Source organism: Priestia sp. FW507-14D1A (assembly GCF_058781295.1).
In genome coordinates, this window is record NZ_JBYSWQ010000010.1 from 1 (window position 1) to 52436 (window position 52436).

Annotated in this window: 55 protein-coding genes and 4 pseudogenes; 20 read left to right on the top strand and 39 right to left on the bottom strand. The window is 34.6% G+C overall.

Going from position 1 to position 52436, the window contains the following annotated elements; translation table 11 throughout:
- Nucleotides 1–68: 68 nt before the first annotated feature.
- The 8 genes and pseudogenes from AC3WJG_RS23680 to AC3WJG_RS23715 all read right to left on the bottom strand — a co-directional run.
- A pseudogene (locus AC3WJG_RS23680) lies at nucleotides 69–1781 on the bottom strand (VirD4-like conjugal transfer protein, CD1115 family); the annotation flags it as partial.
- Nucleotides 1771–2280, bottom strand: a complete 510-nt coding sequence (locus AC3WJG_RS23685) for a hypothetical protein (protein WP_492588643.1) — start codon at nucleotides 2278–2280, stop codon at nucleotides 1771–1773. The gene AC3WJG_RS23685 and the pseudogene AC3WJG_RS23680, both read right to left, overlap by 11 nt.
- Nucleotides 2281–2295: 15 nt before the next feature.
- On the bottom strand, nucleotides 2296–3420 hold the full coding sequence (locus tag AC3WJG_RS23690; RefSeq protein WP_492588645.1) for a hypothetical protein: 1125 nt from the start codon (nucleotides 3418–3420) through the stop codon (nucleotides 2296–2298).
- 67 nt (nucleotides 3421–3487) lie between these two features.
- Nucleotides 3488–3793 carry a hypothetical protein gene (locus AC3WJG_RS23695; RefSeq protein ID WP_047933325.1) on the bottom strand — a complete coding sequence of 102 codons (306 nt, stop codon included), beginning with the start codon at nucleotides 3791–3793 and terminating at the stop codon, nucleotides 3488–3490.
- Between the two features lie 21 nt (nucleotides 3794–3814).
- A complete protein-coding gene (locus AC3WJG_RS23700; protein WP_492588648.1) occupies nucleotides 3815–4066 on the bottom strand; it encodes a hypothetical protein in 252 nt (83 codons plus the stop codon).
- A 28-nt stretch (nucleotides 4067–4094) separates the two neighbouring features.
- Nucleotides 4095–4559, bottom strand: coding sequence for a hypothetical protein (locus AC3WJG_RS23705; RefSeq protein ID WP_047752055.1), 465 nt, complete (start codon nucleotides 4557–4559; stop codon nucleotides 4095–4097).
- A gap of 482 nt (nucleotides 4560–5041) precedes the next feature.
- The gene (locus AC3WJG_RS23710; protein WP_492588650.1) at nucleotides 5042–5290 is read right to left on the bottom strand and encodes a hypothetical protein; all 249 of its coding nucleotides are present in this window, start codon (nucleotides 5288–5290) and stop codon (nucleotides 5042–5044) included.
- Between the two features lie 37 nt (nucleotides 5291–5327).
- The gene (locus AC3WJG_RS23715; protein ID WP_181170547.1) at nucleotides 5328–5543 is read right to left on the bottom strand and encodes a helix-turn-helix transcriptional regulator; all 216 of its coding nucleotides are present in this window, start codon (nucleotides 5541–5543) and stop codon (nucleotides 5328–5330) included.
- Between the two features lie 147 nt (nucleotides 5544–5690).
- Between AC3WJG_RS23715 and AC3WJG_RS23720 the strand changes: the two genes are divergently transcribed.
- Entirely contained in the window at nucleotides 5691–6086 is a 396-nt protein-coding gene (locus tag AC3WJG_RS23720; RefSeq protein ID WP_047752052.1) for a helix-turn-helix transcriptional regulator, read from the top strand.
- 167 nt (nucleotides 6087–6253) lie between these two features.
- Here the strand turns inward: AC3WJG_RS23720 and AC3WJG_RS23725 are convergent, their stop codons facing one another.
- From AC3WJG_RS23725 to AC3WJG_RS23735, 3 genes are read right to left on the bottom strand one after another with little or no spacing between them, the layout of a single operon-like run.
- Nucleotides 6254–6841 (bottom strand): response regulator, encoded by a 588-nt coding sequence (locus tag AC3WJG_RS23725; RefSeq protein ID WP_492588652.1) that lies wholly within the window; start codon nucleotides 6839–6841, stop codon nucleotides 6254–6256.
- A complete protein-coding gene (locus AC3WJG_RS23730; RefSeq protein WP_226701723.1) occupies nucleotides 6829–8223 on the bottom strand; it encodes a sensor histidine kinase in 1395 nt (464 codons plus the stop codon). The genes AC3WJG_RS23725 and AC3WJG_RS23730 overlap by 13 nt, the downstream gene beginning before the upstream one ends.
- 7 nt (nucleotides 8224–8230) lie before the next feature.
- On the bottom strand, nucleotides 8231–9211 hold the full coding sequence (locus AC3WJG_RS23735; protein ID WP_492588654.1) for an alpha/beta hydrolase: 981 nt from the start codon (nucleotides 9209–9211) through the stop codon (nucleotides 8231–8233).
- A gap of 820 nt (nucleotides 9212–10031) precedes the next feature.
- Here AC3WJG_RS23735 and AC3WJG_RS23740 point away from each other — a divergent pair.
- Nucleotides 10032–10598, top strand: a complete 567-nt coding sequence (locus AC3WJG_RS23740) for a hypothetical protein (RefSeq protein WP_115652766.1) — start codon at nucleotides 10032–10034, stop codon at nucleotides 10596–10598.
- 519 nt (nucleotides 10599–11117) lie between these two features.
- On the top strand, nucleotides 11118–12419 hold the full coding sequence (locus AC3WJG_RS23745; protein ID WP_492588656.1) for a replication protein: 1302 nt from the start codon (nucleotides 11118–11120) through the stop codon (nucleotides 12417–12419).
- Between the two features lie 65 nt (nucleotides 12420–12484).
- Here the strand turns inward: AC3WJG_RS23745 and AC3WJG_RS23750 are convergent.
- Nucleotides 12485–12569: pseudogene (locus AC3WJG_RS23750) on the bottom strand.
- Nucleotides 12570–12729: 160 nt separating this feature from the next.
- Here AC3WJG_RS23750 and AC3WJG_RS23755 point away from each other — a divergent pair.
- The 4 genes and pseudogenes from AC3WJG_RS23755 to AC3WJG_RS23770 all read left to right on the top strand — a co-directional run bounded on the left by AC3WJG_RS23755 (nucleotide 12730) and on the right by AC3WJG_RS23770 (nucleotide 15114).
- Nucleotides 12730–13509: a ParB N-terminal domain-containing protein gene (locus AC3WJG_RS23755; protein ID WP_047752048.1), complete on the top strand. Its 780-nt coding sequence runs from the start codon at nucleotides 12730–12732 to the stop codon at nucleotides 13507–13509.
- 52 nt (nucleotides 13510–13561) lie between these two features.
- Nucleotides 13562–14056, top strand: coding sequence for an SMI1/KNR4 family protein (locus AC3WJG_RS23760; RefSeq protein WP_264388376.1), 495 nt, complete (start codon nucleotides 13562–13564; stop codon nucleotides 14054–14056).
- 71 nt (nucleotides 14057–14127) lie between these two features.
- The gene (locus AC3WJG_RS23765) at nucleotides 14128–14547 is read left to right on the top strand and encodes a hypothetical protein (RefSeq protein WP_154974692.1); all 420 of its coding nucleotides are present in this window, start codon (nucleotides 14128–14130) and stop codon (nucleotides 14545–14547) included.
- Between the two features lie 133 nt (nucleotides 14548–14680).
- Nucleotides 14681–15114, top strand: a pseudogene (locus AC3WJG_RS23770) (RDD family protein).
- Nucleotides 15115–15284: 170 nt separating this feature from the next.
- On the opposite strand, the gene AC3WJG_RS23775 reads toward AC3WJG_RS23770, so the two are convergent.
- From AC3WJG_RS23775 to AC3WJG_RS23785, 3 genes are all read right to left on the bottom strand, one after another.
- On the bottom strand, nucleotides 15285–15416 hold the full coding sequence (locus AC3WJG_RS23775; protein ID WP_264388377.1) for a hypothetical protein: 132 nt from the start codon (nucleotides 15414–15416) through the stop codon (nucleotides 15285–15287).
- 212 nt (nucleotides 15417–15628) lie between these two features.
- Nucleotides 15629–15793, bottom strand: a complete 165-nt coding sequence (locus AC3WJG_RS23780; RefSeq protein WP_264388378.1) for a hypothetical protein — start codon at nucleotides 15791–15793, stop codon at nucleotides 15629–15631.
- Nucleotides 15780–16301 (bottom strand): hypothetical protein, encoded by a 522-nt coding sequence (locus AC3WJG_RS23785; protein WP_264388379.1) that lies wholly within the window; start codon nucleotides 16299–16301, stop codon nucleotides 15780–15782. Before AC3WJG_RS23785 ends, AC3WJG_RS23780 begins: the two co-directional genes overlap by 14 nt.
- A 260-nt stretch (nucleotides 16302–16561) precedes the next feature.
- Between AC3WJG_RS23785 and AC3WJG_RS23790 the strand changes: the two genes are divergently transcribed.
- Nucleotides 16562–16789 carry a helix-turn-helix domain-containing protein gene (locus tag AC3WJG_RS23790; protein WP_043981743.1) on the top strand — a complete coding sequence of 76 codons (228 nt, stop codon included), beginning with the start codon at nucleotides 16562–16564 and terminating at the stop codon, nucleotides 16787–16789.
- Between the two features lie 115 nt (nucleotides 16790–16904).
- Here the strand turns inward: AC3WJG_RS23790 and AC3WJG_RS23795 are convergent, their stop codons facing one another.
- A complete protein-coding gene (locus tag AC3WJG_RS23795) occupies nucleotides 16905–17249 on the bottom strand; it encodes a hypothetical protein (protein WP_264388380.1) in 345 nt (114 codons plus the stop codon).
- A 472-nt stretch (nucleotides 17250–17721) separates the two neighbouring features.
- On the opposite strand from AC3WJG_RS23795, the gene AC3WJG_RS23800 reads away from it, so the two are divergent.
- The 5 genes and pseudogenes from AC3WJG_RS23800 to ftsW all read left to right on the top strand — a co-directional run bounded on the left by AC3WJG_RS23800 (nucleotide 17722) and on the right by ftsW (nucleotide 25205).
- On the top strand, nucleotides 17722–17883 hold the full coding sequence (locus tag AC3WJG_RS23800; protein ID WP_264388381.1) for a hypothetical protein: 162 nt from the start codon (nucleotides 17722–17724) through the stop codon (nucleotides 17881–17883).
- Between the two features lie 726 nt (nucleotides 17884–18609).
- Nucleotides 18610–20709: a reverse transcriptase domain-containing protein gene (locus tag AC3WJG_RS23805; RefSeq protein WP_264388382.1), complete on the top strand. Its 2100-nt coding sequence runs from the start codon at nucleotides 18610–18612 to the stop codon at nucleotides 20707–20709.
- Between the two features lie 114 nt (nucleotides 20710–20823).
- Nucleotides 20824–21537: pseudogene (locus tag AC3WJG_RS23810) on the top strand (ComEC/Rec2 family competence protein); the annotation flags it as partial.
- Nucleotides 21538–21539: 2 nt separating this feature from the next.
- Complete coding sequence (locus AC3WJG_RS23815) at nucleotides 21540–21761, top strand: DUF3006 domain-containing protein (protein WP_264388335.1); 222 nt, start codon at nucleotides 21540–21542, stop codon at nucleotides 21759–21761.
- A 2253-nt stretch (nucleotides 21762–24014) separates the two neighbouring features.
- On the top strand, nucleotides 24015–25205 hold the full coding sequence (ftsW, locus tag AC3WJG_RS23820; RefSeq protein ID WP_264388336.1) for a putative lipid II flippase FtsW: 1191 nt from the start codon (nucleotides 24015–24017) through the stop codon (nucleotides 25203–25205).
- A gap of 583 nt (nucleotides 25206–25788) precedes the next feature.
- Here ftsW and AC3WJG_RS23825 read toward each other — a convergent pair.
- Entirely contained in the window at nucleotides 25789–26430 is a 642-nt protein-coding gene (locus tag AC3WJG_RS23825; protein ID WP_264388337.1) for a hypothetical protein, read from the bottom strand.
- 180 nt (nucleotides 26431–26610) lie between these two features.
- Nucleotides 26611–27255 (bottom strand): phosphatase PAP2 family protein, encoded by a 645-nt coding sequence (locus AC3WJG_RS23830; RefSeq protein ID WP_264388338.1) that lies wholly within the window; start codon nucleotides 27253–27255, stop codon nucleotides 26611–26613.
- 330 nt (nucleotides 27256–27585) lie between these two features.
- Between AC3WJG_RS23830 and AC3WJG_RS23835 the strand changes: the two genes are divergently transcribed.
- Nucleotides 27586–28359: a TerC family protein gene (locus AC3WJG_RS23835; RefSeq protein WP_264388339.1), complete on the top strand. Its 774-nt coding sequence runs from the start codon at nucleotides 27586–27588 to the stop codon at nucleotides 28357–28359.
- A 390-nt stretch (nucleotides 28360–28749) separates the two neighbouring features.
- Here the strand turns inward: AC3WJG_RS23835 and AC3WJG_RS23840 are convergent, their stop codons facing one another.
- Nucleotides 28750–28932 (bottom strand): aspartyl-phosphate phosphatase Spo0E family protein, encoded by a 183-nt coding sequence (locus AC3WJG_RS23840; RefSeq protein ID WP_264388340.1) that lies wholly within the window; start codon nucleotides 28930–28932, stop codon nucleotides 28750–28752.
- Nucleotides 28933–29390: 458 nt separating this feature from the next.
- On the opposite strand from AC3WJG_RS23840, the gene AC3WJG_RS23845 reads away from it, so the two are divergent.
- Nucleotides 29391–29738, top strand: a complete 348-nt coding sequence (locus AC3WJG_RS23845) for a hypothetical protein (protein ID WP_264388341.1) — start codon at nucleotides 29391–29393, stop codon at nucleotides 29736–29738.
- Nucleotides 29739–30117: 379 nt separating this feature from the next.
- Here AC3WJG_RS23845 and AC3WJG_RS23850 read toward each other — a convergent pair whose 3' ends face one another.
- The 7 genes from AC3WJG_RS23850 to nikA all read right to left on the bottom strand — a co-directional run bounded on the left by AC3WJG_RS23850 (nucleotide 30118) and on the right by nikA (nucleotide 37463).
- The gene (locus AC3WJG_RS23850) at nucleotides 30118–30318 is read right to left on the bottom strand and encodes a hypothetical protein (RefSeq protein WP_264388342.1); all 201 of its coding nucleotides are present in this window, start codon (nucleotides 30316–30318) and stop codon (nucleotides 30118–30120) included.
- Between the two features lie 611 nt (nucleotides 30319–30929).
- Nucleotides 30930–32252 carry an MATE family efflux transporter gene (locus AC3WJG_RS23855; RefSeq protein WP_492588658.1) on the bottom strand — a complete coding sequence of 441 codons (1323 nt, stop codon included), beginning with the start codon at nucleotides 32250–32252 and terminating at the stop codon, nucleotides 30930–30932.
- 95 nt (nucleotides 32253–32347) lie between these two features.
- Entirely contained in the window at nucleotides 32348–33169 is an 822-nt protein-coding gene (gene nikE, locus AC3WJG_RS23860; protein ID WP_264388344.1) for a nickel import ATP-binding protein NikE, read from the bottom strand.
- 33 nt (nucleotides 33170–33202) lie between these two features.
- Nucleotides 33203–34030: a nickel import ATP-binding protein NikD gene (gene nikD, locus AC3WJG_RS23865; RefSeq protein ID WP_264388345.1), complete on the bottom strand. Its 828-nt coding sequence runs from the start codon at nucleotides 34028–34030 to the stop codon at nucleotides 33203–33205.
- 16 nt (nucleotides 34031–34046) lie between these two features.
- Nucleotides 34047–34880, bottom strand: a complete 834-nt coding sequence (gene nikC / locus AC3WJG_RS23870) for a nickel ABC transporter permease subunit NikC (protein WP_264388346.1) — start codon at nucleotides 34878–34880, stop codon at nucleotides 34047–34049.
- On the bottom strand, nucleotides 34880–35821 hold the full coding sequence (gene nikB, locus AC3WJG_RS23875) for a nickel ABC transporter permease subunit NikB (protein WP_047751943.1): 942 nt from the start codon (nucleotides 35819–35821) through the stop codon (nucleotides 34880–34882). Before nikB ends, nikC begins: the two co-directional genes overlap by 1 nt.
- A gap of 16 nt (nucleotides 35822–35837) precedes the next feature.
- Nucleotides 35838–37463, bottom strand: coding sequence for a nickel ABC transporter substrate-binding protein (gene nikA, locus AC3WJG_RS23880; protein ID WP_047751942.1), 1626 nt, complete (start codon nucleotides 37461–37463; stop codon nucleotides 35838–35840).
- A gap of 562 nt (nucleotides 37464–38025) precedes the next feature.
- Between nikA and AC3WJG_RS23885 the strand changes: the two genes are divergently transcribed.
- From AC3WJG_RS23885 to AC3WJG_RS23895, 3 genes are all read left to right on the top strand, one after another.
- On the top strand, nucleotides 38026–38196 hold the full coding sequence (locus AC3WJG_RS23885; protein WP_264388348.1) for a hypothetical protein: 171 nt from the start codon (nucleotides 38026–38028) through the stop codon (nucleotides 38194–38196).
- Between the two features lie 576 nt (nucleotides 38197–38772).
- Nucleotides 38773–39183: a thiol-disulfide oxidoreductase DCC family protein gene (locus tag AC3WJG_RS23890; RefSeq protein ID WP_264388383.1), complete on the top strand. Its 411-nt coding sequence runs from the start codon at nucleotides 38773–38775 to the stop codon at nucleotides 39181–39183.
- Complete coding sequence (locus AC3WJG_RS23895) at nucleotides 39176–39664, top strand: hypothetical protein (protein WP_264388349.1); 489 nt, start codon at nucleotides 39176–39178, stop codon at nucleotides 39662–39664. The genes AC3WJG_RS23890 and AC3WJG_RS23895 overlap by 8 nt, the downstream gene beginning before the upstream one ends.
- 615 nt (nucleotides 39665–40279) lie before the next feature.
- Here the strand turns inward: AC3WJG_RS23895 and AC3WJG_RS23900 are convergent.
- From AC3WJG_RS23900 to AC3WJG_RS23935, 8 genes are all read right to left on the bottom strand, one after another.
- A complete protein-coding gene (locus AC3WJG_RS23900; RefSeq protein WP_047751966.1) occupies nucleotides 40280–40564 on the bottom strand; it encodes a HesB/IscA family protein in 285 nt (94 codons plus the stop codon).
- A 34-nt stretch (nucleotides 40565–40598) separates the two neighbouring features.
- Entirely contained in the window at nucleotides 40599–41027 is a 429-nt protein-coding gene (locus tag AC3WJG_RS23905; protein WP_221816180.1) for a protein-tyrosine phosphatase family protein, read from the bottom strand.
- Nucleotides 41028–41091: 64 nt separating this feature from the next.
- On the bottom strand, nucleotides 41092–42864 hold the full coding sequence (arsA, locus tag AC3WJG_RS23910; protein ID WP_492588660.1) for an arsenical pump-driving ATPase: 1773 nt from the start codon (nucleotides 42862–42864) through the stop codon (nucleotides 41092–41094).
- 13 nt (nucleotides 42865–42877) lie between these two features.
- A complete protein-coding gene (gene arsD / locus AC3WJG_RS23915; RefSeq protein ID WP_047751969.1) occupies nucleotides 42878–43246 on the bottom strand; it encodes an arsenite efflux transporter metallochaperone ArsD in 369 nt (122 codons plus the stop codon).
- Nucleotides 43247–43363: 117 nt separating this feature from the next.
- The gene (gene arsC / locus AC3WJG_RS23920; RefSeq protein WP_047751970.1) at nucleotides 43364–43786 is read right to left on the bottom strand and encodes an arsenate reductase (thioredoxin); all 423 of its coding nucleotides are present in this window, start codon (nucleotides 43784–43786) and stop codon (nucleotides 43364–43366) included.
- 23 nt (nucleotides 43787–43809) lie between these two features.
- Complete coding sequence (locus AC3WJG_RS23925; protein WP_047751971.1) at nucleotides 43810–45108, bottom strand: arsenical efflux pump membrane protein ArsB; 1299 nt, start codon at nucleotides 45106–45108, stop codon at nucleotides 43810–43812.
- Between the two features lie 15 nt (nucleotides 45109–45123).
- Nucleotides 45124–45474 carry an ArsR/SmtB family transcription factor gene (locus AC3WJG_RS23930; RefSeq protein ID WP_195694661.1) on the bottom strand — a complete coding sequence of 117 codons (351 nt, stop codon included), beginning with the start codon at nucleotides 45472–45474 and terminating at the stop codon, nucleotides 45124–45126.
- A gap of 256 nt (nucleotides 45475–45730) precedes the next feature.
- On the bottom strand, nucleotides 45731–46219 hold the full coding sequence (locus tag AC3WJG_RS23935) for an arsinothricin resistance N-acetyltransferase ArsN1 family A (RefSeq protein WP_195694660.1): 489 nt from the start codon (nucleotides 46217–46219) through the stop codon (nucleotides 45731–45733).
- 375 nt (nucleotides 46220–46594) lie between these two features.
- On the opposite strand from AC3WJG_RS23935, the gene AC3WJG_RS23940 reads away from it, so the two are divergent.
- Both AC3WJG_RS23940 and AC3WJG_RS23945 read left to right on the top strand, forming a co-directional pair.
- Nucleotides 46595–46888 carry an ArsR/SmtB family transcription factor gene (locus AC3WJG_RS23940; protein ID WP_228307884.1) on the top strand — a complete coding sequence of 98 codons (294 nt, stop codon included), beginning with the start codon at nucleotides 46595–46597 and terminating at the stop codon, nucleotides 46886–46888.
- Nucleotides 46889–46967: 79 nt separating this feature from the next.
- Nucleotides 46968–47396, top strand: coding sequence for an ArsI/CadI family heavy metal resistance metalloenzyme (locus tag AC3WJG_RS23945; RefSeq protein WP_047751976.1), 429 nt, complete (start codon nucleotides 46968–46970; stop codon nucleotides 47394–47396).
- 91 nt (nucleotides 47397–47487) lie between these two features.
- On the opposite strand, the gene AC3WJG_RS23950 is transcribed toward AC3WJG_RS23945, so the two are convergent.
- From AC3WJG_RS23950 to arsL, 5 genes are all read right to left on the bottom strand, one after another.
- Nucleotides 47488–48618 carry an inorganic phosphate transporter gene (locus tag AC3WJG_RS23950; RefSeq protein WP_221816178.1) on the bottom strand — a complete coding sequence of 377 codons (1131 nt, stop codon included), beginning with the start codon at nucleotides 48616–48618 and terminating at the stop codon, nucleotides 47488–47490.
- 136 nt (nucleotides 48619–48754) lie between these two features.
- Nucleotides 48755–49138, bottom strand: a complete 384-nt coding sequence (vcpD, locus tag AC3WJG_RS23955; protein ID WP_047751978.1) for an ArsD-related vicinal cysteine protein VcpD — start codon at nucleotides 49136–49138, stop codon at nucleotides 48755–48757.
- 13 nt (nucleotides 49139–49151) lie between these two features.
- Entirely contained in the window at nucleotides 49152–50261 is a 1110-nt protein-coding gene (locus AC3WJG_RS23960) for a GTP-binding protein (protein WP_221816177.1), read from the bottom strand.
- Nucleotides 50262–50280: 19 nt separating this feature from the next.
- Nucleotides 50281–51000, bottom strand: coding sequence for an aquaporin (locus AC3WJG_RS23965; RefSeq protein ID WP_243405974.1), 720 nt, complete (start codon nucleotides 50998–51000; stop codon nucleotides 50281–50283).
- Between the two features lie 13 nt (nucleotides 51001–51013).
- Complete coding sequence (gene arsL, locus AC3WJG_RS23970; protein WP_492588663.1) at nucleotides 51014–52288, bottom strand: arsinothricin biosynthesis radical SAM protein ArsL; 1275 nt, start codon at nucleotides 52286–52288, stop codon at nucleotides 51014–51016.
- Between the last annotated feature and the right edge of the window lie 148 nt (nucleotides 52289–52436).

The window sequence follows — 52436 nt, forward strand, 5'->3', positions numbered from 1 at the left end:
GCAAGGTGGTAAATGGGTTAAGCGCAGACTCCCATCTCTTGTCTAAGGAGATTCTCTATATGCCCGTATGGGCGCACTCCGAACTCATCGAGTAAAAAAATGACTTCTCGATGACACTTGTTTCCTTTCGCTAATGAAGCGTTTTTGGCAAGTATATAATACAACTGACGAACAAAAATGGAGGCAATAACGTGATTACTAGAATCATAATCCGGTGTGACCATGAAAATAGCGATTGGTTTTGTAAAACATGTCACTTCTTTTACATGAATACTTGGATGTTTCTTTTTCACTGTAAACGTCGTAGCTCCTGTTTCCCTTGTAATCCTATTAATCGATATAACGGTTTCAAGCCTTGATGAAGTAACAATTTTATCACTGAACTTTTCCGTTAATATAATTTCATCATTCTGCTTTACTTCACTTGTAAAGTTGACTTCAAACAACCCTTTGGCATCGGTTTTAATGGTTTCTTTTTGACCATCTGGAAAGGTCATTTCTAAGCGAGTAAGAGGTGCTGCTTTTCCTTTGATTGTTTTTCCAAAGCCCACACGCTTCAAATCGACGCTGTTTTTAGAGGTCATCTTGGCGATTTCATCAAACGTAAAAATGGATAATCCATTCATCGTTTGAGTGAAGATTCCTCCTCTTGTCGTACCTTTTGAGAAGTTTGAAGTCGCATACTGCATTTTGGCGACACTCTCTGTTGGCAGCCCATCAAAGTACAAGTCTAACGCATTTTGAGTATCTCCTTTTTTATTAATCACAACCTCTTTCGAGCCTAACTCCGATAACATATTCGCCACCGTGTACATCGTGATTTTATTTTCTTCCTTTTCCTTAATACACTTATCTGTTACAGCTAGAATCATGGCGTTACATAAACTCATGGCACATTGTTGCCAGAATGGATCTTTGGCATTTGGATTGTAATAAAGCGTATACGATAACGTGTTACATAACGCTTGAGCTGTTGAATAATCACCATCTTTATACGTTTCTTTTATCATTTCTAACAGGTTATAGCTCATCGATTCTAATGGATTAAGTAAGTTTAGAACCTCAACATGATAGCCTCTTTCCTCTAACGTGTTTTTAGAAGCAGCAAGCAACTCCCCCTTTGGATCGTTACAGACTAGGGAAGGCTGTTTTTCAGCTCTTGAGTAGATATCAATCGTTGGAAAAACAAAGGTTTCCCCTTTTCCTGATCGTGTAATACCAATGATTAAATTATTAACGGGTGTGTCATCAATCAGCATGTAGCTTTTCTTCGTAAAGAATCGATGTGTGTGGAGAAGCTTCTGTATTCCCTTTAAAGCTTTGTACTCTTTCCATGTTTGAATGAGGTCATAGGTTTGAATACGTGAAACAGGTACACCGCCTCCACCTTGATACGTTGTCGTTTTTTCAGGTACTTTTCGATATTGCTTTTTTAGTTCACGTCTTGTTGTAAAGCGTCCCGACCCTTTCTGATTGTGGTTTAAATCTTTAAAGTTAGATCGAATGTTGTAAGCAAATTTTGCCGTTAATAAGGCAGCTACTAAACACATCGCTCCATATAAAGGCGCGTATTGTTGAAGATGAATCTCTGTCAAAAAAGATGTGTCCAAATGAAAAGGCTGCGGTTCAAATACATCGCTAAACGTTGTTTGAACAAGATTTCGCATCAAGTTAAACAGAAAGTTCAAGATGAGAAGAATAGACACAAAAAAACAAGCACTTAAAGGAATAAGTACTTGTTTTTCAGCGACCACATATTTGATGGATTTATTAGGTTGCATTTCTCATTCCCTCCTGGTCAATTTCTTCAGAAGTAGGAATGACATAATAGGCACTCGATGAAAGAGAAAAGAAGGTTTGATCTCTTGCCTCATACTTATACTGAAGGTAACGAAAAGCCGTGTTAATGTTCCATTGTACCTCTTTCATATCCTCTTCTGTCACCATATAGGCTTCATTATAAACTAAGTCGTCTTTTTCTTGTTGAGTGAGCTTGGAGATATCAAGAGGAGGCATAGTTGGTTTCGTGCATAATCGAAACTTGAACGCATATTTCAGAAAATCATCTGTAAGAGTGATTGAATCGGCATTTTTAAAGATAAGTACAATCTGATTTTCTAAAAGGATGACATTTTGAACACTGTTCGCAATACGTTGGGCATGGAGTTGAGTCGTGTAAAACGAGCCTAATTCGATTTCCAAAAATAAATCTTCTTCATAGTACTCAACCCCTACGACAAAGGCTTGCTTCTGGTTTTTTACTTTTGTTTGTATATACATCCTATCCATCCTTTCTTATAAATTCTTTAAAGCTTCTTCTTGTTTCTTCTGCTGATCCGTTAACGACTTAATTTTGTTTTCATCTTTTTTGTCTTTCTTGTTCTCTTCCTCCACTTGTTTTTTCGTTTCTTCTATATCTTTTTTCGTTTTTTCGTAGGTTTCTATTTTTTGATTCAAGTCTTGGCTTTGAATATGTGCTGCTGCTTCTTTGGCCTCCTTCACTTTATCTAGCTTCAGGTATGCATAAGCCTTCATTTCATATCGTTTATCGGTCATCTCTACTCCTGATTGGCGCATCATATCTTCCCATCGTTGTTCGTGATAGGCAAGATCAAACGCTCCATTTGGAGAAGGAAACGTTTGTTGAAACTCTTTTAACGCCTGTACATCTCCCTTTTTTGAAATCATACTTTCCACTGCTTCTGGATGGTTTCCTTGAAGCTTAACAGCTTCCTCATACTTTTTTTGATCGACGAGAAGGCTCATATAGACGTTTTTCTGTTCTTTTGTAAGGCTTTGTTCATCAATAGAAGAAAGCTGTTTTAAAGCCCCTTGTGAATCCCCTAAGAGCGCCCTTTCATATGTCCCTGTTATTTTTTGTTCGAGTTTGACTTGTTTTTGTAAATCTTGAATGGTTTCAGCTCGATCTTGAGAAGTAGCTACCGTCGAAAAACACGTTGCTGAAAGGATAAGAAGGGATAAAATCCCTCCTCCATAAATCAACCTTCGATTACGAGTAGAAAGTACAGGTGTTTGAGTTGTTTGCATATGATTCTCTGTTTCTTCCTCTAAAGAAAAAGAACCATCTGTTGTTTTCAGATGGTCCGGTACTTCCTCTTCCAATTGTTCAAGAAAACTTCTCTTTCGAGCTTCCTGTATATCGTCCATTTTTAAAGAGCTTAACTTTTTCTTAATATGATCGACTACATGCCGAGCATGCCCCGATCCAATAGACAATGTTCCTGCATATACCTCTTGATCTTCTTCATCGAGGATAAAGAAATCAGCATGAGCCTTTTTTCTAGTACGTCGATACTGTGTTTCTACTGTTTCTGTTATCTCGCATGCTTCTGGAATCGATAACTTTTGAAATGGCTTTAACTCTTTTGTCTCACTTTTTATAAACATGACAGACAGCATGTTTCTCCATTCCTTTCGTCTAAAAATGAGCATAGAAAAAAGCTATACAATCAACTGTATAGCTTTCTTAGCTTCCGAATCGGATATTTGTATTAACACCTTCAGCTAATGCATAAGCACCCATGACAACCACTAACCCAACTGCGCCACCAACAAACCATGCGATACATTTATGACGACCTCGTTCTCCACCTAAAATTAAGTGATAGCCTCCTACACAAAAGGCAAGAGCTGCGGCAACCATTGCAATACGCTGCATCCATTTAATAATGGACTTTCCACTTTCGATGAGGCCATTCATGCCATCAGCCGCCCCAAGGGTTAAATGCGAAGTTAACTGTGTCACATCAACACTATTCAATAAATCTAACATGTATTTCACTCCTCTTTTTCGTTAGTTTTGTGTTACTGGAATGCTTTGTGGTCTTACAGGAACTGATTCAGCTGATTTCGGTTCGTTTTTTTCCTCCTCCTCCTCTTCTTCACCTGTAAAAGCACTTAATGCTTGAAGAATCAAATCTTGATTTTCTTCAATAAACTGTTGGTGCTGCTGATGTAGCCAGTCATTGTATTTGTTTCCATTCACTTTTAGCAACTTTTCCACGAGGTCTTTGGACTTCTTTAATTCCTTTTGGGAGATCGTCAAGATACCACCACCTTTCAAAACAAATCTCTTATTCTTCGAAATACAGTTCTTTTGAGGTTTCAATAAAATGAGAAAGTTCAGTTCCTAGTTGAGATGAGTCATATTCATCTAAATCAATCTGTTGTTTTAACTTCCCTTTCTTATAAACAGCAAGTGTTTCCCCATCCTGACTTAAACCATAGTCCATTTGGTTTTTCGTGTGATCGTATTGAGGATGATTACTATTTAACTCTTTTCCGTCAACTTCATTTTCCTTTAAAGCTTTTTTCACCTCATTCATATTTACTTCTCGTTTGTTTGCATTAAAAGAATATAGAACAAATCCTGTACCATCTTCTTTCATAAATTTCTTCATTTGAAGAGGACTTAATTCTTCTAGTTCACCATTTCCTTTCACTTCACTTGAATTGTAGGAAGAGACAAACGCTGTGCCTATTCCTAGAGCCACAACGATTCCTGCTACAGCAGAAAGTAACCATTTTTTGTTTTTCATAACCATTCTCCTTTGTTCTTAATATTCAGACATAACAAGCGATTCTGAAACCTACCGAGAGTCATATTTTACCATAGGTTTAGCGATCATCTCTGTCTTTTCAAGGTTATGAAAGGAAATATATACCCGTTTCTGGCTGGAAGGGCAAACCCTATATTGGCATGCATAGTTTTCACTAAGCCCAATAATGCACAACGTTTTCGGCATGTACGAAGAACCTCGTGTATCTACTGTTTGGAGTGTTGTCGCTTCTTCGGAGTTACCCTCACGTCATCACTCTTTACAGATCATGGATACACCGTCACTGTTTTGTTGCTAGATCACCGATGAGTTTTAGGACGCACTCATCGAACCTTTTCGTTATCGTATACCTTAACCCCCTTGTGATCCGTTTAGGGGAGGCACGCAATATAAAATTATCAAGGTACCACTTCTCGTGCTCTCGGCACGTTTCAAAATCGCTTGTATGCTGCATCTAAGAACTAGCAGGTCTTTTGTAAAACTTCCTTCAATTCCTCATCTTTCTTTCTGCGCTTAGCGACGATGGTATGAGCCTGATCCATTACTGAGCGTACTTCATAATAAATATCAGCTATACGTTTGACATCGCCCGTTCCTTTTTCTACAGCTACCCCTCCTTTTAACGTATACAACTTTCCATCAAAGGTTTTGGCACTTTTCGCCCGTGCATCTGATATATCATAGAATGCTAGTCGCTTTTGTGCTTCCATGTTCATCGCCCCTTTAAGCTGTTAAGTATTTAAAAACTTAGTTCATATCCTTCTGACCTGGTAAGAAAATATCTTCTAATCTAAGATCCAATGCCTCTGCGATTTTCTTCATATTTTCAAACGTTGGATATTGACGAGTCCCATTTTCAATTTGAGAAATAGTTGGTTGCGGGACTCCTGATAACTGAGATAAATAAGTTTGGCTCCATTTCTTCTCTAACCTCTTTTCTCGTATGGTCTTTATTTCCAGCACCTCCTTGAGCACATTATATTCGATAATATATAATTTGTAAACAGATTAAAGATAATTTTTTTGCAAATATTTTTGGGTTTTTATTATTTACGAATTTTTTCTGATAAGATAAATCTAAATACAAATATTTTATAAGGATGAAGTGCAATGGATATCAAGAAATATATGGGTATGAAAATTAAGGAATATAGAAAGTCAATGAAACTTACCACTATGGAATTAGGTTCTTTATCTGGAACTTCACAAAGTACCATTAGTGAAATAGAACGAGGTACTCGATCTATTCAGGTCGAATCCTTAGCCAAAATTTGCAACGCTCTTGGTGTCACGCTTAACGATGTTTTGCCTATAAGTGCTTCTAAAGAAAAAACAGATGCCTCTTATACTCCTGAAATAAGCCAACTTACAAATTTAATTAGCTCTTTGTCTTCTGACGAAGTTAGGTTACTTACAGATATACTTTTGAAAGTTAATCGATTACCACAGTCCGACAGAGAATCCTTAAAATCTTTACTTAACTCGTTAATGAATAATAAGTTATAAATATATGTTAGAAGATTATAACCGTTTGGAGGAGGGTCAAAAAAATACCCCTCCTCAAACGGTTATAATCGTGGTAAAATTTATAGTTTTCTCTATAGATTATAGTTCTTGAAAACATAACAAAAAAAAGCAAAATGCAATGTGAATATTAGCTACAAACTAACTCCTTACTGCATTTTGCTTTTTATAATTCGTAATTGTCTTTTTATTGTTTCGACAGATTTATATAATTTGTCAGCAATTTGTGATTTATTTAACCCTTGTTCCCTTAAGCTATAAACTTCACGTTCAGTTGGTGTTAATATCTTTATTTTTCTTTCTTTCCTTAACTCTCCAACTAATACATTTGTAACATCAGCATGGAGACTAACTTTCCCTCTGAATGCTTCTCTAATAGCGTTAGGAATATCTCTATAAGACGTTTTTGTTATGTAGTTAACAACACCTGTATCAAAGCATTCAAGTATAATATCCTTTTCATCCCAAGATGTTAACATAATGATTTTCTTTAAACCTTTTTCATATAAGTGCCTAGCGACTTCTAAACCATTCAGGTTTTCTTCATCACCCTCATCTTTTAATAACGTTAAATCCAATAAAACTACATCAATATTATTATAATCAACTTGTAAGGCTTCCTCTTTATTGTAAGCTTGTTTAACAACAGTAATATCGTTCTCTTTTTCTATATAATCACTTATACATTTCATCCAAACAGGATCATCTTCTACAATCATTAATTTTATTTTGTCCATAGGTTATTCTCTCCTATTAGTTTAGAATTAAATTGTTCATTTACCCTAAATTCAATAATTCTCTTAGAAGGCAAAGTTAATGTAAAAGTCGTTCCTTTTTTGACCTTACTTTTCACTAAAATATCGCCACCATGTTTTTTGAGGACATTGTAACAGTAGGTTAAACCAAGTCCAAAATTTGTTTGATTATGTTTAGTTGAATAAAATGGATCTAATACATGAGTAAGCTCATCTTTTTCGATTCCTTTACCCTCATCTATAAAGTCAATATGAATCTTTTTTCGAGTCTTGTAGACTTTTATTAAAATTACACCTTGACCATTCATTGCTTCACTGGCATTTTTGATTATATTTAAATAAGTTTCTTGTAATTGCTCAGTATCACCAAATACTATAGCATCGACTTCATATTGTTTAATGATTGTGATATCAGGATGCATATTTAAATAAGGTTTAAGCAAGTTAATTGCTGAATCTATACTTTCTCTGAGGGAAAATTCAGATTCTTTAAGGTTTATAACGTCTATCTTACTTTGAATACGCCTTGAAAGTTCTAAAACGTGATTTGTTGAATTTAAAACTAACCCTAGATTTTCAGCAGACCTTTCTTCAGGTGGCATTTGTTCTTTAATCTGATTCACTAATAAATCAATTTTAGCTATTTCATTTTTTATTGTATGGTTGAACAACGCTGTACCGGAACGCGCTGCTTTCATTGTGGAATCACGCATTTCCTTTTCAAACCTAATCCGCACTCCAAGAATTCCATATTTAACTCCAAAGTAAACAAAAACAAGAAATTGAATTACTATAATCCAAGGATTATAATGCCATACGCCCACAATCCCCAACGCTTCTAAGATAATATTTGTGGTCAGCGCAAATGTAAACATTGGGACTACAAATACACAAGTCAGTATTTTTCTTCTCTTAATAATTGGACGATCTTCTCGCCATGCGGCGTATATCAATAAAATATTAGCTACTATTACATATGGTACTACCCAAATTGCTAAAATACGGAAATCAACTTTAAACTCTGGATATACTTGAAACATAAGATACATAATAAAAATCGGAATTAGTAAGAGTACCTTTAATATATTTCTCTTTCTTACATTACCAATTGCATCCGAATAAACTATTCCAAAAATCAACATACCATATGGTGTGAAATAGTGTCCTATCGATGTAAATATCCCATCCAAATGTAATACCCATTCTGGCCGATGTATCCCTTTTCCTAGTAAGGCTCCTATACCTCCAAAACCTCCACAAAATCCTATAACACTTGCCCATCTAATTTTCTCATTTTGAGGATTTCTAAAAAAAAGAATTGAACTCATTAACCACAGTAAAGCCACCATTATAAACATAAACATATGTCCATTACCTCTTTAGCTTATTTTGTAGAAACGAAATGGTATCCTTTTCAATTTTTTTTCGTTTAAGTACTATTCCTGCATGCCCACAATTGTAGACATAACGTGTAGGTTTACCCCAAGACTCCCACAACAGATCTGCATCTTGGATATGAACGTACTGATCATGTTTAGCAGAAATTAGTAGTATATTTTCTTTATTAATTTTTGGAAGTGCTTGATTTGGCTCGACTAATTCCCAATACTTTACTAGATCGTTGTAATTAACTCCATGAGACTCTAAGTCCCTTCTTATATACTTACCAGGAATTGTATTCCATATTGAATAACTAAGACGATTAGAATAAAATATAGAAACTAATGCATCAATTTCTGACTCAAGTGTAGCAACTAAATTTGAGATAAAGCCACCGAGACTAACACCAATTATAATTACGGGACCTTGTTTGTTATTTTTCATCCATTGAATTAGAGCCCTTAAATCAACGATTGCTTGCCTAGTAGATTCAACAGTCCTATTAATATTGGCACTAACCATAAATTCTCCACTGTAAAGTGATGCTTCTGGCTGACGTTCTAAATGGTAAGGAAGTGTATAGTAGTACATGTTCCATCCTAAGTTATTCATAATTGAATCATGAAAAATCTTCTTTACCCTATCAAATCCTTTCATTCGCCAACCATGTACAAAAATAACATTAGGCTTATTTCCGACTTCATTTAAGAAAGACTCACCTCTTACGTAATCATTGGGATGATCCCCAGAAGGTCTCAAACTTTCAAATCCAAATCCCCCTATGCTGTAGCCATTTTCTTTAGAAGTTATATTCAAATCAATATCTGCAAGTGATGATGGTACTTCAAAAAAAACATCTCTATCTATATTCGTTGGTGCATGATCAAAATCAATATGATATTGATTCTCTTTACTTCGGTCTTTATGCAAATCATACAGAGCATAATAATCTATCAATTTTGAAAGTAACAAGTTAATATCTCCCCCCCAGCCGATTCTTTATGTTTATGTTATTTTTTACATTATTTCTCATGATATCAAACTATCTACTATATTTACATGAATCAACAATCCCTTTATTTTTAATGTACGAGAATCAATTAATCTCTTTTTGTTGACATTAAGATAAATAAAACTATTTTTTTACCATTTTTTTAATCATATGATAGCCTATAGTCCTAACTTTTATAAAAAAAGATTTTTTGTCACTTTAATCAAATTTAAATGTTCCACTAACTCCGTAGACATTCTGTACATTTTTAATAGAAATCACCTTAATCCCATTCTAAAAATAGATAATGAACTGTTATTAGTTCATTGCAGAACCCCACCTGTTGCTTCAGAACAGAAATTGGTTTCATCTAAAACAACAAGTTCACCTTTAGTTAAACTTAAATCAAACTTAACAACTGCTTTTTAAATAATCAAAGAACAAGTTCAACTAATTACACCACAAGTTCACCATGTATTCATCACAAAATACATCCCATTCATTTAAGTATAACTTAAGTTTAACTTAAGTCATAAAAGCTCATAAAATAAGATATATACACAAACTCCAAACAGGAATTGTTGATTTTTTATCGAAATCATATAAAATTAAATGAATAGATGGCTGTGAATCGAGTGAACACCCATAAACTTAACAGGTAAATAACCGTGAACTGAGTGAACATAATTAAATAAGGTAAATGAATGACTGTGAATCGAGTGAACTTTCACAAAACCCACAAACGAACGACCGTGAACTGAGTGAACGTACATAAAATACTAATAAATGGTGGTGGATTACATGAATAATTCTGAAAGCGTAAACTTCATTGGTGTACCAGAAGCATCTGAATATACCAACATTCCTCCTGAAACATTAAAAAGGTATCTAATTAATCATGAACAGTTTTTAAATTTCAAAAAAGAAGGTAGACGTTATAAAATAAGTATTGAATCGCTAGATCTATTAAAGAAAATCCGTGAACTCTATAGCGAGGGGTTATTAAAAGAAGATGTGAACGATAATTTAGCAAGTGATGGGCTTCCTATAACTATTACAGTCAAAAATCAAGAAGAAAAAGGTTCCATCTCTATAAATGATGAACTAAGTGAAATAAAAAAGATGTTACAACAACAAGAACAACAGATGACACAGCAGATGCAATTTAACCAAAAATTAGTAGAAGAGTTACAAAAAGTTAGCCAAACAAATCAAGAACTGAAGCAAATGATAAACAGAAAAGACGCTGAGTTGATAGGAGAACTCAGGAAGGGATTGTCTGAAAGTAAAAAAATGATTGAAGAAGCTTCTGCTAGTGCAGAGTTAGAAAAGAAAAAAACGTGGTGGGAAAAATTAATAGGTAAATAACAGAAAGCTTCTACTAGGGATAGTAGAAGCTTTCTGTTATTTATATGTTGTAATTTAGTTATAAAAGCACGAATTATAACACACTTTTAATAAATTGAGGAGGGTTATTTTTTTGACCCTCCTTAATTTTTAAAATGAATTGTATAATAAAATAAATTTATTACAAGAAAAACAGTTCAAAAGAATTCTTTTGAGATATATTACTAATTTTTATTGAATTATAAGATTAATTAACGCTATAATAAAACTAACAAAAATGACCGGAATAGAAAAAAGACTTCAACTGTTTAAGTAGTGCGACCAACACACTTAAACCGTTCCCCCTAATTGCGGTAGGGAAAACACTTGTCGAAGTCTCTTGTTAATAGATTTAGTTTTCTATAAAATAAAACTTATGCTTTTATTTTATATGAAATAGCTATCTATTTCAAGGGCTTAGTTCATCAAAATCAAGACATTGTTTTCCTTTTTCCAGGGAAACAGTGTCTTTTTTTGTTCCTTAAAGGAGAAGATGAACAAATGACAAAAATATTAACCTGCTATTTAAGAGATGTAGACACCTTCAACGGACGGTTTAAGTGGTTATGGAAGAACAAATCTACACTTCGGAAAAAGAAAGAAGAGTTTTTAGAAATAATTCGTACTCACTATAAACAGAATCAATCAGCCATACATAAAGAATTTCCTAAAAAAAGAATGGAAATGCTCGATTATGTCATCTATAACCTAGTGGCTACAGGCATACAAGCCATTCGTTCTGAAACGCTCATGAAGAAATTTAAAGTTTCTAAAAGTACGGTTTCTCGTTTTGTACGGTCGTTAAAAGCTACACCTTTTATACTTGTAGCACGTTACATTAAAGAAGATGCAACAGGTACTCATCCTGATAGCTATGTATTTATTCTTAAAAGCCATAAGAACTTTAATCACATTTGCGAAGAAATCTTTTTTGCCCATGATACAACAGGTATACAAACAGTCCAACAAGAAGAAATGACAACTCCTGTGACGCTTCCTGTGATGTATCCAGAAAGTGCCGAAAACGTTGATACACCAAGCCTAAAGGCCGATAAATTACCTGGTGCCTTTATTAACCTTGATTTACCTGTAAATCATATAAATAATCATTTAATGTCTGCTTCACAGTCATTTACCTATATCAAAGGTGTTCCTAAGAAAGTCAATCAAGTCTATGCAGGTAAGTATGGTCATCAACTAAAAGACTTTTATGCTCGCATTCAAAATGCTGCAAAAGCCGTAAAACGAGATACAGAGATTATGATTGAAAAAGAGCAAATACATGGAATTGCATATACATCTATTGTTGGATTAGACAAATATGTACATGAAGCTAATCATAAAGGCCATTCTTTGTCCTTAGATAATATGTGCCAATTACTCTATAAAATTGCGAAAAACCAATTCTATCAGTTAGTTGATCCTAAAAACCAGGATTATTCATCAGTATATCCAACTCATGAGGAAGTTATACATAAAGAAGAATCATCAACAAAATTGTTTATACCAAAACATATTATCCGTAAAGAAATCGTTCCTGATTGGTTAGAGGCTGAGCAGGATCAAGAGAAGGGTACAAAGAAAGTAGAAATATCTTTAGAACAACAGCTTGAAATGATTCAGTTAAAGCAAGACTTAGGGCAAGAACTTACACCAGAAGAGGAATACTTGCTGCAAGAACATTGCTCTACGTACAGTTCATTAGAAATGGCGGAACTGAAACAAGATTTAAGACAAGCATTAACACCTGAGGAGCAAGACTTATTGCATCAATATGCTAAATTAAAGGAACCAGCTTCTTAATTTTTAAAAATAGTTAAAGCATAGCAAGGATTTTCACTATTTCTAACGTATTCAGTGTTTTAAGAGAGACTTGGCAGGATTTGAACCTGCAAGATGCCAAAGTTGTATAGTGTAATACGACTGGCTGCTCTGCCATTGAGCTACAAGTCCACACTACAAGTATGCACATAGTCTTTGTTTATATGTACAACAGAAGAAAATGTAAAAAATGAAGAAATCCCTTAGAAGCTAAATTATTATTAGGATATGTTTATTTAGAACAGTGTTCTAAATAATAAATAAATCTATATCTACGCAGGAGGAGCACATTATGCCACATAAAATTACGTTAACTGGATCAGCCACAGGACCACTACGAGAATACGATAGGTATGTTGCCTTTGATATGCGTGAAAAAGGATCACCATCTGCGCCTAAAGGCTTGAAGAAGAGTACGTTTATTTCGTACACGGTATTTGTTGCAAAGAAGGCTTTTAACAAAACAGGTCTCACGAAAAAAAGTATTATGCAAGAAAAAATCTTAATTCAAGGAGAACCAACTTTAGACATTCCGATTGATGAATGCCCTGGTGAAGTAGGTGTAATCTGCTTCCAAATTACCGTTCTCCCGAACAAGAAAGACAAAGAAGGCAATGAACCAAACGATAAAAAAGAGGCCAAACAAGAGGCTTCTGCAGCGCAACAAGAAGTTGCTGCTACCAAACAGGAAGAAAAACCGGCACCTACTTCTCAACCTGCAGCAAATGAAGAGAAGAAAGCTGAAAAAGTACAGACAGAAGTGAAGGAGACACCTGTTCAAGAGAAAAAGGTGGAGCCACAAAAGAAACAAATAACAAATCAGCCAAAAGGGACACAAGATCTTCTAAGTTTCGACGAAATCATCGTACCTGAAGAGTTCTTAAAGACACGTCCAAACCCTCAAAAAACACAAAAGGTCATTGATTTTGTGAAACGTACAGGGCGTCTCGATGAGCCATTAACGATTGAAAAAGGATCGAATATCTTGAAAGATGGTTACCGTCGTTATATTGTGGCCAAAACCGTTAAAATGGATAAAGTTCCAGTTATGTATGAATATCAGAAGTCATAATGTATTTCCTTGAAGCTAATCCGTTGTATCCGTTGTAAGGAGATTGATAACAATGAGAGTTGTGAAAGAAAGCATTATTTATCCATTACCAGAGGATCAAGACATTGCAAAATTAGAAGCTTCTTTTCGTATCCAATTGCCCAATGCGTATAAAGAATTCTTGAAACAATATAACGGATGTACAGTAATAGATTCTACACCACTAACAATCATCAATAAGAGGTGTCAAATTGAACGTTTTTTGGGCATTATTAAAAACTTCAGTGAGCATCCTTATGGTGTGTATGATATTGGTTGCTGTGAAACTTCTTTAGGAGAACAAGTCCGGAATTTTTATGATGAAGATCTCATTGGATCTGAATTAATTCCAATTGCGAAGCTAGCATGGGGAGATTATTTATGTTTGAACTTTCACTACGATAAGAACAATGCGTCTGTTGATTTCCTAGACTACGAAGAATCATATGAATGTGATCCAGCTACATCAAAGATTGCTGAGACCTTCCAAGAGTTTTTGAGTATGTTATTATCTAAGGATACGAAATAGCAGAAAATGCTATTTCGTAATGAGATCATCTACTCATTTTGATTTTCAATCATAAAAGAGGAAGTGTCGACATGAAAAAGTGGCTTTGGATCATGTTATCCGTTGGAGTTATTACTCTCGTGTTTATGATGAATTACTTTATAGACAAAAGTCAGCAACAACCAAACATTATACGAAGCGTTTCACTTACAACTAGCACATCTCCTAATCAACAAAACATTGTTGAAGTAAAAAAGATGTATAAACAAACCACTGATTATTTTGATTATGAGCAAAAACAAAAGGCTGATTCTCTTAGAATGTACTACGGACAACCTGGAAGTACTCTTAACCAGTATAAGGAGCTCCAAGGAATTCACCCTTCTATGATTCATGATGTTGATGTACATTGGAAAAATGAGCAACATGTCATCATTAACATTATGAAAATGAATCAACAACATAAAAACAAGGTGTACAAGCGATTTAACTATAATCTTGACGAGATGTAGACTTTGGATTTATGGTTTTATATCTCTGCATAGGGAGTCTTATGTATAGTATTACACTAGGAATTGTTATCCTCATCTGAGGAGGTATATAGGTAGATAAAGTGTTAATTTATAAGAAGGGGAGAAATATAAAGTGAATCAAGTAATAAAACCAGCAGGATTTTGGATACGCCTATTAGGAAATCTATTAGATGGCATTATTGTAAGTATTCCTTTGGGGCTTATTGGCTTTCTTTTGATCGTGAAGATCCCATTACATCACTCATAGGGTTTATCTATGCAGTTGCTGTACCTATATTATGGTATGGATATACTATAGGTAAACGAATTGTTGGAGTTAGAATTGTCAAAGTCAATGGAAAGAAACTTGGAGTCGGAGCAATGCTATTAAGAGTTCTTGTAGCCGGCATTGTTTATGGTATTACATTAGGTATTGCGTTAATTGTAAGTGTGTTCATGGTGGTTTTCCGTAAGGATAAAAGAAGTCTTCATGATATGATGGCAGGCACGTATGTTACATATTCAAAACCAGGTGAAATAGACGATAAACAAGCATTGGTAGATTAATACTTAATCAACAATGCCGAATACCTTCTATTTCTAATCTACTATTGGGGACTATTCAAACCTCCTACACATTAAGGTGTAGGAGGTTTTTCTGTGTAGCAACTACCGGTTATGGGTAGGATAGCTACACATCAGAAAGTTTTTTAAAATATGAAGAGGTTAACTATAGATTATTGAACATACTTATTACTTTCTTTTTTCACTATCCATGCAAGTAATTCTTTTTCTTTGTCATTTAAATGTCGATTTAAACATTTCTCAAAATCAGAAACTAATTCTTCAAAACGAGGGCTATTTTCCATCTACATTCCTCCTATGTCACAAGTCTAAAAAGATACATTTAATATATCTCTATTTCTTTATTTTTCGTTACCGAAATCATTTTCATTTTCCAAACGTTTTTAATCATATTTAGAACAAAGACCGCCCATTATGTATCAGTTTATAAGGCGGTCTTAACTGTATTCATGCTATATGTTTATGCCCAAAATATCGACACTATTCTAAAAAGACGTCAGGTAAAAAAGGCAATGGCTAAAATCGCTGCCACACAACCCAAATAGATATTGCCACTCCAATCCCTCTTTTCCCTTTCATTCACCGCATAGCTATTATAAGAACCTTCAATCGGCTCTATTTTAAGTTTTCGTTGTATTTCGGATTCTTTATCTAAAATCAAGTCTAATTCCTCCATTGTTTGATAATTGTAAGGTAGGAATCTCCCTTGTTCGTCTCTCAATCGGTTGCTGACGTCTTGTAATGCGTGCTGTCTTTTCATGGTTAGAGGACTGTTGGCTGAGTTGAATAGTTGCTCCTGACATTGGTTGGCCATCTGTTGATGTTCCAAGTAACGTAAAAGCACTTGTATACGTTCCTTTTCGCTCAAGGTCATCATGGTTGCTTCCTCCCTTCTCTTCGATGTTGGGCTCTTGTTCCATCCATAACTGGTGGGAAGAAGGTTCCCATGAAGAGGAGGGAAGAGGGACGTCACTCATTTTATATTGATTCATCAATGCTAAGAAAACGGGGTTGTGCGCTGCTGTAAAGAGCGCACATCTTATAATTTGATTTCGGTCTAACTCGGTAGCCTGAAAAAGACTATCTACATATGTACGATAAATAGAATGATACCGCACAGTTGGTCGATAGGTGTCTACTTGGTTTTTGGCCTTCTTATTTTTCTTCATACGTGTTTTTCTCTTTCAAAATGACCTCTAACAGCTGTTTGCCTTCTGACGTTAAATAGACGTCTTTTCGACTTAATAACAAGATTGCTAATTCTTTTGTCATTTGATTCGCTCCATTCCTGATGATTATCCTGACGTCTTGAGGTGACGTCTTACTAAATGATATGAGTGATAACTTGTCCACTATTCCGATATTTTCTTCAAAAGTGTATGAAACTTCGAATTTTTGGACAAGACTGATACTAAAAAGGTGATTATATATGTTTGGGTTAGGTAAGCAACGTAGTAAATTAGGAAAATGGTTAGATCAAAGAGGAATTTCGCAACAATGGTTAGCGAGTACTTCAAAGGTTAGTAGATCCACTGTTAGCGAACTTTGTAAGAGAAATGTAGAACATGCACCTACACAGCGAACTATGACCAAAATACTCAAAGCTTTAAGGAAAATAGATCCAAATTTAAAGGCACATGATTTTTTTGATATGTAGATAGAAAATATTATAATTCTCTTGGAAACAATGCATAAATTTATCGGCTTTAACGTAGCAGAAAAGCCTACTTGGTCTTATGCAAGTAGGTTTTTTATGTCCATTGTGAATAAAGTTAGATAGATAATGAGAGAAATTTCTTTCTGTTTAGTTGGTGAGAAAAATACTTAAGGTGGTCAAAATCCTGTTGAGAAATAGTTGATTGTTGATTCAAAGTGTTTTTTACATCTACTAATATACATAGGTCGTGTAACTCATGATCAGTGAAGATACCTTGCAGAAGATTTAATCGGAATAATAAAGGGAGATTATCGGAGAGTTGAGTTCCACCTTCAACGAAAAAAATTTGTCGCCATAAATGTCCATAATGTGTGGTCATTTCTTTTTCTATTATACTAGCAAGTGTTATTTCAATATCAAACAGTAAGACATACGATTCAAATAAGAGCTCTTTCTTCATTCACATGCCTCCCTTTATAAGATTTTAAAAACATTCGAACTACAGCTACCATCGAGCTCAAGCTAAATTAGATTATGGAGTATAGAAACCCCTTTTATAACAAATACTTTGTTGCTTATCTTCTACATCCATCCCTTTTCAGTTGTTTGCCTGTGACATAATATCTGAAAACACCTCTCTTTCAAACAAATTGTCCACATGGAGAACTTAGAATTAACTATATGTAGTAGCTTGATCATAAGATCCACTTCTCCTAAAATGTCAGTCTCACCTAATTCTTAAAATAGCACATTTCGGTACTATTTACCTCCATTTTGTTACTTACCTTTACATATAACATGACTTTTTTCACCTTTATAAGTTAAAATATTCAAATTTATTTGTATTAACAAATGGTTTCATGTAGTAAAATTAATTTTGCTATAAATGAACAATACAAATAAAAATACATTTATTAAAAGGGGATAAAACAATGAAAAGTCGTGTTATCAAGATTGTTTCTTCGCTCGCTATAGGAATAGGGATTGCCGCATCTCCAGCTTCAGCCTACGCAGCAACACCTAAAACCATGAAAGTACACTACATTGATGTAGGTCAAGGGGATAGTATCGGGCGGCAGATGATGTCGTTATAATAATGTGCTAAATATAGCACCCCGAGAAATGGTTAACATTTTCTCCTTGGGACAGTACAGTGTCTGGGACCTAATCCCTCCCCTACAATGAGAATTACCTCTTATTGTACGGGTCAGCTTGGAGGGTAAGAAACGGGGAAGTGAGCCGAAAGGATTGTAGGCAACAGGCAACTCTGTATGGTGAAAAGGAACCTATGGTTAACGGGTCATTCGTGAAGTTGAGATGAGTGAGGAAATTACGCCGCCTATGGACGAAGAATCCTTGACAAGTCCATTTTATCCACTGCTTTTGTGTACACAATGCGGAAGCAGACGTCCGTAGATGCTGGACTAGTGAAATAACGCTGTATACGGGATTTCGCGGATAAACACAGACACAGATTGTGTAATCATTTGAAGGCAGCCTAAAGGTTCCTATTACGTATTATAACGATAACCTGCAAAGGGCTAAGAATTGAGGATGGTTGAATATCCTACGACGTTCTTAGTTCCGAAAGACACATCGGATTAGTCCGCGACTGGTAAAAGGAAACCCAAAAATTTCTTTGAAAGTGTTATCAAAACACGAGGGAATAACCCAGTTACACTTACATTGAAGAATGTAAGACAGTCCCTACGCGGTAACGCGAGTAATCCACTGTTCTTGATGGATTGTAGGGTCTGCTGGCGAAAGATGTGAGGTTAATCCTAAGCAATAACTGACGTTAGATTAGGAGGCGAAGCCCCATGTTTCAAGCTACGGAAAGAATTGCTTATTTATCCAAGGTGGCACAAGAAAAACCTGAATTGAGATTTAAAGATCTTTACAACATCATTAAAAGGCCTGAATTCCTCTTGTACGCCTATCACCGAATTGCGAGAAACAAAGGTTCAAAAACAGCAGGAATTGACAAAATTACTCGTAATGAGTTGGAGGGGAAACTAGAACGTACAATTCAAGGGTTGTCGCAGGAATTACACGACCTGAATTATACCCCATTAGGGGTTAGAAGGGTAGAAATACCTAAAAGCAATGGTGGTAAACGACCTCTAGGAATACCTGCACTCAAAGATAGAATTGTTCAATCGGCTGTCAAACTTTTACTAGAGGCTATCTATGAATCTAAGTTCTCTGACTCATCTCACGGTTTTAGACCGAAAAGAAGCTGTCAAACAGCTATCAATTATATCACCGTAAAGAAATATGACTGGGTTATCGAGGGAGACATAAAAGGATGCTTCGATAATATAAAGCATGGCAAACTACTTGAAATACTCAGGTACCGCATTGCGGACGAAAAACTCATAAACCTAATCAATAAATTTCTTAAAAGTGGATACCAATTGGGTTATGGCATTGATGGAAAGTTACCGGTGTTCGCAACCAAACAGGGAGCCCCACAAGGTGGAATAGTAAGTCCAATTCTTGCAAATATATACCTAAATGAGTTCGACAAGTATATGGAATCCAAGTTGAGGAATTTTCCTGAGGACGAGTATAAACTTAGAAGTAGTGAATATCTTTACTACACAAACAGACTAACCGTAATCAGGAAAGCTATTCAAACCAATAAATTCCCTCTCACAATAAGTGACAGGAATTTAGATGAAGAGTCTAATAATACAGGTTTAACCCTCATTGATAATAGCTTAGAGCTGGAAAATATATTACATAAAGCCCTGGAAGAACGAAAGAAATATTCCTCCAAGGAAAATGAATATAAGGCTCTAAACTCTAGAATCTTCTACCTAAGGAAATACCTGAAAGAGGATAAGTACCCAGTACGAATCTTCGCTAATGGTAGACCCAAAGGCAACAAGATGAAAATCAATAACAGGGAAGAAGCCGTGAAGAAGATCCGAGAATTAAAGAAGGATAGAAAGAAAAGCAATTATTACGACAAAGAGAAATACTTTCAAACAAAAACTTTAGGATATATTAGATATGCCGATGATTTCGTTATTCTTATGGGCAACTACAATAAGAAAGAAGCCGTTAAACTCAAGGCAGAAATCTCAGAGTGGTTTACAGAATCGTTAAACCTTACTTTAAGTGAGGAAAAGACGAAAATCACTCATTCAACAAAGGGTTTCACTTTCTTAGGATATGACATAATTAAACGCCCAAACGAAAAAGATGGAATTGGATACAAAGACACGTTCTCGCGGATATATGTTCCTAACAGTCGAATAAAGAGAGCGAAAGAAAGAATCGACTTTTTGCTCAGAGCACACTTTAACAGCCCACCAAGTGATCTGATAATAAACCTTAACAGATTCACAAGTGGGTGGAGTAACTACTATAAGATAGCCAACAACTGGCATAACATAGCAAGTAAACTCTACAGTTACTTGTACTGGAAAGTGTTGCATTGGTTTGGAAGGAAATATAAATGCAGTATCCCAGAGGTATGTAGGAACCACGTAAAGAGTATCGTTGTCGACAGAAAAAACTGGAAGCGAATCGTGGATTATGTAGAAGATAAACCAATTATTCTAAAACAGTTTAGAGACTACAAATACACAACTCCTTATGAAGTTGCTACAAAGATAATGAATTCCAATTCAGATATATCAGGGTACCAAGGAACAGGCGAAAATTATGATATGTTGACCGCACGCATAATATGGAGTGGAGGATCACCTACACACCGTATACAACTGGAGGAAACCCAAGGTGCTATATGCTACGAATGCGGTGATAAAGAAGGACCATTTGAAGTCCACCACATTAGAAAAGTCAACAGAAACAGGAAGAAAAAAGTCCTGGACATAATCAAAGCAAGTAACGATATCCCTAAGATGTTACTCTGCATTCCTTGTCACAATAAAGTACCTACCACTTGAGAACAATTTGGGTAAAAGAGATTAATCGTGAGCCGTATGCTTCGAAAGTTGCTCGTACGGTTCTAACGGGGGCTTGGGAAAAACACAACTCGGTTGTGCGTTCTCATTCTACCCATTTATATTAAAGCTCCTAATGGTGAGGACATCGTTATTGATGGTGGAAACAAAGGTAAAGGAAATGCAGTTGTAAGTTATTTAAAGAAACAAAAAGTCGATGATATAGAAGTGTTAATTTCTACTCATCCTGATGCTGATCACATTGGTGGGTTAGATGAAGTCATTAATGCATTCAAAGTAGAAAATGTTTATGCGCCTAAAGTAAGTAATACCACTCAAGCGTACAAAGATTTTCTAAATGCAGTTAAGAAGAAAAAGTTAAAGATTCAAACAGCACAAGCAGGTGTAAAGCTACCTGTTAAAGATGTAAACGCTCAAATTGTGGGGCCTACCAAGACTTATGCTAATAGCGATTTAAATGACTGGAGTGCTGTTGTACACATGGCTTATAAGAAGAATACATTTTTATTTACAGGCGATGCTGAAACAAAAGCAGAAGCAGACATGATTAAGGCAAAGAAAACACTACGTGCAGATGTACTTAAAGTTGGCCATCATGGTGCAAAAACGTCTACAAGTAAGAATTTCTTAGATGCCGTAAAACCTAAGTATGCTGTTATTAGCGTTGGCAAAAATAGCTATGGACACCCTACTTCTCAAGTTGTAAACCTACTAAAGAATTCTAAAGCAAGTATTCTGCGAACAGACCAAAGTGGTACGATTATAATTACAGGTGATGGATCATCTTATTCTGTTAAAAAATCGAGGTAATTATGAAAAAAATAAAAGGTATTATTGATCGATTTGAAGAGGGATTTGCTGTTGTTGAAATTGAAGGAGAGACAAAGGACTACCCTAAAGATATTTTCCCTAGGGATACCCAAGTTGGAGACGTCGTTTATATTACGGGCGATAAAGTTGAGGTTGATAAAAGCGAAACAAAAAAATTGGCAAAAGAAATTGAAGATTTAATGAATGAGGTTTGGGAAGATTAAACTCCCTTACTGGTTGTATACAAAGCTATTACCATGCGAGTCAAAAAGCCGAGAGTTACCTTTTCGGCTTTTTTGTTACAATGTATTACGGGACTGTTTATTTACATAAAACGAAGTATGAGAACAAATAACCGGTAGAAGTTTTCATTTTAACAGTTACTTTAAATATTTCAAAAATAAAATTTACTACTTTTGAATATTTGATTTTGAAGGATTTGTATCATTTAACAAAAAGCAACCATTAGAATCTAAAATCAAATGGTTACTTTAAAAAGAACAAAATATAAGGATTCTAGGGACAAAAATTTGATATTAAGAACGAAGTATAAGCCTATATTATTATATTCTTTAATAGTCATATAGGTAACTTGCCTATACGAATAAAATTCCAATTCTCGAGAACACTATCCAAGATGATTCATATTATCATCTCGCCATAATCCATGAAGAAACTCCTGAACAGGAACCAGGAGTTTCTTCTATTTTTTGACTGCATATCACATACAAACCTAATTATTATAGTAGACTTCATTAGCAACAAGCCTTGAAATTCATTTCGTATAGACAACAATTACGACCTTTAATGTACAAAACAAATTCGCTATATAATGGTTGTATTGTATAACCTCTACAACTTTTGAACAAACTGTTGAAGATACCCGAAGTATCATTTTTAATGCAATATCTTGATACTTAGAAGAAAAGCTCCCTACCACATGGGGAGTTTTTTCTTTACTATACTCCATACGCTATTCATTTTTAGTTCACATAATATAAACCAGGAAGCATAAGTTACAAAATACATTCATTATAATATATAAAACAAGATACTGTAATTATTTTCCTAACTATGATTTAAATCAAGGTAAACATTGCCAACGCCACCATCGACGAAAGATCATATATTTTCACTCCTATATATTTATACTTTTAAAATATGTACAAGGAGTAAAAAGGGTCATTTTAAAATTAGAGACTTTCATATATTAATGCACCATATCAAAAAAGCCCTGGACTATTACGAATAAAGGTTTATATGATGAGCAAACTACACAAGACGCCGTGAGGCATCTACTACTACAAAACCATATTTGCTATTCCAAACAGAACAACCTACTGTATAGAAGCAGTAGGTTGTTCTGTTTTTAAGCTGTATATCGTATACAAGCTTAGTTAACATAATGTACCTGTCCGGTACACACGAAAAAAAGAACTCCTTGTGACTCAAGGAGTTTAGAAAAGGTTACTATTATGAATTGTGCAGCTTTTTATACATCCTTGATATGAAAGGCTTTCCTTGAAGGATAAGTTAGGAAAGAATGCATAAAAGTGCACCTTTTATACATATGCCCTTCCATGTAAAAATAGTCTTTTGGAAAATTACGATATGACTTATTGTGAAACAAATTTCATATTAAGTTTCCTTTATAAGCTAGCTGACATGACGACCCAAGTTAGCTTTTTTATTTGGATCTTATAGTGAATATTATAAAACTAGATTTGTATACGGTTTACAACCTAAATAAAGAAAAGCTACTGTGGTGCTGTTCATTATGAATCGATAGTTTTTCTATTTGTTCTTTGTAAGAAATACGTTTTAAAACACACATTTGGACAGCCATTATCTTTGGGCCAATACTACATAAATCCCTCTTCATATTTTAATTAGGTAGAAAGAGTACTAAAATCAATTTAGCTATATAATAACGAATAGTGTATAACAAAGAATTCGTTTTTTATTGTTTTCTTTATCCTAATGTTTATAATTAAAACCTACAAAACAACTTATTATATACGAAAACGTTCTATACGTCCTAGTTTATTAAGATAAAAAGGATTATTAATCTTAAAAACAGGAACGTCTAAGAATGATATAAATTAATAAGGTGAGATGAAGAGGAAAGAATAAATCATAAGTATATATACTAAAAGACATAGTAGTGGGAGATTTTTATGAAATACGCACAAATTTTTATTGATAATCGAATTCGAAATGCCACGTTGATTGTATTGCTTATTTGTATGAGTATAGCTTGGCTTTTTGATAGCGATTATTGGTACAATATAGCTGTTCTTATGGTTTCAGTATCTTTTATCTTACGTGGTATAAATGATTATATCGTAGGAAAGAACAAAGCGCGAGGAATTGTTATTATACTATTGAGTGTTCTTTTCACTCTATATAATTTACTAAGAATCTTTTTTTTATGATGAAAATAAGATTCTTACACTTGCATGGAACGAGGAGTTTGTATGTTTAAGAAAATAGTAAAATGTTATGATTACAAATTTATTGTAGCCCTAACTGTTCTAAGTCTTATCGGCTTAGTCATGGTCTACAGTGCTAGTATGGTAACGGCGGTTAGTCGTTACGGTGTAGAAGGGGATTATTTTTATCAAAAGCAAAAACTTGCTCTGATAGCAGGCTTTTTCTTTTTCTGTGTTGCTGCCTTTATTCCTTATAAAATTTATCGAGAGAAAAAAGTATTAAAAATTTTATTAATAACAGTGATTACACTCCTTGCCCTGGTCCTTATTTTTGGACATACGGCAGGAAATGCACAAAGCTGGCTTATCCTAGGCCCGATTAGAATACAACCATTAGAATTTACGAAACTAACGATCATTGTATATTTATCGGCTGTTTTTGCCAATAAACAAGAGTATATCAATGATCTAAAGCGCTCTGTTATTCCACCTACCCTTGTTGTATTGTTTATTTGTTTCTTAATTGCTTTACAACCCGATTACGGTGGTATTTTACTTATTTTAGGTACAGTCTCAGCCATTGTTTTATGTTCAGGTATCTCGAAGAAATCAATGCTAAAGATTGCCTTACTGGGAGTAGTAGGCATACTTATTATGCTAGTCGTTTTGTTAGTGACGGGACATATAGACACTGTGTTTTCGCCTGTTCGTTTAGCTCGTTTTACTGGCTATCTACATCCTTTTGAGAACCAACAAGGAAATGGGTACCAACTGGTTAATTCCTACTTGGCAATAGGGAGTGGTGGACTATCGGGCATGGGATTAGGACAAAGTGTTCAAAAGGCAGGTTATCTGCCTGAATCCCACACAGATTTTATTATGGCAATTATTGCGGAGGAACTAGGTTTTTGGGGAGTACTTCTTGTATTAGGACTATTATTTTTTATTATCCTTCAAGGGTTAAAAATAGCAAGAAGATCTAATGATCCTTTTGGAGCACTACTAGCTATCGGTATTTCCGTTATGATAGGTATTCAAGCATTTGTTAACCTTGGAGCAGTAACGGGAATTCTTCCTATTACAGGTGTAACGTTACCTTTTGTAAGTTATGGTGGTTCTTCTCTTACCTTGCTTATGTTTGCTGTAGGAGTACTAGCGAATATATCCATGTTTAATAAATTTGAAAAGAAATACAAACACAAAGTAACAGATCCAAGGAAACTGAAAAGTATCTAATGATTTGTATGAGTGACATTTCTATAAAAATTATTGAGGATAAAATAAAAGTACAAACAAAAGACACTGGTTAAGAGCCAGTGTCTTTTGTTTATGGAAGGAGGTTAAGTTTGTAGTATTGCTAAGGGAATTCAAAGGTCTATTAGAACGCCTCTTATGTATCATTTATATACTTTTCTAAAAATTTTTATGTAGGAGATAAAAATTATCCCCTTCGGAAAAAATGCAAGGCGCTATAAACGATCCATAGAAAACAGGCCATCATAACTTGTTTTTCTAGGCAAAGAATAATTGTCCATAGTATCACTAAAGTTAAAATAGGAATAGATAACTTCCTTATTATTCACACCTTTCCTTTCTTCATTATTATCCTATCTATATTCATGAAAACATGGTAGCTTGCCTTTTTTGTGCAAAAAAAAGACGCCTATTAGGGCGCCTATATCCAACGAAATAGTTTGGAAAAGGGAAAAGTGTTTACTTTAAGAATGAACATGATCTTATTTAATCATTACCCTTTTTAAAAAGAACAAAACATACATTATAGGTAACACAAATAAGCTGCTTAAATTCTCTATTCCGTTTATTGATCCTCTGGATTTACCTCGAGACTTTCAACTTCATCATTCTTCTTTACTTCTAATCGCACAACTTTGTTTTTACTATCTCCAGGCAAATTGTCGTCGTCTTGTTCAAAGTCTTTAGATTTTTTATAAGTCTTTTTTCCACTAGACACTTCTACTGTTACATCATTATCGGTTTCATTAATTAATTTTCCAATTATGCTGTAATCTCCATCAGCATCTTTTTCGTATATACCATTTGAATCTGCTTTTGCTTGAGGAGTTAACTCTAGACTTTCTGCATTGTTATTTTTAGCATCAATCTCTACGTTTACTTGTTTTCCACCAATATCCTTAGGTGTATCTTTTTCTTTTTTAAACGACTTGCTCTTAGGTATCTTCACTTTTTTACCATCGATAACAAGTGTCAACTCATCGTTCGTTTCTTTGTCTAGCGTCCCTATTAAATCAAAATCTTCACCTTGCTGTTTACTATCCGGATCTTTGGAGTACTGTTGCAAATTTGATTTATTTTCAGAAGAGCTATTTTTACTTTGTGATGTATTTTGCGATGAATCATTTTGATTAGAGCATCCTACAAGAGACCCTGTAGCTAAAGTGCCGGCTAATGAAATACAAAGCACTACCATTTTTTTATTCATATAGTTTATTTCTCCTTTTTCTCTGTTTTTGTTTATATTACCTATTTTTTTAAAAACCAAACGAAATTACTATTCTAAAATTGGAGAAGTTATATAGCATAGTCACAAGAATAATCGTAATTATTCTTGTGTTAACTACTATCTTTGTATGAAATCTTGATGGCACCAAATTGACATTAATTAGTTAGACATTCTGTTCTCTCCCTTATAATGACCTGTATATAGCATTATAACTATGAGCCAAAACGCACTAATAAGGTATCCACCTAAAATATCGCTTGGATGGTGTACACCTAGATAAATACGACTAAATCCCATTGCTAAGATAAGAATGATTGCTAGTAAGGAAAATAGAACCTTTATTTTATTGCTCTTTAAATGTGTCCTTAACAGAAATAGAAGTATACCGTAAAGAACAAAGGAATTCATAGCATGTTGACTAGGAAAGCTATGTTTATCCACCTCTACTAAATGAGATCCATCTGGTCGTGAACGGCTAAATAAATACTTTAAACCCTCGCTAAGCAGTCTTTCTCCTATCATGGCAACAATGAATAGGACAGAGGCAAAACAACGTTTGGTTACAAAATAAAGGTAAAATAAAATTGCAAGACAGATTCCAATAACAAAGTAAGTTGATCCAATAAAATCAAAAAATTTCATTATAGGCGTTAAGTAAGAAGATCGTTTATGATGGATAAGAGATGATAACCATTTGTCAAATTCACTAAACTTGCCCATTTCAACTAAGATACCAGTACAAACAAAGCTAATTAGCAGTAACAGTCCAAGAACATATAATTTTAACTTTACTAACATCTTCATATTGAAATCCCCAGTTCTATATAAGTAATGTTATTATTTACATGTACTTCACAAATATACAATTTAGCTCCCTCAGAACCCTATTTTTCTTTCACTAAAAATGCGGTAATTATGGAGAGGCTAAAAGTGTTTATGATATTCAAAAGAAGTATTAGCAAAGTTACACAAGTGATTTTGCTAATATTTACACTTTAATAAATATTATATATAGAATTAGTGTTAAAATAATGAAAGTTCCATTCTCTAGGATTACCGTTCATATAGATGGTCATTCTAATGTAAGCAAATTCTTTAACATAATGAACTATACTTTGGAAAGGAGGAAAATAGATGGAGTCCATATGGATCGAATACGCTTGGGCGTTGTTAATTCTAATTGGTTTAGAAGGTTTATTATCGGCTGACAATGCTCTTGTACTAGCAGTCATAGCTAAACATCTACCGGATAATGAGAAGAAAAAAGCAATTAATTATGGAATTCTTATGGCATTTATTTTTCGATTTGGTGCTCTTTTCGCTATTTCATTTATCGCTAATGTATGGTGGATACAGGCAGTCGGAGCAGCTTATCTCCTGTATCTAGGTTTAAAACATGTCCTTAAGGCTCGGTTTGGAAAACATAATGAAAATGTTCATCATGAAGATGAAAAAGAGCCTATTGCAAAAGGATTCTGGCCTACAGTAGGAAAAATTGCATTAGCTGATCTTGCTTTTGCGATTGATTCCATTTTAGCTGCGGTAGCTATAGCCCTTGGCCTTCCAGATTCACAGTTTGGTGAAATTGGTGGTATGGATGGGGGACAATTTGCAGTTGTAGTTTTGGGAGGAATCGCAGGTCTTATATTGATTAAGTTTGCAGCGACCTGGTTTGTAAAACTCCTCGAAAAGCGTCCTGCCTTAGAAACTACAGCATATGCCATTGTTGCTTGGGTGGGTGTCAAACTTGCTGTTATTACACTTGCTCATAAGGATATAGGTGTCTTAGACCCTCATTTTCCCCATAGTACTATTTGGACATTAATCTTCTATGGAGTATTAGTTGGTATTGCTCTATTTGGTTGGTTTGCACCGAGCAATAAGCCTTTACAAAAGCCTTCAGCTTAAAAAAGGGAATTAGACGGCCTTGTAAGATTTACAGGGCTTTCCTTTACATATGAAGAAATTTTAGATAAATTAAGTAGCTTGTAAAATCATACGTTTGTGGTTAACATAAAATAATTTTTTGATACATATGAAAAAACAATGATTTAAGAGACAAAAGATTAGTAAAGGGGTTTTTTCTTATCTATGCATGTTTTTATGCATTCGTGTAGATTTAACGTTCTTTAAGCAAGTGAGAATGGGATTAATGTATACGATAAGCACCTTCTATATCGCTGCTTACAGTGGGAAAGATAGTATTTGTGGTGTTCTACCTTTCATTATAGAGTTGCCTCCAAAAACAACCTTTTTCTTATGACAGATTGAAGTTGCTTTTTGACATGAAAATAAAAACTATTCAGTTGCAGTGACCTTTTCTAATTGGTTTAACAATTGATCAATGAACCGACTGATTGCAAGGGTACCTTTACTAGTAAATCCCTCTTCTAAACCTATTTGAACCATAAGCTCCCTTGCCGCCTCTATATCTACAAGTAAAGCTCTTCTTAAAGCATTGTTGTATCTATATCTTTGCATCACTCAATCACCTGCTTCTCTAAGTTGTTATCTTTTTATTTAACAATAACGAAGATTTCACGACATAACAACATTTTCTTCCTGTAAAATCCAGATAAACTCTTATAATACCCCTTTTAGGGTCTGAATAGTTCATTTTTAATACCTAATACATGTTACAATACGTTTTGTAGATGCGAATGAAAATTCCATTTCTTATTTCATAGTCAAGAGAAGCCCTCATAATTTGAGGGCTTTTCTTGTTTTTAATCTGATGATAGTCAATTTCCAAAGAAGACTGTTAGATTACAACCTAATTTTTCAAGATCATTTATAAAAAATCACCTCCTAACTATTATTTAAGAGGCATATTTTTTGTATCAAGGCTACCATTTTTACCTAAGGCAATTTTTATAGCATAAAGAAACATTTGTTGGGTAAACTGATAACAAATATGATTATAATGAGAGTGTATACGTATGAGTTATTTTTATGGTGCTACCTTTTTATTTTTTGGTTTATTTCTAATAAACCTATTATTTTCGTATCAAAGCAAGCATATTGATCCAGCCTTTTGGACGACTTTAAAGTATCAACTTTTTGCCTTCCCACTGTTTTTAATAGCCAATATGCTCATCGGATACGGCATCAAATTTGGTTTTAAAGCAATTCAGAATCTAACATTTGTTTTAGTTACATCTAAAGGAATAGAAATAATCATTTCAATCTTGATGGGGTATCTATTTTTCAAAGAGGTTCCTACTTGGAAAACAGCATTGGGTTTTTTCATTATGATTGCAGGGATTATTATTTCGAAATTAAAGTAGAAGCTTTAACGGTTTCGAAAATTCTATTGGTAAACTTAAAATAATAAAAAATCTTATGTTTGGAGAATGTTGTAGTAAAGCTTTAGTTAACCTAATTACTCTTTTGGACCATAGAAAAAAACCCTCTTTTTCAGCAGCTCACGCGCAAGAGGGGAAGAGAGATTGCTCTCATGAGGTATGCAGGTTTTTTATAAATGACGAACATACTAATGATTATTTGTTAAAGAACTGCTTAACAACCAAGCTTTATATGCTTATGCTCCGGCAGTAAAACCTACTCTTTATAGCAAGAATATGTTACGCTTTATTTTCAGTTATAGATTTTTTAAAAGGGTACCTCCTTCTCCAATGCCAGTAGAACGAGGTACCCTTTTCTCATTTAACTACTAAAGAAACTTCCACTCTTTCTTTTCCTCTTATAATGATGATGTCCATAACTTCCGTGATGACCACCTCTTTTCCTATGATCATCACTACTGCTATAACTCTTAAAAGGCTTTGATCTTCCTCTTTTATAATCACTGCTACTGTAACGCTTATGCTTATTATTCATTAGTGAATCAAACAGTTTCTTGAACATGATTTAACCACTCCTCATAGTCATTTTAAATCTATAAAAAACAAAAAGCGCTTTTATCCTTTTAGTAGATAAAAGCGCTTGATGTACAAACACAGACTTCACCTAACTAAAAAAGTAGGCAAAGGTCTTGCTAACAATTGAAATTGCCAACAAAGCCGGAAACATTTTGTTTCGTAGTGACGACTTTTGTTGTACAGCTACTCCCCTTTGGAGTATTAAGTTTGTTCAATGGTAACGCAAACCAATTCTATAAGTCAATTAATAACTAATTAATTATGACTTTACTAAAAAGTATTCGTATTGTTTATCTTCATCGTGCTAGATGACTGAATATTGAACGTTTTTCCAAATTAGTTTAGATATAAGATATATGTCCTTTTTAATCTAGCATATAAATTTTATAGTCGTTCTATTATAAGGCGTGTAATATTTAAAACCTTTTTAATAAAATAAATTCTATTTATATAAATAGATATATATTGGTTTTAATCTTTATTATATAAGATAGTATAGTGATTAATTCCACTATAAGTGTTAAATCCCCAAGAGGGCATTAGTCTCAATATCTTTAAATATCAACAGTTCTCAATTCTTATGGCAAGGCTCTTCACTTAAAAACTTGTTAGTTCCTTTGAGTGCAATAATTTTTTGTTTAATCTAGGAGTGTACATGACCAGAAAGACAGACCTTCCAATAGTATAGATAACAAAAGCTAGCCAAAGTCCATGATTATGCCATATAGGAGTGATTATAAGCTGAATGATTACAAATAAAATTGTGGCGTAAATCATAGAGTTTCGAACTGGTGCAATTTCAGTTGCTCCTGTAAAAACGCCATATATGACAAGTCCAAAACAAGCAGCGAACGGATAGACAATAAGCCATGATCCGTATTGTAGTGAAATTTCAATAACATTAGGTAGATTTGTAAAAAGCCTAATAATAGGTTCTTGAAAAATCGTATATAAGCTAGATATAATGAAAGCTGTTATTAGCGACCACTGTCTAGATAAAGTAAGAGTTTTCTTATATAACTCTTTGTCATTGGATCCTATTGATTTACCAACAAGAATACTTGAGGCATTGGCAAAACCATCGAAAAGATAAGCCATTATGTAGTGAATTTGAAATAATACAGCATTCGCAGCTAGAAATTCTGTACCGAACGAAGCACCTTTTGCTGTAAACATATTAATAACAATTAGTAAACAAATAGTCCGAATAAATAAATCTTTGTTAACATTAAACATCTTTTTCATAGAATGTGTATCCAGGAGCGACTGAACTGAGGGCAACTTCCATTCAAACGGAGAAGCTTTCCAAACAATAAATACACCTAATACAAAGGCTGAAAATTCTGCAATTAAGGTAGCCGTAGCAACTCCTTGTACGCCAAAAGAAAAAACATGAACAAAAAGAATAGCTAAAAGCATATTTAAAACATTTGTTAGTATCTGTAAACATAAAGCTTGTTTAATCTTAGCCATCCCCATTAACCAACCAAGAATAACGTAGTTCATCAATGTAAAGGGTGCTCCCCATATTCTAATTCTGAAATATTCTACGGCAAACCTACTTACATCAGCATCGGGAGAGATTAATAGAAGGGCAGCGTGTTCAATTGGCCATTGTAAAGAAATAAAAAGGATCCCTACTGTTACAGCTAATAAAAACGGACGGCATAAAGCAAGGACTCCTTGATCTGGATCGCTTGCTCCATTTGCTTGTGCAGCGAAGGCGGATGTACTAACACGTAAAAAGCCAAATAACCAATATAATGTATTAAAAATAAGCGTTCCTACTGCAACTCCTCCAATGTAAGCTGGAGCTGGAAGTTGTCCAATAACAGCAGTATCTACGGCACCTAGTAAGGGAGTCGTCATAGTTGAGATTGTTAGAGGAATTGCTAAAGTAAGATATGCACGATGATTCATCCAATTACCCTCTTTCTACATGGTAAAAATAAAAACAACAGCCTCGATTATGTTAGTGAAATCGAGGCTTTGCTATACATATATATGTTATTAAATTAAAGCGTACCATTTCTTGTTCCAATTGAACGAAAACGTGGATGCTCTGCAAGCATAGAACTTCTCATTTCCTTTACTATAGGGTTTTCTGAAGTAAAGAAAGCATCTTTTGAATGGAAATGCTCAATTAATTCTCCTTTTTCTAATACACCTAATGTATCGCTAATAGTATAGGCAGCTTTAATATCATGGGTAATAAAAAAATACGATAACCCAAAGTCTTCTTTTAATTCTCTTAATAGTTCTAAAATTAGGGTTTGAGTAACCATATCTAGACTACTTACAGATTCATCTAAAACAATGAGCTTTGGTTTAAGAGCAATGGCCCTTGCAATATTAACCCTCTGCAATTGGCCACCACTAAATTGATGTGGATATTTTTTTAAGTCTTTTTCACAGAGCCCTACTTTCTCTAATAATTCAATTACAGCTCTTTTTTGTTCGCTTAACGTTAGCTTTTCATAGTTTTCTAACGGTTCTGCAATGATACGTTCTGCTGTCATTCTGGGATTGACTGCTGAGTGTGAATCTTGAAAAACAACTTGAAGATCACGCCGAAGTTTCTGACGAGTATGTTTATCCGCATTGTAGATATCATGTCCTTGAAAGAGAATCTGGCCGTATTGTGGTTTTTGCAAACCAAGAAGTACTTTTCCTAAAGTGCTCTTACCGGCTCCACTTGTACCAAGTATCCCAAAACATGTACCTTCTTCAATAGAGAAGGTGATATCAGAAAGTACTTTTCTAGAACGATTTTTCCATTTAAAAAATGTTCTGTTTTCGTAGCTATGAGTGACTTCATTTACTTGTAATAAACTCACTTGTTCACCTCTTATAAAAATGCTTATCATATATCAAATTAAGTTGATAACAGGTTCATCTAAATATAGTGTTGGCCTTGCATTCAGTAATTTCTTCGTATACTCATGCTTAGGATTATCAAATAGTTGAAAAACATCTGCTGTTTCAACTATTTGCCCATGTTGCATGACTGCTACTTCATCAGCCAGTTCAGCAATAACTCCTAAGTCATGAGATATCAACAAAATCGCCGAACCATAATCAGAACGAACTTTGTCCAAATGACGCAGTACTTTCTTCTGATTATTGACGTCTAATGCAGTTGTGGGTTCATCAGCAATAATAATAGCTGGACGGAGGCTTGCTGCAATAGCGATCATTACTCGTTGAAGCATCCCCCCACTCAGTTGAAAAGGATAGTATTTCAAAAGCTTGTTAGGTTCAGGTAAATTCACTTGTTTCATTGACTCAATGGCAAGCTCTGTCGCTTGTTTTTTATTCCAATTCGTATGAGAGCGAATAGTTTCAACAAATTGGTGTCCAATAGTAAAAACGGGCGTAAAAGCATTCATTGGATTTTGCATGATAAAGGCTATATCCTTACCACGAATTTTACGCATTTCCTTTTCAGCTAAACCGTTTAACTCTTGTCCCTTTAGCATTATGCTTCCTTCAATTATTGTTTCTTTACGATTAAGAAGCTGAAGAATAGACATACTCGTAATAGTTTTACCACAACCACTTTCACCAATAAGACCGAGAACCTTTCCAGGCTTTAGTTCAAAATTTATATCTTTAACAAGATCTGTAATACCATTTTTGGTTTTTAATTGAACATGTAAATCTCTAACTTGTAACACTTTTGACTCTTCTGTTCCCAACTTTTTTCATTCCTTTTCAAAATCGACGTTTGACACCGTAACGTTCTGATAGCGCTTCGCCTAATAGATTGAATGTAACAATGATAAGCATAATAGACAAACCCGGATAAAGCATGAGTTCTGGATTTGTTCGAATATACGATTTTCCTTCGTGAATCATTGCTCCCCATTCAGGTGTAGGAGACTGGACGCCTAATCCGAGAAAAGACATAGCCGATATATCCATGATAGCCCATCCCATTTCCAACGTACCCATTACGACAAGTGGAGGTAGCACATTTGGGATAATATGATTTTTGATGACTTTCCATTGCGATGATCCACTGATCTTTGCAGCAGAGATAAAGTTCTGTTCTTTCAAACTAAGAACCATCCCTCGGAACATTCTTGCGTAATAAACCCATTGCACAAGCATCAAAGCTAATATAACTTGCGGCAGTCCAGGTCCAAATATGCCAACTAACCCTAGTACAAGGATTAGGCTTGGGAAAGCCATAACACCGTCGCAAAATCTCATTAAAACATGGTCAACCCAACCACCTTTATAACCTGAAAAAGTACCAATGAGTAAACCAATTGCTAATGATGAAATGAAGATAAGCATAGCAAAACCTAGTGAGATACGTGCTCCATATAAAATACGCGATAGGTTGCATCTTCCTAAATGGTCGGTACCTAATGGATAATTCCAGCTTGGAGACTGCAATTTATAAGTCAAATTGACAGCGATTGGATCGTGTGGCGCAATCCAAGGAGCTACTATAGCAATGATAAAAAGAACACCTAATATTGTTGAACATATAGGAATTACTCTTTGATTTTTAAATCTCATACGTATACTTGTTATCATCAATGCTGTCCTTCTTTCCTTGAAATACGCGGATCTATATACATTTGAATTATATCTACTAGTAAGTTGCTCAAAATAAATAAAATAGCTGCTATTAGTACATAGCATTGAATAACAGGAATATCACGATTAAAGATAGCTTCAATGAAATAACGACCAAATCCAGGCCAAGAAAAAACCGATTCAACGATAATTGTACCTGTAAGTAATTTTCCAAGGTTCATTCCAAGTCCAGTTATCATTGGAGAAATGGCAATTCTAAGAACATGCTTTGTCATAATTGTTTTTTCCTTCAGCCCTCTAGTCCGAGCAAACAGTACATAGGGCTCTTGTAAGTTTTCAAGAACACTTGAACGTAATAGCCTTGTATACATTGCTATTAAAGGTAGGGCTAATGTAATAGAAGGCAGTACGAGATGCTGCCATGTCCCAATTCCCTCAACTGGAAAAAGATTAAGCTTAACAGAAAAGAAAAAAACCAAGATATAGCCCAGCCAAAAAGTTGGAATAGATGCACCAAAAAAGGAGAGTAGTCGACTAAAATGATCGATAGCGCCTCCTTTCTTTACTCCCGCCAAAAAACCAAGAGGCACGCTGATGAGCACGGCTATTAATATACTTGCTAGAGCTAGTTGGATAGTGGCTGGTATTCGATATATGACCTCATCCCATACTGGTTTATTTGAAACGTAAGATATGCCAAAGTCAAGTTGGCATATCTTCAAAATAGAGTTTGCATATTGAACAAGAAATGGTTGATCTAAACCAAACTCATGTCTTTTTTGAGCTAAAATCTCATCAGTCTGTTGGATGTGTGCTGCTGTTAGATAAGCTTCAGCTGGATCCACCGATGAGAGGTGAACCATTCCAGTCGTGAAAAGTGCGGCCAAAAGAAAAACTGGAATAATGGACATAATTCGTTTTAGTATATAATTGCCCATGAAAACCTCCTGCTAGCTACTGTTTGATGCTAATTCCTGTGAATGGATTTTCATCACGATTAGCAGGGAATTTAAAATCTTTTACATTCTTTTGATAAATGGCTGTTTTCTTCATATATGAAATAGGAATAATAGCTCCTTGGTCTTGTATTGACTTTAAAATAGACGAATAGAACTGTTGGCGCTCTTTTTCATCTGTTGTTTGAGGAACCTTCGCCATTTGTTTAATTAACTCATCTTTATTTGGATATGCTGAAATAGCTTCATTAAACCCATACCCTTCTGATGCAACAATATTTAAAAATGTATGAGGATCATAAGGAGCACCAAAATTACTATAGAAATTAATATCAAATTTATTATCTTTAAATCTTTGAACTTGGTCTGGTAGTTCAACTCCCTCAATGTTTAATTTAACCCCAATTGCCGCCCATTCAGATTGAAGAGTTTCGGCCATTGATTTTTGAATTGATTCTGCTGAATCATACATTAGGTCAATTTTAAGTAACTTTCCATCTTTTTCACGAACTGTTTTTCCTTTAGGAAGTTTCCACCCGGCTTTGTCTAATAGAGCCTTTGCTTTTTCTACATTATACTTTACCAACTTCACATCTATATCTTTCGTGTAAGGTAAATTTGTAGGTAAGATATGGTTTGCTTCCTCTTCTAAACCAGAAGTCACTCCTTTAACCAACTCTTCTTTATTAAAGCCATAATGTAGGGCTTGGCGTACACGTTCATCTGAAAGCTGTTCTGTTTTTGTATTCATAACAAGCTGTCTTGTAGCAATTGGTTCAGAAACCCTAGTTTCATATTTTCCAGTGGACTTTAGCTGCTTAAACGTGTCTAGACTGACAACTCCTTCTCCATAAATCATGTCCAAGTCACCTTTTTCAAATGCGAGTACTCTCGTTTCTGCATCTGGAATAACTTTAACTTTGATTTTTTCTACTTTTGGAATTTCTCCCCAATAATTTTCATTTCTTTTATAAATAGCATATTCGTCTGTTTTATAATCTTCTAAAATCCAGGGACCTGTACCTACCGGTTTGACGATACCCTTTGAAGTATCACCATCTTTAGGAAAACCAGCTTTTCCTAAGAAACGAACTGGTCGAACTACAGCTAGTTCCTGAATTGTTGGGTAATATGGTTCAGTCAATGTTAATTTGAAAGTATTTTTATCCACTACTTCTGTTTGAGCTATTTTTGTAATGAAACCCAACCAACTATGTAATTCTTTATTATTCAAAATAGTGTCAAAATTCTTCTTAACAATTTCTGCATTAAAGTCTGTTCCATCAGAGAATTTCACACCTTTACGCAAATGAAAAGTATATACTTTACCGTCCTCAGAGATTTCCCATGACGTAGCTAGGTTTGGTTTTATTTTACCACCATCTTGATAGCTTACTAATGGCTCATATACCATAGATTGAGCAAATAATTGTGAAGGATTGTAGACATGTGGATTCATTTCTCCTACATCTCTCGGCCAAGCAATTGTCAGCATGTTATCATGCTTGCCTTTCGATGTTGATTCCGCATTATTAGCGTTAGAACAACCAACCAATAATGTCGACAAAATTAAAATAGATAAAATAAATAACTTAATATTCAGAATACTGTTCCTCTTCGACATAACGATGTCTCCTCCTCGGTGTTGATAATCATTTTCAATTGTAAGCAGGATCCGTATTCTTGTCAATGTAATATTAAAGTCTTTATTTCATTATTGTACGAACTTGTCAAAATAACGTTTTAATGAAGTTCTATAAATAAAATTCAGAATAAAAATAAAGAAAAATAACCTTTTAAATAGATTTTTTTAAAACATATAATTTACATTAATTTAATTAGTTATACTATTTATTCTAAATATGAACAAGTTCGTATTTGTCGTCAGTTAGTATAAATGGTAAAACCTTAATAATAACTGAAATACTTTAGTATTTACTCAGATGATAGAACAACTTAAATAAGGTTATTTTATAAAAAACGTTCACAATATTTATTTTTAGATTTATGTGTATATGAATCTACAAATCTGGCCAGACTACTAACGTGTTCCCCTTTTCCAATAAATTTGAAAATCCTTTGCCTGATGGGCAAGGGATTATTTTTTAAGTTAATTTACTTTTATTGGTTGTTAACCTGAATAAAAGGGAACTACACATATTAATAGCACACAAAGGAGATATGCATTGGAAACAAATTACGGGTACTATACTGGATCTCTGTTCGTGAGGGAATTAGAACGTTTAAAAGGAGAATATATTCAACTTGATCTCGACGATATGAAAGTAATGATGAGGGAAGACATTTTACTTCTAGAAAAAGCAATGGATATGTTGTGTAAGAATAAAGTGTATTAAATTGAGCAAACTACTCGAGAAGTCTTTTAGGACTCCACTTACAACCTAATATTTATCAGTAGAAAAAGCCATCTTCCCCAAAGATGGCTTTTTCGCCTTTTAGTTAACATAAAACGGATTCCAGGAACCAAAAGCTTTATCGAAGCAATGTGCAAACCATCCAAATATGGTAACATTGTAATTTATAGAAATTATAGAAATTTTAAGGATGGTATTATGGGTACATTTAGTCCAACAGGATTGCTATTATTCTTAATAATTATTGGTTTAATAGGATTCCTGGCTTTTTTTTTTGTTAAAAAACTAAAAAATAAATAACAAAAAGGGCCTACTATACTAAAACAGTAGGTTCTTTTTGTTATTAGTTAAGATCTAAAAACTTAGTTACCATAATATGCGTTCTAGGCACTCTTAACAAAAAAATGAAGCTCACCTAACAAAATTGTAAGCCCATCTTACATTATTGTTAGGTGAGCTTTATTAAATCTCGTATTATAATTAGTTGTAGAAAATATTTACAATTAACTAAAGGGATGAAATATATTGAAGGTAAAAAAAGATAATCAACCTATTATTATGTTTGATGGTATATGTAACGTATGTAATCATTGGGTCCAATTTGTGATAAAAAGAGATCCTAAAGGCATATTTAAATTTTTGTCTCTTCAATCAGATTTAGCACGTTCATTGATAATAAATCACAATCCGAATAATACGCAATTGGATTCCATTATCTTAATTGATAAAGGTCAAATATATACGGAATCTACAGCAATCTTACATATCATGAATAAGCTTACCGGACCTATAAGGTTTTTCATTCTCTTTTGGATAATACCTAAAAAAATCCGAGATAGAGCGTACCGTTTTATTGCAAAGAATCGATATCGATTCTTCGGGAAAAAAGAGAGTTGTCTCGTCCCTAGCAAAGAAATACAAAATAGGTTTATTAAAACGAAAATAGAAAGTGGGAAAATCAATGAATAGAAGTACATTTCTAAAAAAGCTTAGAATGACAATTATCACTACATTTAGATGGTCTTTAGCATTAACTTTCTTGATTTACGGCATTTCCAAAATCTATCCAGGCCAGTTCTCTACTGGCGACTTTATATATGACTCGACAAAGGACTCAGCAATGCAATTGGCTTGGCACTTCTTTGGATATTCGGATACATATAATCTTTTTATTGCTTTTGGAGAAATAACAGCAGCCTTATTATTAGTGATTCCAAAGACAGCAACTTTAGGAAACATTATTTATTTACCTATCACAGTAAATATTACTATTCTTGATTTTTGTTTTGAGATACCAGCTCGTTCTGTTACCACGTTGTTAACCTTTATGAGTATAGCTTTACTTTTCTTTGAATATAAAAAATTAAAAAGAGTCTTTTTTGACTCTCCAGTAACAGCTGAAACGTCTATCCAAACAGAACTAATGAAAAAGAAGGTGAACATACAATGATTGTGCTACCCATTATATTGGTCAGTTTGGGGATTTCTTCTTTTTACTATTTCATTCTTAAAAAAGAAGCTTGAGATGAATACAATATACAAATCCAGTTAACATAATCACCATTCTAGGAACCAATTTATTTCAGGAGAAAGGAAGCATTTTATGGTCCAATATAATAGTAAGTGCATAGAGTTAGTTTATAGATAGAGTAAAATCGTTTGAGTGTCTTAGACTGCGCTTTTTTATATCTCAATTTTTTAAGAATACTTTTGAAATTGAGATATAAAAAATTTAAATTTATATTAAAACCCACAATTTTGCCTGTCTACTCATAGAAATAAAAAGAAACTATACAGCAGCAGGTGATCATTAGATGTTTATAAAATATATGCTCTTCTTTATATGTTGGAACGTGGCTTAGTCGCGTATATTTTTCATCAACTGAATGGGAGATCTAAAGTTGTATCAAAAATTGAAGTAGAACGTAATGAGAATCACTGGCAGCATAACGAATTGTATCTTCTAGGTCCTAAAAAGAAGTAAACAAAGGTAAATAAAAAAGAGAAGATTTTAACCTTCTCTTTTTACCACATATATTCTACAGTTTTAAAGTTAATTATTTAATTAACAACAGCTGTTATCCATTCCTACCAAAACAAATCCTGCACCTTGAGGACCTTCTTGAACATCAAGTGTAAGCCCTTGAGTTGTAGATAGTACTGTATTTTCAATAGCTACTTGAATACCGTTAATTTCTTGGACTGTATCATCCTCAGTAGGTTCGTCTAATGATAAACCGACTTGAGGTCCACAGCATCCAGCACCTTCAGAGTAAAAACGAATGCCTTTAGCTCCTTGTTCAGCGAATACATCTTCTAACATCTTTTTAGCTCCATCTGTGATATTCATCTAATCTCTCCCTATCTTCAATTATATTTATTGGTTAAGCTTCTGGAAATAAACGTTGAAGTGAAGCTTTCATTTCAGGTTTTACATTAATTTTAGCACGAGATGCTTTTGCTTTTTCTTCGGCTTCTGCAATGGAATCAGCTTCTCCAAGTGCTAACAGAGTTCCAATTGCAATCGTACCAGTACGATTACTTCCTCCTGCACAATGGAAGTAAATCTTCTTCCCTTCCTTGTACGATTTTATTACTTCATTAATTGCATTTTCAATAGATTCATCTTGGTTTTCTGCATCATCTACAATTGGCGTATGAACACGTACTTCTGGAGCATCATGTTCTAATGATTCTGCACGTAAGTCATAAATCACATCTACTTTATCATTTTTCATTATTTCTTTTACATCAGCTGCACCACCAATAAAAATACGATTGTCAATTAATGATTGATAATTTTTGTTATTCATGTTGTCCACCTCTATAATTTTAATGTCTGAATCATTATTAAAACAGGTTACTTCCCACTTTGAATTATTGAATATACTCTTTGACTTTTTCGTAACCGATTTTCTCTTCTGGTTGCCAGGGAATAATAGCACAATTAGATGTTAATTCATTCTTTATTTTCTTAATCCATGCTTTTTCAGCTTGTGATCTTCCCTTTAAAATAGCATCCTTTGTATCTGTTGCGTACAGACTTTGGTTGATAACCCACCATTTTGGCGTAATTTCAGCACGTTTCAAGTCTTCCTGAAGACGATTCGCTTCTAATACTGGCGTTGCTTCTGCAAGAGTTACAATAACTACACTCGTTTCTTTTGGATTACGTAAACGTGGCAGTAACGTTTTAACGCTTTCTGGAACCTCTCCTGTAGCTTTTTCCAATTCTTTATGATAAGACTCGCTAGCATCAAGTAAAAGCAACGTATGACCAGTTGGTGCTGTATCAATGACTACAATTTCATCATTTGACTTAGCTACCACATCCGCAAAAGCTCGAAACACAGCAATTTCTTCTGTACATGGTGAATTTAAGTCTTCTTGAATATAAGCAATGCCATCTTCATCAAGTTCCTCACTAGCTTTTGTAAGTACTTCTTTTTTATAAGCATCTACTTCAGCTTTAGGGTCAATTCGACTGATGCTTAGTAATTCCTTTGCTTCACTATTACTAAAAATAAAATCTAAATGGGCTGCAGGATCTGTGGTAGTTAAATGAACACGATGGCCTTTTTCAACTAGTCCTACTGCAATGGCAGATGCTACTGTTGTTTTACCAACACCGCCTTTACCCATTGTGAAAATAACTTTTGTTCCATTTTTAGAGAAGTCTTCTACAACATCTTTAAACTCGGTTAACTTTTCTGGAGAAAGCTCTACATTTTTAATTTCTGTTTCTGGTAATGTCTCTGATTTAAACAAACTACGTAAATGATTAATACCCGTTAAAGGGTAAGATACGTAAGGCACTGAATACATAACCATTTGTTGAAGTTCTTCTGGCACTTTCTTTAATGATTCTTGTTGTCGAGTATAAAAAGCAGTAGATATTTCATCGCCTTGTACATATTGACTTATTAACCCATTCACAATTAAGTTTTGATTTAAAATGCCAATATCTTTTAATTCTTTTGAAGCTCTATTTGCCTCTTCTAGAGAAGAAACATCGGGCCGAGCCACTAACATTAAAGTCGTCTGATCCGGATTTGATAAAGCTTCTACCGTTTTTGCGTATAAACCTCTCTTTTCATCTAGACCTGATAAAGGCCCTAAACAAGAAGCTCCATGTGTACTTTCATCTAAGAAACCAGTCCATGCACTTGGCAATTGTAACAAGCGAAGTGTATGCCCTGTTGGCGCTGTATCAAAAAGAATATAATCAAACTGGTTGACCATTTCTTCATTAGCAAGTAAATTTGTAAACTCATCAAATGCAGCAATCTCTACCGTACAAGCTCCAGATAATTGTTCTTCCATAGTAGAAACAACAGCATCAGGGAGTTTTCCACGATAAGGTCCTACGACTTTCTCACGGTATGTTTTTGCTGCTTCTTCAGGGTCCAGGTTACAAGCATATAAATTTTTCACCATCGGTATCTCAATTGGCTCGTTTCTCAAGTCAATTTCAAATACATCTTGTAAATTTGAAGCAGGATCTGTACTAACAATCAGTACTTTATGACCGTTATCTGCTAACGAAACAGCTACAGCACATGCTATGGATGTTTTGCCAACACCGCCTTTACCTGTAAAAAATAAAAAGGGTGTTTGAACCATTTTTTCGGGTTGAAAAGATTTGAACATTTCTTTTACCTCCCTATTTTGGATTATTAATATTTAATTTGATCGACATGCGTGGTTTTTCGCTCTTTAATTCTTCAGTTTTAACACCAAACCATTCAGCAAATTCTTCATTGGTTGGGTAGCTTCCAGTTTTCTCTACTTCACCATCCACTAATACCACTGGTAAAGCATCTGGACCTTTACTCATAAGAATCTTATTAACTGCTACTTGATCAACGAACTTATTTGGTTCGCTTGTTAAGTTATAACGTGTAATATCGAACCCTTTTTTCTCCAAGGCGAATACAGCTGAAGCCACCCTTGTTAATTCAGGATCAACACTAGGACCACAAACACCTGTTGAACAACACATAGCTGGATCAAAAATCTCTACTTTCTTCATAATTTCATCTCCCTTTATGTAGACTATACCTTTTTAAAAGTAGTTTATAATAATATACTTATATAAAAGATAAAGGATATGCCGAGATAAACTCTCCCGGCTATTTAATTTTAATGATTATTTACCTGTTTCAGCAAAACGGTGAATACGCTCTCCGATTTCATCACGTACACGTTGGAAGAATGCCCATTTCTCTTCATCTGTTCCTTCTGCTTTTGCTGGATCATCAAATCCCCAGTGTTCACGTTTTACATGAGGAGGCGTTACTGGGCAGTGATCTGCTGCGTGACCACATAACGTGACGACTAAATCCGCATTATTTAAAATTTCAGGATCAATAACATCAGATGTTTGATTCGAAATATCAATGCCTGCTTCTTTCATCGCTTTGACAGCATTGGGGTTTAGCCCATGTGCTTCCAGACCTGCACTGCGTACATCCCATTCTTCATTATTTAGATGTTTTTTTGCCCAACCTTCTGCCATTTGGCTACGGCAAGAGTTACCTGTACATAAGAAATAAAGTGTTTTTTTAGACATGTGTCAAATCTCCTTTAGAAATGTTATGAAATAATAAGTAACCAAATATATAAACCAACAAGTGTAATAAACAGTGTTGGAATGGTTAAAATGATACCTGTTTTGAAATAGGTTCCCCATGAGATTTTCACGCCTTTTGTAGAAAGAACATGAAGCCATAAGAGTGTGGCAAGAGAACCGATTGGCGTAATTTTCGGACCTAAATCTGATCCAATAACATTGGCGTAAATAAGTGCTTCTTTAATCGTCCCTGTTGTATGTGTTGCGTCTATCGCAAGGGCATCAATCATAACGGTTGGCATATTGTTCATGATGGATGAAAGAATGGCTGCAATAAATCCCATGCCAATGGTTGCTGCAAACAGGCCTTGATCGGCTGTTGCTTGAATCACATCGGCTAGCACTTCTGTTAGACCAACATTACGTAAACCGTATACCACGACATACATACCGATGGAGAAAAAGACAATGGCCCACGGTGCTCCTTTTAATACTGTTTTTGTTTCCACTGCTGGACTTGTTCTTGCTATTCCTAAGAAGAAAACAGCAATAATTCCTGCAATGAGAGATACCGGAATATCGAAAAATTCACCAACAAAGTAACCAAGGACTAGAATAACGAGTACTATCCCAGATAATCGGAACATCTTTTCATCTTTAATCGCATCGACTGGTTTCTGTAAATCCGCAACATTGTACTTCTTAGGAATACTTTTGCGGAAGTATAGATATAAAACAATAATGCTTGAGAAGAGTGCGAACAAATCTGGCACAATCATACGTGATGCAAACTCAGAAAATCGAATACCAAAAAAATCAGCTGATACGATATTAACTAAGTTACTAACCACAAGTGGTAATGACGTTGTATCTGCAATAAATCCACTTGCAATTATAAATGGAAAGACCATTTTATCTTCAAACTTTAATGCGCGAACCATTGCCAGTACAATCGGCGTTAAAATTAAGGCTGCTCCATCATTCGCAAATAAGGCTGCAACAACGGCTCCAAGTAGCGAAACATATACAAACATACGAACACCATTGCCACCTGCAGCTCTTGCCATATGCAATGCTGCCCATTCAAAGAAACCAATTTCATCTAAAATTAAGGAAATAATAATAACTGCGATAAATGTGAGGGTCGCATTCCATACGATGCTTGTTACATCCAGAACATCTTGAAAATCAACGACTCCTGCCAGCAAAGCCAGGACGGCTCCCCCACAGGCTGACCAACCTATAGATAGGTTTTTAGGTTGCCAAATAACAAAAACTAATGTCACTAAAAAGATCAGTGACGCCAGGACAACTGATGTCAATTTTTAAACCTCCAATTACTCACAACAACTAATACGTAAGCCTTGTTTTTCTAATTCAGTTAAACGTTCATCTTGACTTGGTAATGAAGCAAGCAAACTGATTATAAAATCGTGATTTTCATGTGCTTCGTTAAGAGAATAAAAAATCCATTGTCCTTTTCGTTTTTCCTTCACTAAACCAATATCTTTTAACTTGCGTAAATGCTGACTAATGGATGGCTGACTAGCCTTGTAGATCTCTACTAATTCGCAAACACAGCATTCATTTGTTTGTAAAAGCTTCATCATTGATAGGCGCGTTTTATCACCCAACAATTTTAGAATTTGAGCTGCTTTTTCAATTTCAACTACTGTTTTCACACCCACGTACATACACCTCCTAGTTAACTAGAATTAATATATAATAATTTGCTTATATGTTTATGTGTATTAATATACTTGCTTTTTAAAACATTTACAACCCTTTTGATTAAATAAGTTAGATCAGTCCCATCTTGTTATCATGCACCCATCTAACTGTTCACTTATATATAAAGAAATTTATGTAATAATTAACCCTCACATCAACTTCTACTTATATGTGAAAAATCCCCCAAGATTATTCCTTAGAGGATTTTACGAATTATTTAAGGATTTTCTCCATTGCCATCACATCTACATGCTGATCGTCTAATATTCCTTGTTCATAAAAAACGCCAACTTCTCGAAACCCCAAACTACGGTATAGTTTCTGACCTGCTTCATTAAAAGGAAAAGTCGAGAGAACTAGCTTATGAAAATTATTTTTCTTTGCGATAATTTCTAAGGTGTGCAATAAAGCTTTTCCAATCCCCTTTCCTCGACTCTCACGTTGAATATAGACGGATACATCAGCTACGCCATTATATGCACAACGATGAGAATAGGGATTTAAAGAAGCCCATCCGACTATTTCTCCTTCTCTTTCGGCCACAATAACCTCATACCGATCATTGCGATGATACAACCATTCTTTTATGTAAGGCAAATCCTTTACATCTTCCTCTAAAGTAGCAATTCTGTCTTCAATTCCTTCGTTATAAATACTTAAAACTTGTGGTAAATCCTCTTCTTTCATGATTCGAACATTCATAAAACTCCCCCTATCTTAAGTCTTTAATTATTATATCAATTTTTTTTGATGTATTAATTGATTTCTGTAATTTTTTTGATATGATTAATACATCAAGAAATTTTGATTCATTCAATGTGAGGTTAAAATATGAGAATTAACAATTCAGAAAACCTATCTGTAGAGTATTTTCATGCTTATTTCCGATTAGTCGTCAATACACAAAATATAGACAAAAACGAAGCTAAAACCCTTATATTCAAACGTTTTTTTCATGATGATCCAATGTTACGCAGAAAAACTACGTATACAAATTTTGAAAAAGCATACAATACATGTACCTATTAAATCAAAAAAAGTTGATTAAGGAGAAGAGTAATGGATACAGTAAAAGATATGAAGCAAACATTTGAACAATACGAACAAAAGTTTAAAGCTCTTGCGGATCAAAAAAGACTAGAAATTATGCATGAGCTTTGTCAACGAGGTCAAACATGTGTGTGTGATTTAACTGAATTCTTTGGTATATCCCAGTCAAAACTATCCTATCACTTGAAGATTTTATTGGATGCTAACTTGATTACAAAAGAAAAAAAGGGAACTTGGAATTACTATGATCTAAACAACGAAGAGCTAAATCATTCATTGTCTGAGGAGCTACGTTGTTTATTTAAAAATGAAAAAGGATAATTTTATCCTTATTTTTTACCGGATATATCAATTTTTTTTGATTTAACGTAGTGCTTATATTACTAAGGAGGAATTTTAAATGAAATATGTTCATGTAGGAATTAACGTAACGAATTTAGACCAATCGATTGAGTTCTATCAAAAGGTATTTGGCATAAAACCTGAGAAGATAAAAGAAGACTATGCGAAATTTCTATTAGATGAACCAGGACTTAACTTTACTCTAAACGTACGTGATGAGGTAAACGGGAACCAAGTCAACCACTTTGGATTCCAAGTTAATGATGCAGAAGAAGTAATTGCTCATAAAGAACGATTAGAGAAAGAAGGATTCTTTGCTCGTGAGGAGATGGATACAACTTGTTGTTATGCTGTTCAAGATAAATTTTGGGTAACAGATCCGGACGGAAATGAATGGGAATTCTTTTACACTAAAGCAAATAGTGATGTTCATAAAATCAGCTCCAATGTAGGGCCAAATGAAAAAGCCCCTAAAACTTGTTGTTAAATGAAAAGCCTGCCTCTTCAAGGAGACAGGCTTTTTTTGAATCTCTAACATGTTCTTCTACTTCGGAAATCGTATAAAGATATAATAGCTGTTAAAGGAGTAACTTTAGAATATAGTAGAAGACCATTGCAATAATCCCGGCTCCTGGTAAAGTAACTACCCATGATAGAATAATTTCCTTAATAACTCCGAAATTCATTGCTTTTCGTCCATTCTTTAATCCAGCTCCAATAATAGAAGAAGTACTTACGTGGGTTGTAGAAGCTGGTAATCCAAATTGACTCGATGCCATAACTAATGAGGTGGTAGTGAACACTGCTGATAAGGAGCTATTTTCATCTAATTTGGTCACTTTTTTTGCTAACAATTCTGTGACTGGCAGCCCTTTAATTAAGCTCCCTAGGCTCATTGCTACCGTGACTAAAATGAAGAATGAAAATGGTAAGGTATTGCTTTGTTCTGAGGAACCATTTAACACTGAGACTAGTAAAGCAATGGCTACAATTTTTGGCGTATCATTGACTGATCGAACAAAACAAATTAAGCCACTAGATATCCACGCAATACCTTTTCCTACTTGTGGATTAATTTTAATTTTGTCTATAAATAAATTAAGTAACCAAGCTATACATAAACCTAATACAGGACTAAGAAGTAATGGTAAAACAAATTTACTTCCAAGATTCCCCCATAAAACACTAGATACCCCCTGTGAAATACATGCAACTAGAATGACTGCTCCGATAATGGCATGAGTTGTAGAAACAGGTAACGAGAATTTAGTGGCAAGTGCTACCCAAAGAGTTGCTCCTAAAGCCATAGCTAAAGCCATAATGCCTGTAAGTTGATAGTCTGGATTCATTAAACCTGCAGTAAATAAACCAACTAATTTAGAAGCAAGAAAAAAGGAACATACTCCTCCAATTGCTGTCATGATAACACCATATATAATAGCTGTTAACGCACTCGCATAGCCAGAAGCTACTAACGAGGACACACCTTTAGAAACATCGTTTCCTCCATTTTCTGCAGCTAACCATGCGACAACACATAACCCTATAAACGTTAAAAAGGAACTTGTAGGAACAAGATTCATTAGTACAAAGAAGCTTGTCGTTACAATTGAGATGATTAAGCCTGTTAGAGGGTTCGTTCCAAAATTTAATTTCTTTCTTATCCTTGGTTGAATTACTATATCTTCACTTATCTTTTGATTTTGCATCTCTTTCTTCAATCCCCTTCATTATGATATAGTCTGTTACCTTTGAAGAATTTTATCTCTCTATTTAGAAGCCAATGTTTTATTTATATATAGGTCTTATTATGAATAAGGAGCCAGCAAGCTGGCTCCTTATCGCTTAGTTAATTTCTTTTATCACTAATTCTAGATGAGGTTTAGTTGCAAAGCTTATTAAGTTCCCGTTTACAACTACAGCTGGTGTTACATATTTAAGGATTGTATCCTCACTTATATGCTGAAATCCTCTTTGTTTAATTAATTCGCTGAGTTTTTTCTGAGCCATTACGCGATCCATTGAAATATCATAATTATAAAGATGCACATTTACCGATTTATCAAAGTGCTCTTTTAATTGCTCTTTTAATTCAAGGCTTTCTTCATAAAAGCTTTGACTATCTTCACAGCAATCAGTTTCTACTTCCAAATTAGAATCTGTATCACAACAATCTCCTTGAACATTTGGTACACTTGGGAAAATTTCGATTAAATCGCTTGATTTCATTTATATCTCCTCCTTACATTACTTCGTATAAACGATGAACTGGTTTTGGTGGTAATGGACTAAAGCACTCATTGTATGTTTCAGTCCAATTCGTTCTAAATTCTTGATTTAAAGCTCCAATGGCATCTGCTACAACTAGATTTAAGATGGCTGGAGATGCTTCAATACGGATATTTAAAACAACTCTTAGTTGTTTTGCATTTTTGACATTTTCCTCCGTAAACGTTGGTTCATCGCCTGTATGAACCATACTCGCCTTTACATATCCATTTTCAAGTCCTACATGTACTTTTAAATGTGCAATGGCCATTTTTTCTCTTATAAAGTGGGCATTTAATTTATCTAGGAAGCTTTTAGCCCACTGACGTGGATCTACGTCTTGATCAGAGTTTAAATCACCCAAAATATTCATCCAAGCTAATTGAGCTTCTCCCTCTGCATAGCGTTCGTAATCGATATCAAGTACTTTATCTCCACCTAAATCTGTTGTTAACCAAGTTTCTGTCAGAACATCAAGGTTATCTCCTCTTTCTGCGGAAATTGTTTGAATGACCGTTTGTGGATAACGTTGTTGTAAATAGTTATATAATTTTTCAACTTCCTCAGAAGAATAGCGATCTAATTTGTTTAACGTAATGATATCTGCTTCAGCCAACTGTTTTTCAAAGATATAGCTGACTGATTGTGAAAAAGAAGGTCTTGTTTCATCTGTGGCATTTAACTCATGCATTAATCTAGCTGGATCTACAACAATTGTTAAAGGCGCAGTCTTAAACTGCTCTGAATAATACTGTTTTAAAGGCTGGATTACAGTAGCAGCTAAATCTGTACAACTTCCTACAGCTTCTGCAATGATGACATCTGGTTGTTTTTCCTCTAATAAATCAGTTAAATTCTCATATAAGTCTTCAAATTGACAGCAGAAACAACCGCCTGTTACTTCTTTTGTATCTAAACCATTTTTGCGAGCTAGCTCAGTATCAATTAACTCTTTCCCTTGGTCATTTGTTACAATGGCTACACGATAACCTTGCTCCTCAAGTTTTAAAGCAGAATTAATCATTGTAGTTGTCTTACCAGCTCCTAAAAATCCTCCAAGTAACACTAATTTTGCAGTTTTCATTTTCATTCCCCCTGATTATTTACTCTTCTTCATGAAGTATTTTATAAATGAAGGCAGCGCTAATGGCACCTAATACAGTGGCTATTAGGTAGATCCATAGCGTACTAACTGTACCTGATACGATTGCAGGTCCAAATGATCGAGCAGGATTCATTGAGGCCCCACTAATTGGACCACCAAACATGGCTTCTAAAGCTACAGTTGCTCCTATTGCCATGCCAGCAAATGCTTTGACGGCTTTACCATGTACAGCTGATGTTAAAATCACCATCATGAGTACAAATGTCATAACGAATTCTAAAATAAAGCTTTGGGTCCAAGAACCACTAGGCAGAGTAGCTCCCAAGTTCGCTACGTCCCCAAACATAAGTAATAACGTGAGGCTTGAGGCGGAAGCTGCGATTAATTGAGTGAAAAGGTATAGTGTAGCTTCTCTTTTGTTGATTTCACCAAGAAATAGAAAAGCGAGTGTGACTGCTGGATTGAAGTGAGCTCCTGAGATATGTCCAAATGAATAAATTAAAGCCAATACAACCAAACCAAATGTGAAGGCTACTCCAACATGAGTTAGACTCTTTGTAAGGGAGTCGACGACAATTGCTCCTGTCCCTGCAAAAACAAGAAAATAGGTTCCAATAAACTCTGCTATCAGTTTCTTCTTTGTTTCTGCGTAAGGGTCTATCTTTGGCAAGACATGCGTTTGGCCAACAGGAGCTGCTACCATAGATTTCTCAGCCACTAGTTATTCCTCCTTAACATTTCAAGCAGCATCGCTTAAAGATGCCCTCTTCAGCTGGTGTTAACATTTCAAAATAAAGCTCGTCCAATTGAGGATCTGGATGTTTCCAATCGTAGTGAAATTCATGTTCTTCTAAATCTAAGGCTTTAATAGAGTCTTTATTTAATAATGGGGAACCTTTATACAAATATAGTCTTGTTTCATATTGAATTGGATCTACTATATTTCCTAGTTGATTATCCTCTACAAAAGTTCTGAATGTCGTAAGGTCTTCAAATTTCGTCCACGGATTAAACATGATAAACGTTGGATTCAACTTGATATCAATCTCTCTTAAGTAGGCAATTGCTTCCTCAATATCTGAAACAGTAGTATCCTTAGCAACCGCATCAAGTACTTCTTCAGATGGGAATTCTAATGCTGAGGTAATAAATTTGACTCCTAGGTTCTTCATTTCTAAAAGAGTTTCTTTATTTTCTAAGATGTGATCTACGCGAGTGGTAAAATCATATGTTAAGTCAGGAAATTCTTCGTGAAGTTTACGTAAAATTTTGATTCCATGATATTTTGCATTAAAGAAATCTGCATCAATGAATGTAAGGTGAGTCATTCCCCCTGCAACTAAATTTCGAATATCTGTTAACACTATATCCTCTGGAACTAAAATGACTTTGCCGTCGTATGCTGCAAATACTGAACAGTATAAGCATTTGTGGTGACAGCCTCTTGCAATTTCAGTAGAGCCTACAACTTCTTCCGATCCTAAAATATGATTAATTTGCTTTTGAGGGTATTTATACAATGGTGGTAATAAATCTCGTGAAGGTATGTCTAGGTGATTACGTGCCATGTAAGGATGTATGGGTTCTCCTTTTATCGCTTGCTCTGCACTTAATAAGCCTGGGATATTTTCTTGTACATCGCCAGAAAGATGTTTAGCTAATAGGGTTAATGGGTGCTCCCACTCCCCACAAATACAGGAGTTACTATACTTTCCAGCTAAACGATTAGCGTTAATCGTGGCATGTTGTCCAAAAAAGGTTATGTGGGCTTCTGGGTTAAGATCTGCGGCCCGTTTTGCGATCTCGATTCCAGCATGCACTGCATCAAATAACGGAACGGAAATTGCGATTAAATCTTTATCAGAAAACTTTTCTTCCACTATGCCTTCAACGTAAGTATCTAAAATTGAAACGTTAAAACCTGCTTTAATTAAAGGAGTGGCTGCTGTAGCAATAGTATTTGGTTGAAAGCCACCTTCAAAATTTGAAACTAGTAAAATATTCATTAATTAATCCCCCTAATTTCTTCTTATGGCCAAGCTGGATCTGTCATCATGATAATAGTAGCTGTTGCCATCGTAGCTTTCATAAACCACATTTTACATTTCAATTTCATTTTAATTTTAATTTCCTATTATTAGAGTATTTTTAAGT

Excerpts from the sequence above, each read along its gene's own strand:
- AC3WJG_RS23685 (WP_492588643.1), bottom strand. The coding sequence starts at position 2,280 with ATGTATATACAAACAAAAGTAAAAAACCAGAAGCAAGCCTTTGTCGTA.
- AC3WJG_RS23690 (WP_492588645.1), bottom strand. The coding sequence starts at position 3,420 with ATGCTGTCTGTCATGTTTATAAAAAGTGAGACAAAAGAGTTAAAGCCA.
- AC3WJG_RS23695 (WP_047933325.1), bottom strand. The coding sequence starts at position 3,793 with ATGTTAGATTTATTGAATAGTGTTGATGTGACACAGTTAACTTCGCAT.
- AC3WJG_RS23705 (WP_047752055.1), bottom strand. The coding sequence starts at position 4,559 with ATGAAAAACAAAAAATGGTTACTTTCTGCTGTAGCAGGAATCGTTGTG.
- AC3WJG_RS23710 (WP_492588650.1), bottom strand. The coding sequence starts at position 5,290 with ATGGAAGCACAAAAGCGACTAGCATTCTATGATATATCAGATGCACGG.
- AC3WJG_RS23720 (WP_047752052.1), top strand. The coding sequence starts at position 5,691 with ATGGATATCAAGAAATATATGGGTATGAAAATTAAGGAATATAGAAAG.
- AC3WJG_RS23725 (WP_492588652.1), bottom strand. The coding sequence starts at position 6,841 with ATGGACAAAATAAAATTAATGATTGTAGAAGATGATCCTGTTTGGATG.
- AC3WJG_RS23730 (WP_226701723.1), bottom strand. The coding sequence starts at position 8,223 with ATGTTTATGTTTATAATGGTGGCTTTACTGTGGTTAATGAGTTCAATT.
- AC3WJG_RS23740 (WP_115652766.1), top strand. The coding sequence starts at position 10,032 with ATGAATAATTCTGAAAGCGTAAACTTCATTGGTGTACCAGAAGCATCT.
- AC3WJG_RS23745 (WP_492588656.1), top strand. The coding sequence starts at position 11,118 with ATGACAAAAATATTAACCTGCTATTTAAGAGATGTAGACACCTTCAAC.
- AC3WJG_RS23755 (WP_047752048.1), top strand. The coding sequence starts at position 12,730 with ATGCCACATAAAATTACGTTAACTGGATCAGCCACAGGACCACTACGA.
- AC3WJG_RS23760 (WP_264388376.1), top strand. The coding sequence starts at position 13,562 with ATGAGAGTTGTGAAAGAAAGCATTATTTATCCATTACCAGAGGATCAA.
- AC3WJG_RS23765 (WP_154974692.1), top strand. The coding sequence starts at position 14,128 with ATGAAAAAGTGGCTTTGGATCATGTTATCCGTTGGAGTTATTACTCTC.
- AC3WJG_RS23775 (WP_264388377.1), bottom strand. The coding sequence starts at position 15,416 with ATGGAAAATAGCCCTCGTTTTGAAGAATTAGTTTCTGATTTTGAGAAA.
- AC3WJG_RS23785 (WP_264388379.1), bottom strand. The coding sequence starts at position 16,301 with ATGAAGAAAAATAAGAAGGCCAAAAACCAAGTAGACACCTATCGACCA.
- AC3WJG_RS23790 (WP_043981743.1), top strand. The coding sequence starts at position 16,562 with ATGTTTGGGTTAGGTAAGCAACGTAGTAAATTAGGAAAATGGTTAGAT.
- AC3WJG_RS23795 (WP_264388380.1), bottom strand. The coding sequence starts at position 17,249 with ATGAAGAAAGAGCTCTTATTTGAATCGTATGTCTTACTGTTTGATATT.
- AC3WJG_RS23800 (WP_264388381.1), top strand. The coding sequence starts at position 17,722 with ATGAAAAGTCGTGTTATCAAGATTGTTTCTTCGCTCGCTATAGGAATA.
- AC3WJG_RS23805 (WP_264388382.1), top strand. The coding sequence starts at position 18,610 with ATGTTTCAAGCTACGGAAAGAATTGCTTATTTATCCAAGGTGGCACAA.
- AC3WJG_RS23815 (WP_264388335.1), top strand. The coding sequence starts at position 21,540 with ATGAAAAAAATAAAAGGTATTATTGATCGATTTGAAGAGGGATTTGCT.
- ftsW (WP_264388336.1), top strand. The coding sequence starts at position 24,015 with ATGTTTAAGAAAATAGTAAAATGTTATGATTACAAATTTATTGTAGCC.
- AC3WJG_RS23825 (WP_264388337.1), bottom strand. The coding sequence starts at position 26,430 with ATGAATAAAAAAATGGTAGTGCTTTGTATTTCATTAGCCGGCACTTTA.
- AC3WJG_RS23830 (WP_264388338.1), bottom strand. The coding sequence starts at position 27,255 with ATGAAGATGTTAGTAAAGTTAAAATTATATGTTCTTGGACTGTTACTG.
- AC3WJG_RS23835 (WP_264388339.1), top strand. The coding sequence starts at position 27,586 with ATGGAGTCCATATGGATCGAATACGCTTGGGCGTTGTTAATTCTAATT.
- AC3WJG_RS23840 (WP_264388340.1), bottom strand. The coding sequence starts at position 28,932 with ATGCAAAGATATAGATACAACAATGCTTTAAGAAGAGCTTTACTTGTA.
- AC3WJG_RS23845 (WP_264388341.1), top strand. The coding sequence starts at position 29,391 with ATGAGTTATTTTTATGGTGCTACCTTTTTATTTTTTGGTTTATTTCTA.
- AC3WJG_RS23850 (WP_264388342.1), bottom strand. The coding sequence starts at position 30,318 with ATGTTCAAGAAACTGTTTGATTCACTAATGAATAATAAGCATAAGCGT.
- AC3WJG_RS23855 (WP_492588658.1), bottom strand. The coding sequence starts at position 32,252 with ATGAATCATCGTGCATATCTTACTTTAGCAATTCCTCTAACAATCTCA.
- nikC (WP_264388346.1), bottom strand. The coding sequence starts at position 34,880 with ATGATAACAAGTATACGTATGAGATTTAAAAATCAAAGAGTAATTCCT.
- nikB (WP_047751943.1), bottom strand. The coding sequence starts at position 35,821 with ATGGGCAATTATATACTAAAACGAATTATGTCCATTATTCCAGTTTTT.
- nikA (WP_047751942.1), bottom strand. The coding sequence starts at position 37,463 with ATGTCGAAGAGGAACAGTATTCTGAATATTAAGTTATTTATTTTATCT.
- AC3WJG_RS23890 (WP_264388383.1), top strand. The coding sequence starts at position 38,773 with ATGTTTGATGGTATATGTAACGTATGTAATCATTGGGTCCAATTTGTG.
- AC3WJG_RS23895 (WP_264388349.1), top strand. The coding sequence starts at position 39,176 with ATGAATAGAAGTACATTTCTAAAAAAGCTTAGAATGACAATTATCACT.
- AC3WJG_RS23900 (WP_047751966.1), bottom strand. The coding sequence starts at position 40,564 with ATGAATATCACAGATGGAGCTAAAAAGATGTTAGAAGATGTATTCGCT.
- AC3WJG_RS23905 (WP_221816180.1), bottom strand. The coding sequence starts at position 41,027 with ATGAATAACAAAAATTATCAATCATTAATTGACAATCGTATTTTTATT.
- arsA (WP_492588660.1), bottom strand. The coding sequence starts at position 42,864 with ATGTTCAAATCTTTTCAACCCGAAAAAATGGTTCAAACACCCTTTTTA.
- arsD (WP_047751969.1), bottom strand. The coding sequence starts at position 43,246 with ATGAAGAAAGTAGAGATTTTTGATCCAGCTATGTGTTGTTCAACAGGT.
- arsC (WP_047751970.1), bottom strand. The coding sequence starts at position 43,786 with ATGTCTAAAAAAACACTTTATTTCTTATGTACAGGTAACTCTTGCCGT.
- AC3WJG_RS23935 (WP_195694660.1), bottom strand. The coding sequence starts at position 46,219 with ATGAATGTTCGAATCATGAAAGAAGAGGATTTACCACAAGTTTTAAGT.
- AC3WJG_RS23940 (WP_228307884.1), top strand. The coding sequence starts at position 46,595 with ATGAAGCAAACATTTGAACAATACGAACAAAAGTTTAAAGCTCTTGCG.
- AC3WJG_RS23945 (WP_047751976.1), top strand. The coding sequence starts at position 46,968 with ATGAAATATGTTCATGTAGGAATTAACGTAACGAATTTAGACCAATCG.
- AC3WJG_RS23950 (WP_221816178.1), bottom strand. The coding sequence starts at position 48,618 with ATGCAAAATCAAAAGATAAGTGAAGATATAGTAATTCAACCAAGGATA.
- vcpD (WP_047751978.1), bottom strand. The coding sequence starts at position 49,138 with ATGAAATCAAGCGATTTAATCGAAATTTTCCCAAGTGTACCAAATGTT.
- AC3WJG_RS23960 (WP_221816177.1), bottom strand. The coding sequence starts at position 50,261 with ATGAAAACTGCAAAATTAGTGTTACTTGGAGGATTTTTAGGAGCTGGT.
- arsL (WP_492588663.1), bottom strand. The coding sequence starts at position 52,288 with ATGAATATTTTACTAGTTTCAAATTTTGAAGGTGGCTTTCAACCAAAT.